Raw genomic sequence first — 54,562 nt, forward strand, 5'->3', positions numbered from 1 at the left:
ACCAATGGATGAACAACATCCAAGACTGGTGCATCTCGCGCCAATTGTGGTGGGGCCACCAAATCCCCGCCTGGTATGATTCAGACGGCCGCATCTACGTTGCCCGCACGCAGGAAGAAGCCGAAAAACTTTCAGGCGGCAAACCGCTGACCCGCGACGAAGACGTATTGGACACTTGGTTCTCCTCCGCCCTCGTGCCGTTCTCCACCTTGGGCTGGCCGTCTGAAACGCCCGAACTCAAAGCCTTTCTCCCCAGCAGCGTATTGGTAACGGGCTACGAAATCATCTTCTTCTGGGTGGCGCGCATGATTATGATGACTACCCATTTCACCGGCCAAGTACCTTTCCGCGACGTATACATCCACGGCATGGTGCGCGACCACGAAGGCAAAAAAATGTCCAAATCCGAGGGCAACGTCATCGACCCCGTCGATTTGATTGACGGCATCGGTTTGGACGAGCTTTTGGTCAAACGCACCACCGGCCTGCGCCGCCCCGAAAAAGCGCCGCAAGTCATCGAAGCGACGAAAAAACTCTTCCCCGAAGGCATTCCTGTGTTCGGCGCCGACGCATTGCGCTTCACCATGGCGAGCTACGCCAGCTTGGGGCGCAGCATCAACTTCGATTTCAAACGCGCCGAAGGCTACCGCAACTTTTGCAACAAATTGTGGAACGCCACCAATTTCGTGCTGATGAACGCAGAAGACAAAGACTGCGGCCAAGACGAAACCCAGCCGCTGGCCTATACCTTCGTCGACCAATGGATTATCGGCCGCCTGCAGCAAACCGAAGCCGCCGTAACCGAAGCCTTCGACACCTACCGTTTCGATTTGGCCGCGCAAACGCTGTATGAATTCGTGTGGAACGACTTTTGCGACTGGTATATCGAATTGGCCAAAGTGCAGCTGCAAACCGGCTGCCCGACCACGCAGCGCACCACCCGCCGCACCCTCGTGCGCGTGCTCGAAGTCATCCTGCGCCTGCTGCACCCGATTATGCCCTTCATCACCGAAGAGCTGTGGCAGGCCGTTGCCCCGCTGGCCAACGCCAAGAAAACCGACAGCATCATGCTGGCGCAATGGCCCATGGCCGACGAAAGCAAAATCGTTCAGACAGCCTTCGGCCAAATGGCCGCGCTGCAAGACCTCATCGGCGCCGTACGCAACCTGCGCGGAGAAATGGGCATCGCGCCGAACGTGAAAGCCCCGCTGTTCGTCGAAGGCGGCGCCACTTTGGAAGGCCTGTTGAAATACCTGCCCTCCATGACCCGCCTCACCGAAGCCAACCGGGTGGAAAAGCTGCCCGAAAGCGAAGACGCGCCCGTCGCCGTCTGCCAAAACGCCCGCCTGATGCTGAAAGTGGAAATCGACAAAGCCGCCGAAATCGCACGTTTGGGCAAAGAAGCCGAGAAGCTGCAAAAAGCCCTCGACAAACTCAACGCCAAATTGGGCAAACCCGGCTACACCGAAAAAGCCCCTGCGCATCTGGTGGAAAAAGACCGGGCCGAGTTGGCCGAATTGGAAGACAAAATGGCGAAAGTGCAGGCGCAATTGGCGAAATTGGGAAGTTAAACTACAAAAATGGATCACGTTGTTTACATAATGACTACCGGCTGATTTGCTTTAACGGTTTTCCGTTCTTTGCTCCTGCGTGTTCATTTTCAATTCGAATGCAGGCCTGTCTGAAAAACTTTTCAGACAGCATTATTCCAACCCAACGGGACCGTACTATATATCTAGTACAAACCTATACGCCCTAAGCTGAACATATTTTATTAAGGTTTGCTATGAATTTTCTAACCAGCGATGCCCCGGTCAATAAGATTGAAAAAATCTGGATGGCTAATGCCACTTTCTTCATCGAAGGTCTGGCCTATCTACCGGGCTATAATGCCCCTGACTACCGCTACCTACACAAACATATCAAATTCAGAAACTTGCTCAATGAGGATGAAGCAGAATTTGTGCTGGGAACGGTTCCCAAGAAAGAGCTGGGCAGCCAGCCGCACAATGGCAAAAATTACAACTATACGGCGGCAGGTACGGCGACCATAGGCTTTAAGGGAATTGATATCGGCTTTTTGGAAAACGGAATTTACGAAATCCAAATCTCCGTTTCAGCCGATAAAGATATCCGTAACTATGCCGGTTTAGCGTTGGCGGATGCGGGTTTGGACAAGCATTCAGCGGATGAATTTTCGGAATACCGGCTGTTTGCAGACGACAGTAAAGTTTATCTGGCGAAAAGAGACATTTTTGGCAGGGATGTGCCCTCAGGCAGCCACATCAGCGTAGAAAATTTTTGGGCCGACGGCACGGTTTTCCATGTAGAGGGAGAGTTTATCGTTCCTGACGCCCCACTGAGCAATTTTACTAAGGGCAAATATTATCTGATTGCCCAGCAGCACATTACCAAAAAGCAATATGTGTTCGAGCTGGGGCAAGTGCGTAAAAATAATCTCGGTGCCAAAATCGGTAAATCGACAGATGATTATAACGCCAGCTATTTTGCCACACTGGGGCTTAAAGGTATTGAAACCCACCAACTCAAGCCGGGTATTTATGATCTATATGTTTCGCTGGCATACGGCAACAAAATCTTCACCGCTAAGCTGGATAAACAATTGAATACGGAAAGCTTGCATGCGTGTACGCTGGTAAACAGCGAATCACCTCTTCAACCGATGGAACAAAAACTCCCTAATGACCCTAAAAAAGTACAAAAATTGGCAGAACTTGCCAACCAGCAAAAAGATTGGAGGCAAGCTGCGGCATATTCCATTCATTTGCAATACATGCAGCCCGACATGTGGCAGGGATACTGGTGGGCAGGTAATGCATATAAAAATATGAAACAATATGACAAGGCTGAAGCGCAGTTTAAATTGATGACCGAAAAACTGCCCCATCTGCACCACGGTTTGGAAGGGATGGTGAGCGTTGCCCAACAACAAAATCAATGGGAAGAGGTAATTTCAAGATCTTATAAATTCAGAGAGGGCTTTCCAAATCTGTGGCACAGCTATTGGTGGGCGGGGCATGCTTACAAAAATCTCTCCCTCTACGAAGAAGCAAGAAACGAGTTCCGCTTGCTTCAAAAATTATCTCCTGAGAGCCATCGGGGGCTGGAAGGTTTGGTTAATGTATATCAATACGAGCAAGATTGGAAATCCGCAGCAGCATTTGCAGAAAAACTGTTCCATTCATTCCCCAACCTCCCGGTATCTTATGCTCTGCTGATTACCAGCCTGAAGGGGAACAATCAGATAGACAATGCCATTCAGTATGCACAGCAGTTTGTCGGCAAATTTCCGGAGCTTGAGTTAGCGCACAGATATTTGGCGGTTACGATGTGCCAGAATTTTGATTTTGATGCGGCTTATCCTTATTACGAAAATTATCTCAACCAATTCGGTCGGGATAAGAATAATGAACACCATGTCATTTATTTAAAACAGAGCTTGGGCTTATACGAAGACGTATTGGCACACTATAAACAAAAACTGCCCAACCCAAACACCGGATCACCGTATTCTTCATTGGCCCAGCTGGCTAAAATCAGCCAGTGTCTCAATGATTATACTGAAACAATCAAATATTGGGATTTGTACAGAAAAAAATGGATTCAATCCGAAAATACCGTAACGGCGGCATTAAGAAACAGTACGCCCGATAATAAACCTTTGAATATCTTGATTCATGAAAAATTGTCTCAAAACCTGAATGAAGAAGCCAAAGATTTGTTTGAATCCGACCGAGCGAAATTGGAAGGAATCGATGTACTCAGATTCTCTTCTTGGTTTGACTATTTGCAGAACAAACAATCCTCTAATGAAAACACTCTGCCGGTAGTAAAAAACACCATCCAGTCTTTATGGATCGGTAATGATTTGGGTATCGTTCAACAGCTGTGTTTGGCGTCTTATCTGTATCACGGCCACGAGGTCCACTTATATTGTTATCAAAATTTGAAAAACATACCCAAGGGCGTGGTTGTTAAAGACGGCAATGAAATCCTGCCTGAAAAAGATATTTTTTATTCACACGGCTCCCCCGCTCACTTTTCGGATTGGTTTAGATGGAAAATGATTGCAATGGAAAGCGGGTATTGGGTGGATATGGATGAAATATGTTTAAAACCTTTTGATTTCACCGAAGACTATGTATTCGGATATGAAGGCCATGCAGTTGCCAATGCTGTTTTGAAATTCCCTTCACATCACCATCTGGTGGAATTGATGGAATTTATGAGCCAGAACCCCAATCAGATCTTGCCTTGGGATACCCGTCAGGATATTGAACGCAAACAAAAGCGTATTCAAAAAGGTCTAGGCAGAGAGCATACACTTTGGGGCGAATCAAGCGGTCCTACCGGCCTAACGAAAGCCTTGCTTTATTTCAATATGGATAAATTTGCTAAGCCTTACTATTATTTTTACGGTTTAAACAGCATCCAAACGAGAAGAATGCTCCTAGACCAAAATTTTGATGCGCGTACTTTATCCGACAATATGTATGCGATGCACGTTTGGAATAATACTTTTCGAAAAACCGATTTGTATCAACAAGGTAAAAACGTTAGCAATTCCATATTACAGCACCTGATTGATAAATACCAAGATTTCATGTAACCCGGTACTTTGAAAACGGAGTTTTTATCCCAATTAATATAGCCAACGAACTTAAGTTTTCATACGATTCAAAAATGACCTATTCCACCGATATGCGACGGCTCGTATTGAAAAAAGTCGCAGAAGGACACTCCGTTAGAAAAGTAGGTAAAGAGCTCGGTATAGACTTTACCACTATCCAACGTTTGGGAAAAAGCAACCGAAAACCGGCGGTTATCCGAAACAGCGAAAGCCTGTCAAAATTGCTCCGGAAGCGTTGGAAGAAGATGTTGCCAAATATCCTGACGATTATCAGCCCGAACGTGCCAAACGGTTCGGCGATTCGGCAACGGCCATCAGAAAGGCTCTAAAATGTCCGGAGATTAGCCAAAAAAAGATGTTCCGTCATCCCAAAAGCAATCCTGAACAGTGCAAGCATTGCTTGAGGATTCTGCACCGTTACCGTTGCAGGGAAAGAAATATTGTTTTTATCGATGAAAGCGGGCTTCTCAAAAGTAGCATGCGGCGTTATGACTACGGCAAAATCGGAAAGCTCTGTTATTCAACTTATGATTGGCAGGTTCGGAATCAGACTGATACAACCGGGGTATTAGGCGATAATAATCTGTTTATGTTCGAATTATTTTATTTCAATATCAATAAGGATATTTTTTTATTTTAGGTGGGGAGCGTACTGATTCCGGAGTTACCATCGGCCAGTAATTGTTGTGATGGACAATGTGGCATTTCATAAGGGGGGAGGAAATTATTTGGACCTTGTCTGAAAAAGGGCATTCTATCTGGCGGCTGCCGCTATATAGTGAAATTCCTAAAAAACCAAACTGAATAAGCTAAGCTTTAGTCCGGCAGCGATTTTGCCGGGCTAAAACCCAGCCTTGTATATCGAACATACCGTATCATAGCAGGCAACACCCGCACGACCGCCACCCGTGCCCAGCCAAGGCCGACAACCGCAGCGTAGCTTAGGGAGCGGACGAGCAACCCATCAACACAACCGGACAGTTGCACGACAACACAACCGAATGCAAGGCAGGTTTATGATGAGTACGCAAAACTACGGCGGGATCGACATCGCAAACGCAATTTCGTCATCGGCATCACGTCTTCCCGAAAGACCAAAACCGAAACCAATAACGAAAAAGGGTTCCTCCACACCATCGGATACTTTCAAAAACACCAGGTCTCACTCGTGGTGATGGAAAGCACCGGCGGGCTGGAAATCCCCTTGGCCAAAGCACTGCACCGCACAGGCTTCCAAGTCATCATCGCCAATCCGCGTCAGACGAACCAGTTCGCACGGCCGCAGTCGCTGACCAAAACCGATGCGGCCGATGCCAAAATGCCCGCGTTTTATGCGCAGATGACCGCACAAAAACCGGATTGGCAAAGCCAACTCTATACGCCGCCGGACGAAGCACAGGAAGTGCTCGAAGCCCTCGTCAACCGCAGAAACCAATTGGTTGAAATGCGCGCTGCCGAAAAAAACCGTCTGCAGCAGGTTCATGAAACCCAAGTGCAAAGCGTCGAAGACTTAATCGCACACTTGGATACCCTGATTGCCGCATTGGACAAACAGATAGAGCAACACAACGATACCCGTTTCAACGGCAAAAGCAGTTTGCTGCAAAGCGTCAAAGGCGTTGGCCGCACGACCGCCGCCTCCTTATGCACGATGCTGCCGGAATTGGGCCGGGTGTCGCACAAACGGATTGCCGGACTGGTCGGCGTTGCCCCGCACCCGAGGGAAAGCGGGGAGTCGAAGTTCAAAAGCCGCTGCTTCGGCGGCCGCAGTGCGGTACGCAAAGCGCTGTATATGGCGGCCATGGTGGCGGCACACCACGAACCGCGGATTAAGGATTTCTACCAACGCCTGCGTTTGCGGGGTAAGCCGTACAAAGTGGAGGTAACGGCCTGTATGCGCAAGCTGCTGACGATTCTGAACGCGATGATGCGGGATCGTTTGGCGCAGGCAGAAGCCGTTTGACTGTACCGGCACATTGCTTGTTTTATTCAGATAACCGTTTTTGGTATTTTTGCCCGACGGGGTTAAAAATACAGTTGCTGCGGCTTGGATGCGGGCCGGCCTATGCGTGTGCATCCAATATTCCAACCCTATGCCTGTCTGAAAGCGAGTTTGCCCGAATCAGGTGCGGTTTCTCGTTAAACTCCTTACCAGCCAAAGCGCCAAGCCTGCACCCAGCAAATCGGCCGCGCCGTCGGCCCATTCGGCCGAGCGCGTTTGAGTAAACCAAAGCTGCGCCAGCTCGCTGCACAGCGCAAACGATAGTGCAAACACCAGCAGCGCTTTATAAGGCACCGGCTTTCCCGCATCGAGAAAGCTGCGCGCAAGCAGCCATATCTGCCCGAAAAACAGGCCGCAATGGGCAACTTTGTCGAAATACGGAAAGGGCGGCGGGGTATGGCCGTCGCTCTCGCGCAAAATGCCGTACCAGCACAGGCAGAACCAGGCGAGCGCAAGCACCGTGTATTTATTGAAAGGCAGTTTGTTCAACATTCTTCGTCCAACCATGTTTGGCAGATTCCGGCCAGGCGCACGAATTTGCCGCCCCTGGCGTTTAAAATATCGCGCCAGCGCGCCACCTCCTCCGCATCCGGCGCATCGTCCATGCTGCATTCATACAGCCAGAAATCCAGCGTTTCGCCCACTATGCCCGGGCTTTCGGTTTCCATTAATCGAAGCAATTCGCTCATCACCAAGCCTGTCTGAAAACCGGGCCGCTTATTCGTCAAACTGGAGCACGGCCGAAGTGTAGACGTTTTGCACATCGTCCAAATCTTCCAGCGCATCAATCAGCTTCTGCATTTTTTCGGCGTCTTCGCCGGTCAAAACCGTATCGTTTTGCGCACGCATGGTTACGTCGCCGTCTTCCGGTTTGAAGCCCGCCTCTTCCAATGCCGCCTTCACCTGCGCCCAATCGGCAGGTGCGGTAACCACTTCGATCATGCCCTCTTCGTCAACCAACACGTCTTCCGCTCCCGCCTCCAAAGCCGCTTCCATCAACGCGTCTTCATCCGCGCCGGCAAACACCAGATAGCCCTGATGCTGGAATTGGAAGGCCACGCAGCCGTCGGTGCCCAAATTGCCGCCGTTTTTGCTGAAGGCATGGCGCACGTCGGCCACGGTGCGGGTTTTGTTGTCGGTGAGGCAGTCGACCATCAGCGCCGCGCCGCCTATGCCGTAGCCTTCGTAACGCAGCTCCACATAATCGGCGCCCTCCACATTGCCCGTGCCCTTGTCGACGGCGCGCTGCACATTGTCTTTAGGCATATTCGCATCCCAAGCCTTGTCCATCGCCAAACGCAGGCGCGGATTGGACGCCGGATCGCCGCCGCCCAAACGCGCGGCAACGGTAATCTCCTTGATCAAACGCGTAAAAATCTTGCCGCGCTTGGCATCCTGACGCGCTTTCTTATGCTGGATGTTCGCCCACTTACTATGGCCTGCCATGATTGTTTCCTTAATATTTGCTGAAATTCAAAGGCGGCTATTCTAGCATTTTTCAGACAGGCATTGAAACGGACAATGCCTGCTCGAACGGATTTTCCGGCAAACGCATATTGAGACCTTTGCAAACCCCCGGATGCGGATGCAGTTCAAGGCCTAGCAGCGCAGCAGGCGCAGACATATCAAAGCGGGCGGGCAGCGCACAACGCAGAAATGCGCCGCAGATGTGAGCTTTGAAAAGGTCTCCGTTTGGCTTGCCGGAATACCGGCAGATGAGGAATGCCTGTCTGAAAAACGGTTTTCAGACAGGCATTGCTTCACCTTCTCCTCAAATATTCATTTATTTTTATTTCATATAATTATTTTTCAAGATATAATAATCTGACAAACTATTAATATAGGAGATAAATAAATGGCAACCATAAACAACGATATTATTGACGGCACCGCCGCCGCAGATCTGATTATAGCTATGGACGGCAACGACATCGCCAGAGGCTATTTCGGCAACGATATTATCTACGGCGGCTACGCAGACTACTCGTACGATGACGGCGACGACATCCTCTACGGCGGTTCAGGCGAGGACACTCTGTACGGCGGCAGCGGCAACGACACACTCTACGGCGACGAAGACAACGACATCCTTTACGGCGGCTACACAGACTATCCGTACGATGACGGCGACGATATCCTTTACGGCGGAGCCGGTGCCGACCAACTCCACGGCCATGACGGCAACGACGAACTGCATGGTCAAGAAGGTAACGATGAACTGACCGGAGGCTCGGGAGACGACGCCATTTACGGAGGCGAAGGTAACGATGTTATCTATGGAGACGAAAACATAAGCTATTTTTATGATAACTTTGTCGGCAACGATATCCTCTACGGAGGCAACGGCAACGACATCATCGCTGGAGGGTACGGCAATGACGAAATCATCGGAGGCAGTGGCGATGATATTTTATCCGACGGTAACGATGCCTATTTTTCAGGAGACCTCTACGACGTATATTCATTCGATGTCAGCGCCGACATCATCAACGGCGGCGACGGCAACGACACCCTTTCCGGCAAGTACGGCAGCAATACCCTTCTCGGCGGCAACGGCGACGATCTGATTTTCATGGATACGGAAGGCGGAAATTTAGGCGGCTTCTTAGCCGGCGACGCCGCCCGCTTCTACCAAGGAACCGGCAGCAATACCGTTAGCGGCGGAGAGGGTGCCGATACCTTCCGTTTCGAGTCTATTTTTTCTCCGGACAATGAACGCGATCTGATTACCGACTTTACCCAAGGCATAGACAAAATCCAGCTCGCCGCCCAAAACTACGCAGCCCTCGGCAGCCAAGTCGATGCCGGCGAATTGGCCTACGGCGCCGCCGCTGCCAACGCCGATCAGAAACTGATCTACAACCAAGCCGACGGCAAACTTTATTACGACGCCGACGGCGCCGGCGCAGAAGCCGCCATCCATCTGGCCACCGTCTTCAACGCCGGCTCGCCCGCCGCGCTTGACCACACCAGCTTTGAAATCGTGTAGTTTGGCTTGCCGGAATACCGGCAGATGAAAAATGCCTGTCTGAAAAATATGTTTGCAGACAGGCACTTTATCTTAATATATAGTCATTTAACACAGAACGATACGGCCTTGCTGCGGCTTGCCGCACTATAGTCGAATAAAATAAGGATGAGACAAGGCGGCAAGCTGCAGACAGTACAGATAGTACGGCAAGGCGTAGCAACGCTGTATCATTCTGTGTTAAATGACTATATCTGTACTGTCTGCGGCTTGCCGCCTTGTCTCGTTCTGTGTTTGTCGACTATAGCTACGCAGGCCGGATACTTGCATCCGACATCCCAAGCGGCTTACTGCACGCCATGCCGGATTTAAAAATCCGACCTATGCAAACGATAAAGCCTGTCTGAAAGAAGGTTTCAGACAGGCTTGATGTTGCCGCTCAAACAGCCGCTGTCAAATCGGGCCCTGTGCGCGGATGCGTTCCGCGCTGTATTCCAATTTGCTCAGTGCGGAAAGATAGGCTTTGGCGGTGGCCGCCAGCACATCGGTGTCTGCGCCTTGGCCGTTGGCCACACGGCCGTTGCGGGCGAGGCGCACGGCGGTTTCGCCTTGGCTTTCGGTGCCTTCGGTTACGGCGTTGACGGAATAAATCTGCAAGGAGGAGCCGCTTTGCACCACGCTTTCGATGGCTTTGAAGATGGCGTCGACCGGGCCGGAGCCGGTGGCCTCGGCACGTTTTTCTTCGCCTTTGATGCTGAACGTCACCTCGGCGCGCGGCTCTTCGCCGGTTTCGGTGATGATGCGCTGCGAAATGAATTTATAGCTTTCCTGCGCCATGCTGTGCATTTCGTCGGAAACCAAGGCATGCAGGTCGTCGTCGAAGATTTCGCGCTTTTTGTCGGCCAGCTCTTTAAAGCGGGCAAACGCGGCGTTGAGCGCCTCTTCGCTGCCCAGCTCGATGCCCAAGTCGGCCAGCTTGGCTTTGAAGGCGCTGCGGCCGGAGAGTTTGCCCAGGCTCAGGCGGTTGGCCGCCCAGCCTACGGATTCGGCAGACATGATTTCGTAGGTTTCGCGGTGTTTGAGCACGCCGTCTTGGTGGATGCCGGATTCGTGGGCGAAGGCGTTGGCGCCGACGATGGCTTTGTTCGGCTGCACGGGGTAGCCGGTGATGGTGGATACGAGTTTGGATGCGGGCACGATTTGCGCGGTGTCGATGCCGGTTTCGAAACCGAATACGTCGTGGCGCACTTTCAGCGCCATGGTGATTTCCTCCAAAGAGGCGTTGCCCGCGCGCTCGCCCAAGCCGTTGACCGTGCATTCGACCTGGCGCGCGCCGCCCAATACGGCGGCCAGCGAGTTGGCCACGGCCAGCCCCAAGTCGTTGTGGCAGTGCGCCGACCACACCACTTTGCCGCCGCCGGGCGTTTTGGCAATCAGCTCGCGGAAAAAGGCTTCGGTTTTGTGCGGCACGGAATAGCCGACGGTATCGGGTATATTGATGGTGGTGGCGCCCGCTTCAATCACCGCGCCGCAGATTTCGGCGAGGAAATTGATGTCGGAACGCAGCGCGTCTTCGCAGGAAAATTCTACGTCGTCGGTATATTCTCTGGCGATTTTCACCGCTTTTACCGCAGCCTCCACCACTTTGGCCGGCTTCATTTTCAGCTTGTGCTCCATATGGATGGGGCTGGTGGCGATGAAGGTGTGGATGCGGCGTTTCGCGGCGGGCGCCAAGGCTTCGCCGGCCTTGCGGATGTCGTTTTCCACGGCGCGGGCAAGCGTGCATACGGTGGCGCGGGTCAGCGTTTTGGCGATTTCGTTGACGGCCTCGAAATCGCCCGGGCTGGCGGCGGCGAAACCGGCTTCGATTACGTCCACCCCCAGTTTTTCAAGCTGGCGTGCGATGCGCAGCTTTTCTTCTTTGGTCATGGCCGCGCCGGGCGACTGCTCGCCGTCGCGCAGGGTGGTATCGAAAATAGTAATGCGGTTATTGCTTGGCATGGCGGGTTTCTCCAGGGTGGTTTGTTGTGTCATGAAAGCGTTCAAATCCAGCGGCCTGCCTTGTTTTTCGGCCAAAGCGCTGAGCTTTTGCAGCTGCGAGAGCGGCAGCGAACCGCGGGTGCGCCATTTATAAATGGCGGCGGTGCTGGCCGCATTGTGCGGGTCTTGCTGTTTGAGGGCTTCGGAGAGCGCGTTCACGCCGCCGAAATAGGCAATCAAGCGGTCGATGTCCAATTGCATTTCTTATTTTACCTGTCTAAAAACAAAACGGTTGGGCCGATTATACGCAAATTGGACAAATTAGCAATCGGTTTTATCCAATCATGCTCAATTTATTTATTTTGCAAATATTTTTTATACTTTTTGTCTAATTTATTTTCAGACAGGCATGGTGCCCGCCCCAATGGATATTGAGATATACTTTCTCCGTTTTCCCCGCACCGACACGACCATGCCGCCCATCACCTTCCTTCAAAACCAAAGCGAACGCACGCTGGAGTGGCGCGTGCAAAGCATGCAGAAACCGCCGCGCAACATACTGCCTGCCGCCGAGTGCAGCGCCGATGCCTGTCTGAAAAACGCTTACGCACACACCGCCACTCTGTGGCAGGGCGATTTCCACAATGCCAAAAGCGTGCTGGCCGCAATCAAAAAACGGCTGGGCAAACCGGCGGGCGCATTGCCCGAAAGCCCCGCCGAAGCCTTTCATGCCCACCGCATGCGGCAGGCGCAACGGGCGCGGCTGGCCAATATGCTGTTGGTAGAAATCGGCGCGGAATACAGCTTGGATTTGCCGCGCGCGCCGGATGTGCGCAAGGCTTTGCACGACGTATACGGCGCGCCCGACGGTGCGCCCTTCCTGCTGCCGCTCAACCAACTGCTCGGCTTTATCGGCGCGCACGAATGGCATAAAAAAGGCATCCCCCTCCCCGTTCTGAACGGCCGCATCCATGTGCCTTTCGGCGTATTTTCCCCCTTGCGCGGCGAATATTTGGATTTAATCGCCGCAGCACCCTTGCCCGAGGGCTGCGCCAGCGCGTTCGACATCGGCACCGGCAGCGGCGTTATCGCCTGTCTGCTGGCCCGGCGCGGCCTTCCCCGCATCAGCGCCACCGACAACAATCCCCGCGCCATCGCCGCCGCGCGTGCCAACGTGGCGCGCCTAGGCCTGTCCGAACAGGTAAAAATCGAAGAAACCGACCTCTTCCCCGCCGGAAAAGCCGATTTAATCGTCTGCAACCCGCCCTGGCTGCCCGCCAAGCCGACTTCGGCGGTCGAAAGCGCGCTTTACGACCCGCAAAGCGCCATGCTGCAAGGCTTTTTAAACGGCGCTGCCGCCCATTTGAACGAAGGCGGCGAAGTTTGGCTGATTATGTCGGATTTGGCCGAGCATCTGGGGCTGCGCGCCCCCGGCACCCTGCCCGCCCTCATCCGCAACGCCGGCCTCTCGGTAAGCGGCCGGCACAACACCGCGCCGAAACATGCCAAAGCACACGATGCCGGCGATCCGCTTGCGTTTGCACGCATGAAAGAAACCACTTCGCTCTACCGTTTGCGGCCTGCGTAAAGCCACAATCCGCAAGGCCTGCCAACCCCGTTTCAGGCCGGTTTTTCGCAGAAAATAGGCAATATTTCCATATTTTGCTGGACATTCTGCAACAAAGTATAGAAAATGGGTTCTTGCATCAAAAAACCGGTCGTATCGCAAAACAGACCGTCCAAATTACTTTCGGCTGCTTTAATTAAGGATTTACCGGCATTTCATCACGCGGCAATCTTGCGGCAAAAATGCGTCCGCCGCATCGGAAATACCCGCAAGGCGTCCGGCCTTACCGTACTTTCCGCCTTGCATATGCGCTTGCGGATTTTGCCCGAAACCTGCCTCTCACGGATGGCTTGCCGACGGATCTTGGTGCAACAAAAATTCATGCCCCTCCGCAGGCTCCGGCAAGGCCGGGCCCAAAGCAGCGGCCGGCCCCATACTTACATGATTTCAAGGATTAAACATGGACTTACGCAAACTTAAAAAACTGATTGATTTGGTTGAAGAATCAGGTATCGCCGAAATCGAAGTAACCGAAGGCGAAGAAAAAGTCCGCATCACCCGCTCCACCGCCGCACAAACCATCTACGCCGCCCCGCCCGTGCATCATGCGCCCGCACCGGCGGCACCCGTCGCGCCGGCGGCGCCCGCCGCAGCGGAAAAGGCGGCGCCCGCCGACCATGCCAACGCGCAAAAATCACCCATGGTAGGCACCTTCTACCGCGCACCCAGCCCCACTTCGCCTCCTTTCGCGGAAGTAGGCCAAAGCGTAAAAGAGGGCGACACCCTCTGCATTATCGAAGCGATGAAGCTGATGAACGAAATCGAAGCCGAAAAATCCGGAGTAATCAAAGCCATCTTGGTAGAAAACGGCCAGCCGGTGGAATACGGCGAGCCTTTGTTCATCATCGAATAAACGTTTTTCAGACAGGCATTGCACCGATGCCTGTCTGAAACATTCCGCAGCAGCATATCCGTTTGCACGGCGCAAACCCCCTATCACTCCGAAGGAATCCTTACATGCTGAACAAAGTATTGATTGCCAACCGGGGCGAAATCGCCCTACGCGTGTTGCGCGCCTGCCGCGAAATGGGCATCGCCACCGTGGCCGTACACTCCGAGGCCGACCGCGACAGCCTGCACGTCAAGCTGGCCGACGAATCCGTCTGCATCGGCCCCGCACCCAGCCCGCAAAGCTACCTGAACATCCCCGCCCTGATCTCCGCTGCCGAAGTGACCGGCGCCGACGCCATCCATCCCGGCTACGGCTTTCTGGCCGAAAACGCCAATTTCGCCGAGCAGGTGGAGCATTCCGGCTTCGTTTTCATCGGCCCGCGCGCCGACACCATCCGCCTGATGGGCGACAAAGTATCCGCAAAACACGCCATGATCGAAGCCGGCGTACCCTGCGTGCCCGGCTCCGACGGCGCCCTGCCCGACGACGGCGCCGAAGTCCTGCGCATCGCCGACCAAGTCGGCTTCCCCGTCATCATCAAAGCCTCCGGCGGCGGCGGCGGACGCGGCATGCGCGTGGTTGAAAAAAGGGAAGACCTGCTCAAAGCCGTGGACATGACCAAGGCCGAGGCCGAGGCCGCTTTCGGCAATCCCATGGTATATATGGAGCGGTTCCTGCAACGTCCGCGCCACGTGGAAATCCAAGTGTTGGCCGACGGGCAGGGCAACGCGGTTTACCTGGGCGAGCGCGACTGCTCCATGCAGCGCCGCCACCAAAAAGTCATCGAAGAAGCCCCCGCCCCCGGCATCACGCAGGCCGAACGCGAAAAAATCGGCTCCGCCTGCGTGGCCGCCTGCAAGCGCATCGGCTACCGCGGCGCGGGCACCTTCGAATTCCTCTATGAAGACGGCGAATTCTTCTTCATCGAAATGAACACCCGCGTGCAGGTGGAGCATCCCGTCACCGAGCTGGTTACCGGCATCGACATCGTGCAGGAGCAAATCCGCATCGCCTCCGGCCTGCCCTTGCAATACAAGCAGAAAGACGTGCACATCAAGGGCCACGCCTTCGAGTGCCGCATCAACGCCGAAGATCCCTACACTTTCGTTCCCAGCCCCGGCGCCATCACCAGCTGCCACCTGCCCGGCGGCTTCGGCGTACGCGTCGACAGCCACATCTACCAAGGCTACCGCGTACCCTCGAACTACGACAGCCTCATCGGAAAAATCTGCGTACTGGGCAAAACCCGCGAACAGGCCATCGCCAAAATGCTGGTCGCACTTGACGAGTTGGCCATCACCGGCATCAAAACCAACACCGACCTGCACCGCGACCTCTTTACCGACAACGGTTTCCAAAAAGGCGGCGTCAGCATCCACTACCTCGAGCACTGGCTGGCCGAAAGAAAAGCAGCCAAAACAGAGTAGCCTGCACAACCGCCTGAAGCACTTCAGGCGGTTTCCAACGTTTTCAGACAGGCATTCCCGCAATCCCCCGCCCGTCCGCCCCCAACCCCGGAATACCTCCATGTACCGACAAATCACCATTTTCGTACACGAACGCGCCGCCGAGCCCCTGTCCGACTTTCTGATGGAGCACGGCGCGCTCTCCACCGCCATCGAAGACGCCTACGCCGGCACCGAAGAGGAACAAGCCATCTTCGGCGAGCCCGGCATGCCCGCCGGCCAAATCTGGCAGCGCAGCAAAATCATCGCCCTGTTCAACGAATACGACGATACCAAAGCCATCCTGCAAACCGCCTGCCGCGCAGCCGGCATCGAACTGCCGCCCTACGAATCGGAGCTTCTGCCGGAACAAGACTGGGTCCGCCTCACGCAATCGCAGTTCGACCCCATCAAAATTTCAGACAGGCTCTGGATTACCCCTTCCTGGCACAACGCCCCCGACCAGCAAGCCGTCAACCTCAAGCTCGACCCCGGCCTCGCCTTCGGCACCGGCAGCCATCCCACAACCCGCCTCTGCCTGCAATGGCTGGACAAGCACCTTAAAGGCGGCGAATCGGTATTGGATTACGGCTGCGGCTCCGGCATTCTGGCGATTGCCGCCCTCAAGCTCGGCGCAGGCAGCGCCGCCGGCGTGGATATCGACGAACAAGCCATCCGTGCCAGCAAAGAAAACGCCCTGCAAAACGATGTCCCAGCCGGCTTCCACCTTCCCGAAAGCCTTCCCGAAGGCCGCTTCGACATCGTGGTGGCCAATATTCTCGCCAATCCGCTGCGCATGCTGGGCGACATGCTCGCATCGCGCACCCGCACCGGCGGCCGTATTGTACTGTCCGGCATTTTGGAAGAACAAATCGAAGAAATGAGCGGCATCTACTGCCGGTGGTTCGACTTATCCCCCGCCCAAACCGACGGCGGCTGGGCCTGCATCAGCGGCACCAAACGCAGCGCCTGATGGCCGCAGGCCAAACCGAAGCGGTATCGGGCAGCGCTGACGCTTTATTTCTATAGTCGACGAAAATAAGAACGAGACAAGGCAGCAAGCCGCAGACAGTACAGATAGTACGGCAAGGCGCAGCAACGACGTATCGTTCTTATTTTAAATGACTATATTTGTCATAAAATATTAAAAAACAAACTATATAAACAGTATATCCATCCCGTCAGGAACCCTGCCGGCCACTCGGCATCTAACGGACATGCTTTCGCAACATACCAAACCGATACTTGGTTTTTCGAGCAATGCCGATTCAAACAACAATCCGGCTGCGTCAGCGCCCCCGCCGCCCGGAAAATTAAGTCGGCCCGTTACTGATGCCTGTCTGAAACCCTCAATACAACAATATGACTGAAGAAAAACTGATTCTGCGCACTTTGAGATACAACCGGCAGGCCGCCGACAATCTGCCCGCCTACCGCCTTAAAGTGATTGCCCTGTTCCACCTCGGCCTCGCCTTCACCCTGCTTTTCTGCCTTCCCTTCTTCGCCCTGCTCTTATTCGCCATCGAACGCTGCACCCAGCACATGCTGTTCGGCAGCATACTGTCCGTCATCAGCCTCCTTATCTTGAGCCGCATCATCCGCCCTCTTTCGGCTTCTTTCCACGACCGGCCCGACAGCATTCCCCTCGATGCCAAACAATCTCCCGAACTCTTCGCCATGGTGCAAGACGCCGCCGCCAAGCTCGGCCTGAGCAGCCAAGTGCGCATCAACCTGAACAAACATCTGGCCATCAACGGGCAGTCCGGCAAAAAACATACCGTTCTGAATGTCGGCCTCCCGCTGATGCAAACCCTCACCCGCGAACAATTCGAAAGCGTGCTCCTCAACGAGCTCATACATGTGCGCAACGGCAACCAACGCCTGCAAAGCACCATGAGTTTGCGAATCAAACGCTGGACCCATCTGCGCGACAGCTTGGAAGGCAGTCTTTTTTTAGGTCCGCTTTGCGCTCCGTTTTTCCAATACATACTGCCTTGGCTCGATTTGCACACTTATCCGCTCTATTGCCAAAACGTATTGCAAAACGACGCCGAAACCGCCCGCCTCTGCCCGCCCGAAACCCTCGCTTGCGCACTGTGCAACCTCTACACAGCCGCCTCCTATCTCGAATCCGACTTCTGGCAGCAGCTTACCGAGCAAAGCCGAAGCCACAAACAGCCCGTCCAAATGCCTTTTAGCGCCTACCCCGGCTGCCTGAAACCGGCCAAGCTGCAAAGCCATCTCGACAACACGCTCAGCATGCCGGCCTACATATACAACACCAGCCCCACCCTGCAGCACCGTCTGAACAACCTCCGCCTGCCTGCCCGTCTCGATTTTCCCCGGCAGGGGCAAGCCGCCTCCGCCTTGCTGGGCAGCGCTCTGGCCAAAGCCCAGCGGCAATTCGACCAAGAATGGTGGCAGGGCAGCATCCGTTCGAGCTGGCAACATGCTTACGACACCCACCAAAACCACCTCAACCGCCTGAAAGAGCTTGACGCGCTAGCCGCGCACGGCACCCTTTCCGCATCCGACGCCCTAGAGCGCGCCCTGCTCACCGAAGCCGCTGCAGGCGATACCGAATCAGCCCTGCGGCAATTTGCCGTACTGTACCGCCGCGACCCCGGCTGCGCCGGCACCAACCTCGAATACGGCCGCCTGCTGCTGGACAGGCACGACGGCGACGGCGTACCCCTGGTCCGCCGCGCCGCAGCCTTAGACAGCTCCCTGGCCGTCGAAGCCGCCACACTCGAGCGCGATTACCACGAGCGCTTCGGCCGCCATGATGCCGCCGCCTACTGCCAAGCCACCCTCACCCGACTTGCCGCCCCAGCCGAAGCCGCCCAAGCCGAGCGCACCTATTGTACGCCGGATGACCAGATCGCCCCCGCCTGCCTGCCCGCCGAAGATTCGGCAGATTTTTATGCCTATCTGGATACCGTGCCCGATTTGGACGAAGTGTATCTGGTGCGCAAAATCGTGCAGTACCATACCGACCAACCCGTTTACATCATCGCCTTCACCGTCAAACAACGCCTCCTCGGCCGCACCGCCGCCATCCGACGCGCAACAGAACGGCTCTCCTCCTCACCCTTCCCCCGCGAAGCCTTTATCATTAGCTTGGATAAAGAATTCGCGGGCATGAAACGCCGTTTGCAGAAAACACCGGGCGCCCGCATCCGCTGAATATATACGATGGCCGAAAAGCCAAACTAAATAAGCTAAGCTTTAGTCCGGTATAGCGATTTTTCCGGGCTTCCATAAGTTTGTCTTTGGCAATGTCTATTGCCGTATTGCTGGCATAGGTCTGCAGCGTACCGCCCCTTCTATAGTCGACTAACACAGAACGAGACAAGACAGCAAGCCGAAGACAGTACAGATAGTACGGCAAGGCGCAGCAAGGCCGTATCGTTCTTATTTTAAATGACTATAGAAAAATAAATTTGCTGCCGGATTAAATAAAGCAACTCTGCAATTCTCGGCTTCGATGGCCGCTGGGCAGGTCAATTTTCAGCCGGCCGGGCCCGGAACAAATAACCGTTTATACCCGAAGGCATACCGAATAATAAACCGGGAGTGCCAAAAAGCAACAAAAAAACAGGATTTGTTGCGAAATCGCACATACAATTTTTATTTTTACTATCATATTGAAATAAATGAAAAAAATGATATTGAATGCTGCAAAAACCATGCTCTGCCGGCAAAAACGCAGCATAAAAAAGCCGATAAAGTTTGTTTTTTCCAAACGAAGCATTTATATTAGCAGTCATGGAATCGCCGTTTAGGCGGTGAATTCGAAACTCAGGCAGTTTTGGATACTGTTTGAAGTTTGTTTTTCTTAACGATAGAAAAGGAATACAGCAATGAAAAAAACTCTGATTGCTCTGTCTCTGGTTGCTTTGTCTGGCGCCGCTTCTGCCGAAGTGATTCTGTACGGTCAAATCAAAGCCGGTGTTGAAGTAGCTAAAACCAAAATTAAAGGTTCTGATGACAATACACGTGAGCGTAGCCATACTGAAACTAAAATTGCCGACTTCGGTTCGCGTATCGGTTTCAAAGGTACCGAACACTTGGGTTCCGGCTTGAACGCCATTTGGCAGGTTGAGCAAGACACACCTCTTGGTGGTGATGGTCAATGGGGTACCCGTGATTCTTTCATCGGTTTGGAAGGCGAGAGCTGGGGTAAAATCCGTGCCGGTAAATTGAGCACCCAGCTGAAAGATATGGATGCTATTGATCCGTGGGAATACAGTAACAATGCCTTGGGCTTGGGTATGTTCACACGTACCGGTGAGCGAGTTGTTTCCGCACGTTATGATTCTCCGGTATGGGGAGGTTTCTCTTTCAACGTACAAGCTGCTCCACGTGACAATGGTGCTACCGTACGCGGTATTTCTGGTCGTACTACTGGTCGTGATGATGTTGCCAGTGACACTTCTTCTTACTACGGTGGTGTGAACTTTGAAAATGCTGGATTCTTTGCTCAATACGGTGTGGGTTATAAAAAATCTGCTTATATAACAGCTGATGACAACAGTAAGTCTGGTCAAGCTCACCAAGTACAGGTTGGTTACGATGCCAACAACCTCTTTGTTGGCTTGGGATATCAATACACTAATGGTTGGGATAGCTACGATAGCTACCGTAATGCTCTGTCAAGCTCCTCTTTGCTGAATGCTGACGGTGAGCCTTATGACCGTGCAACCGACCGTTCTGTTGGCTTGAAAGCCCACGAAGCTGCTGTAACTGGCGCTTACACTTTCGGTAACGTTACTCCGCGTATCTCTTATGCCCACGGTTTCAAAGCTAAAGGTGCTGGTTTAACTGAAGAAGAACGCCGCGCTACTCAATACCACCAAGTTGTTTTGGGTGCTGACTACGACTTCTCCAAACGTACTACTGCTATGGTTTCTGCCGGCTGGTTGCGTGCTGGTAAAGACATTAAAACCGAAACTACTGCCGGTTTGGTTGGTCTGCGTCACAAATTCTAATCTTTCAAAGATTAGCCGAAAAGAGCCTGCTGTTGCAGGCTCTTTTGTTGTTTGCGTCTATGCCTGTCTGAATGGTTCAGACAGGCATGGGTGCATCCGAAAGCAAGCACAGCCTTGAAACCGTTACAAAAGGCAAACCGATTTCAGGGATGGGCTTTATATAGTTAAAATCCAAAAAACAAAGCTTCAATACAATCAAGCTGCCACTGCTTTCTCAAACTTTTCACCCAAGCCCATGTTTTCTCAATCGGATTTAAATCCGGGCTGTAAGATGGCAACCATAAAATCCTATGTTCCGCCCGGTTAACGGTTTCAATAACTTCCCACTGTTTATGGAATACCGCATTATCCATTGCAATCACTGTCGGCTTCCCAATCTCCGGTAACCAAGCATAAAAAATATCGCCGCCAATCGGACAGCCAAACAACCTGAGCGCAAATATAGTCGACTAACACAGAACGAGACAAGACCGCAGACAGTACAGATAGTACGGCAAGGCACAGCAACGCCGTATCGTTCTTATTTTAAATGACTATAAATCCTTCCGAACGGCTCCGATTGCATTGGTTCGAGCGTCCATTTTCTGCCGGTTGTGCGTAGTGTGGCATTTCTCTCCGGCAAAAGTATAGCCGTGGGCTCGGAAAGTCTGTTGCTCGAATCGCTTTCGTCATACAACTCGGATACAAAGCACTTTGCACGCGCATGCTGTCCCGAACAAGGCGAAAATGCAAGCCCTTGGCGCAGCTACGCACAAACTGGCGCATATCTCTGTTTCGGTGTGCCGAAACACCAAACTGTTTACCAAACACGGGGGGATTTGGCTTGACAGATAACATAGTATCTACTTAATTCGCTTTTCAGTCATTGCACTATATCGAAAATCCTGCCATAACAAAGCCCTGCATGGTGCAGGGCTTTGCGGTATGCGCTATCAGCGCTCGGTTAGCGCTTGCTTCATGCGCGTAATCGGTTTGATCAGGTATTGGAATACGGTTTTTTCGCCGGTTTTTACATCCACCGTGGCAACCATGCCCGGAATAATCGGCATAGGTTTGCCGTTTTTGTCTTTCAAGCTGTTGCTGTCGGTTTGTACGAGTATCCGGTAATAAACTTGGTTGGGATCCAGTTTCAATTCGTCGGTACGTGCTTGGTTGCTGATGGTGTCGGGGCTGATCATGGTGACTTTCCCGTCCAAGCCGCCGTAAATGGCATAATCGTATGCGCTGATTTTAACTACCGCCGGCAGACCGGGGCGCATAAAGGCGACATCTTGCGGACGGATATAGGCTTCCACCAATAATTTTTCATCCAAGGGAACGATGGTCAGGATGTCTTGGCCTGCATTCACCACCCCGCCTACGGTGTTGATTTTTACGTCTTTCACGATACCGCGCAAGGGAGCGCGAATCAGGGAGCGGGAAACGGGATCGGCCCGCATGGCCATGTTTTCTTTGGCTTGTGCCAATTCGGATTCGGTTTGCACCAATTCGTTATTGGCATCGGCCATATAGCGGTTGCGCCGCTCGGAAATTTGTGCGGCTAAATCGCTGGATTCCCGCTGCATACGCAACAGCTCTACTTCTGAAACTACGCCGTGTTTTACCATTGGCGCCGTGATGCCGATTTCCCTGTCTAATGCGGCTTTGCTCATTTGCAGGCCTTGCACCGCGTCTACAACCGCACGGCGGCGCGCCATGTAGGCGGCTTGTTCGCGCTGTTTCAAGGCCGGGCTGATATTTTCGGGGAAAGTTAAAGGGCTGCCGTATGATTCGGCTTTCAAGCGGGCAACCATGGCTTCCAAGTTGGCCACTTTGGCTTCGCTTTCGCGCAGTACGGCCGAGCTTCTTGTATCGTCGAGACGCAAAAGAATCTGGCCTTTTTCAACGATATCGCCTTCTTTGACTTTCATTTCGGAAATGGTGCCGGGATCCAAGCTCTGGATAATCTGCTCGCGGCTGTTGGGTACGATGCTGCCGTTGCCGCGGGTTACTTCTTCCAAGGGGCTGTTGTAAGCCCAAATCACGAATACGACTAAGAAGACAAAGAATAATATGATCACCCAAAACTGACCGTGATGCTTTTCTTTTTGCAAAGCCGCATTCAAATCGTTTACGAGCTTCAAATCACTGGATTTAACGCTTTCCTGATTGTTTTGTTCACTCATAATGATAACAACCTTATCACTTAATTTTTATGAAATTGCTGCTCATAAGGCAGCCTGTGTCTCAAATACGCAAGCTCAATTATGGGTCTGGCGGCTGCCCTGCTGCTCGGGCACCGCAGGCTGCTGCGGAGAAGTTTGCTGCTCATTTTGCATCAGCTTTTGCAATACCAAATCGCGGGGGCCGTCCATAACGACTTTGCCATTGTCCATGACAATGATGCGGTTGACAATCTGCAGCACTTGCGGGCGGTGCGTTACGACGATCATGGTTTTGTCTTTGCACCATTGTCCGACGGCATTCAGGGCCAAACGTTCCGTTGCTTGATCCAAACCTGTGGTAGGCTCATCCAGCAATACGACTTTTGGGCTGCGCAATGTCATGCGCGCCAAGGAAATAATCTGCTTTTGGCCGCCGGACAGGCCCAAACCGTCTTCCCCCAAAGGCATATCCAAACCGCGTGGATGATTTTTGATGATGCGGTCAAGGCCGAAACGTTTCAAGGCAACCAGCAATTCTTGATCGGTTGAAAAGCCGTCGGTACGCGCCAAATCCATATTTTCACGCAAGGTACCTAAAAACAAACGGGGAGACTGGCTCAACAGCAGCACTTTGTTTCTTAAAAAACTGGGGTCGATTTGCCGCATGTCGACACCGTCTAAGGTAACATTGCCTGACGAGCCGTCATACAGGCCTCCGGCCAATTTCAGCATGGTGCTTTTTCCGCTGCCTATGCGCCCCAATACGCCGACTTTCTCTCCGGAACGGATATTGATATTCAAACCGGATACCGCGGTGGCGTTGTCTTGGTTGTATTGAAACGATACGTTTTCAAAACCGATTGCGCCTTGGACATTATCCAAAGTGATGTATTTGCGCTCGGGATTACGCTCAATGGGACGCTCGACAATATTATTTACACCGCTTAAAGCCAATTTGGCCTGCTGGAAACGGGTGGCCAAGCCGGCAATCTGCGCCAACGGCGCCAAGGCTCTTCCCGAGAGGATGACTGCGGCAATCAGCGCACCCATTGTAATACGGTCATTCGGGTTTTCCGCATGAATCAAATAGGTGCCCAGCAATACCAGAAATACGGTATTCAATTGCTGCATGGCCACGGCGAAATTAATCACAAAATTGCTGGTATCTTTAACTTTAATGGAAGAGGCTGCGGTTTTGGCGGTATATTCGTCCCAGCGTTGCTGCGCCCAGGTGGTTGCATTGTTGGTTTTTAAAGTTTCAATACCTTCCAAGGCTTCTACGGCCAAACCTTGCCGCTGCGATGCTTCCTTCATCGATTCATTGATATGACGGGATAACGGCCGCTGAACCATGAAGCCAACAATGACAACTATCGGTATTATGACCAAAGGCACCAATGCAAGCTTGCCTCCGACCATGCCGATTACGGATACGAACAACAGCAAGAAAGGCAGATCGACCAATGTAAGCAAACTGGCGCTGGTCATAAATTCACGAACCGATTCAAATTCACGCAGATTGTTTGCATAAGAGCCGGCAGAAGCGGGACGATCTGCCAAACGCAGGGCCATTACTCTACGAAACAGGGCGGAGCTGATAATCAAATCCGCTTTTTTACCGGCAATGTCGGTTAAATGGCCTCGAATCAATTTAGCAGCGAATTCGAAAACAATCGCCAAAAACACACCTATGCTCAGCACCCATAATGTTTCGTATGCTTGGTTCGGAATCACCCTGTCGTAAACATTCATCACGTAGAGCGAACTTACCAAAGCCAGGAAATTGATGATGAAAGTGGCCAGAATTACTTGGTAATAATAACCTTTGAAACGCCAAATTACTTTCCAAAACCATGATTTGGGCAAATCGTATTCCGGCAGATCGGAACGTGTGTCCGACACCATCTTCGGCTTGATAAACCAACAATAGCCTAAATAAAGATCGGAGAGCTGTTCGTAGCTCAATTCTTGCGCCAGCCCGTCGGCTTGGCGGATGTGATAGGTTCGCGAACGCCCTGCCCCGTTTATTTGCGTTACAACAGCCGCTTCTTCGTTATGCAAAATAATGACAACCGGCACAGCCAATGACGGTATTTCATCCAAGCCGCGTTTAGAAAGCGTATTTTCAAAGCCATGGCTTCTCAATACTTCCCTCAATGAATGAAAATTGACATTCAGTGCTTTATCTCTGACTACTTCGGCAGATAAAACCGCTTCGGATACCGGAGATCCTAATATCTGGGTTGCCAAAGCAATATGTTCGACGATGGATTTCATAGCTTTTATTCAATCGTAAAGTTCAAAGTTAAATCTGTTTATTCTTCAGGGCTCACGCCCGCCCAATTGGCCACTTGGGCTTGCGCCGTTAGATACTCCAATGCGGCATCGCGAAAATCGTTCCGGGAGGTGACGTATTCTTGTTCGATTGTGGCAAGCTCGTTATAAGAACCGAGCACATCGGTTAACGTGCGGCGCGCAACTTTGAATTGCAGCTCATAAGCTTTCACCACTTCTTTTTGCGAGACGATATGCTGGGCAGTAATACCGGAACGAAGTTCGCTTTGCGCCATATCCATTTCAGCGGTCTTGGAGCGCTCCACCACTTCACGCAAAATCTGATCCATTTTCGAATCCGCGGCCTCTACCGTATGCGCATTTTTATCTATAGTATGACGGGCAGCCTGATCGAAGAAATTCCATGTTAGGTTCAGATAAAGCTGTTTGGTTTCTTGAGTTGCAATACCTTCCAGATTAATGGCCGGTTTTCTGGCTGCCTTGGAAACTTCCATTTCATAAAATGCACTCTCCCGTTCCGCTTTTTGAGCGAGATAACTGGGATTGACGCCATTGTCCGTACCTTTATATCGGCTGACCAAGGTGCGCGCGGTTTCTGTTCTGAAAGGGTCTTGCAAATCTTGGGGACGCAGAGGGGTCGGGAGATACTTGGACAAACGGCTGAGCGCCAGTTCCATAGTACGTGTCAATTGCGCTATCGTTGTCTGCACCTGCAGGCGCCTTGCTTCCGCCTCGATAACTTCAGAACGGCGGCCCCTGTCGTATTTGGCCACCACATCCAAATCGCGCAACAGTTTGTTATGCCGGTTCAGGCTTTGCTGATTCACTTCAATCGATTCTTTAGCGCGCAAGGCCGTCAGATAAAGCTTGCCTATTTCGCTTCCCAATTCCTCTTGGGTTTCATAGTATTTATATTTGTAATGGGTTTCTTTATTCTTATCCCTATTGACCGATGCCTCGATACCGCCCCAGGAAAAAAGGTTCACACTGCCTTTCAAACCAATCGCGTTATCCAAATCGTCGACTCTGTCATCATTACGCTGAGCCAACACTTGGGTGCCTGTAAACCCGACAACCGGATAATGTGCCGCCCTCGACGCTTTCGTGGCACTCTGCGCAGAAGCCACATTGGCTTTCGCTTCCAACACAGACGGGTCAGCCACTAACGATTTTTGTAGGATTTCGCGTAATTCTTTTGCGGCAACCGGCTGGCTTATCATAAAAACAGCAACAGAAAGCGCAGAGCAGCGCTTAAGATAACCGGTTGTTTTATAGAATAGATGCTTTTGCATATTTCCAACTTAATTTGTACATATTTTATTTACATATAAATTACAGCGCGAAATAAATATACGTCATAATTCACGTTTCAGCACAGCCAATTCAAAACTGCTCTAGGATAACACCATATCTTATTTTATTCATCTTATGACAGATAAAAGGTTGCCTTATTTGTTAAAAGCAACATCGGGAACTTTACAAAATGCGGGGAACCAGAAAAACAAAGCCCTTACTGTACAACAGCAGGGCCAAGTACGATTCAGGTCACAACAGTTAACGTTTCTTACCGGTAACAGTAGCAACAGCCAGATTAGAATTACGTTTTAAAGCAATACTGTAAACTCCTTCCGGATATTTCACATCCGACAAATGCAGAATATCGCCGGCCACAACATTTGCACAGTCCAGCTCCAAAAATTCGGGAATGCTTTTAGGATTTACAATACAATCAACAGTACTGGCCAATATGGAAACACGCCCGCTCTGCAATTTTACCGCATGGGATTTTTCGGCGTTCACAACGCGCAAAGGCAAACGGATACGCAGCGGCTTGTTCAAATCAACCACTTGAAAGTCAACATGTTGCACTTCCTGACGGACAGGATGATGTTGAAAATCGCGCACAATGACATCGTAGGTTTTACCATCCAAAGACAGCTTGAGCAATGCGGTATGGAAAGCTTCTTTTTCCAAAGCGTAAAACAGGGTTCTGTGATCCACTTCGATTGCGGCGGCCTGCTGGCCTTCGCCGTATAAAACTGCCGGGGTTTTTCCTTCGCGACGCAGGCGGCGGCTCGCACCAGTACCTTGATTTTCGCGCACGGCAGCTTGAATTTCGTATGACATAATTAAAATACTCCAAAAAATAAATAAACACCATCTTCAAAACCGCGACCAGTTTCCGATGGCAGAGTTAAGGGAGAAACATCGCTCCCTGAGCGACAATATCTTCATTGAAAAGATATGACACAGATTCTTCGTTACTGATGCGCCTTACCGTTTCCGCCAACAATCCTGCAATGGTAACCTGGCGGATCTTGGCGCATTTCCTGCCGTTTTCAGACAGCGGTATCGTATCCGTCACCACCACTTGGTCAATATCCGAAGACAAAATGCGGTTTACGGCCTCTCCTGAAAATACGGGATGAGTGGCATAAGCCAACACGCGCTCCGCCCCCCTCTCCTTCAAGGCAGACGCTGCTTTGCACAAAGTGTTCGCGGTATCAATCATATCGTCGATAATCAGACAGGTTCTGCTTTGGACGTCTCCGATGATATTCATCACTTCCGCCACATTGGCCTTAGGCCGCCGCTTATCGATAATCGCCAAATCCACATTCAGCATTTTGGCCACCGCTCTCGCACGCACCACTCCGCCGATATCCGGACTGACCACGGTTAAGTTTTCAATACGCTGTTGCTGTATGTCGTTAACCAAAATCGGCGTTGCATAGACATTATCAACCGGAATATCGAAAAAGCCTTGTATTTGGTCCGCATGCAAATCCACAGTCAATACCCGGTCGATACCTGCCGAATACAGCATATTCGCCACCAGTTTCGCCGAAATCGGCACCCGGACCGAACGGGGACGGCGGTCTTGGCGCGCATAGCCGAAATAAGGGATGGCTGCAGTAATTCGACCGGCCGATGCGCGTTTCAAAGCATCCGCCATGGTCAGCACTTCCATCAGATTGTCATTGGTCGGCGCACAAGTAGGCTGCACGATAAAAACATCCCTGCCCCGCACATTCTCCAGCAGCTCTATAGCAACTTCGCCATCGGAAAATTTGCCCACCGAGGCATTACCCAATGAAATATCCAAATGCTTAACCATATTTTTGGCCAACTCAGGGTTGGCATTACCGGTAAATACCATCAAGCTATCGTAAGCTGCCATTTCTTCACCATCCAAGGTTGTTTTTTTGCATGCAGGAAACATATTCAGCTTCCTTGGTTTTTCAAATCGGTTGGAGCGTATTATACGCACCTAAAGCATTTCGCAAAAGCGCCAACAGTATTTTCAAACCGGACGTAATTAAAGCGTGCAAGAGAGGCTTACACGCTTTAATATTTGGCTGGGGATGTAGGATTCGAACCTACGCATGCCGGAATCAAAATCCGGTGCCTTAACCAGCTTGGCGAATCCCCAATATTCAGGTTGGCTGGGGATGTAGGATTCGAACCTACGCATGCCGGAATCAAAATCCGGTGCCTTAACCAACTTGGCGAATCCCCAACACTTCAAACGGGTCAAATATCAAACAACGGGTGAGCCGGCAGCCCTTCAACGCAATATGCCTGATATTTCTCAGAAACTCGGCGGCAGATTATTTCCGCTTCCGCCCTATTATCCACAGCGACAAACACACAAGAACCGGAACCGGTCATCAAGGCATGGCCGTATTTTTGCAGCTCGGAAAATGCAGCAAACACCTGAGGATATTCTTCGAACACAACGGCCTGCATATCGTTTCTAAAAGGCCGCAATGCTTGAAAGCTCGAAATTATGCTGGGTTTTGAATTACGCGTCAAGTTTTTATGTGAAAAAATCTTCTGCGTGCTGATGTGCACTTCGGGCCGCGCCACAACATACCATTGTTTCGGCACTTCGATCTCGCTGAGCTGTTCGCCTATGCCTCTGGCAAACGCATTTTTTCCGAAAATAAAAAAAGGCACGTCCGCCCCCAGCTTCGCACCCAAGCCAATCAGCTGCTGTCTGTCGAGGCCGCAGCGCCACAGTTTGTTCAACACCAAGAGCACCGCGGCGGCGTCCGAGCTGCCGCCGCCCAAGCCGGCCCCCATAGGAATGCGTTTCTCCAGCCAGATATCCGCGCCTTGCCTGCTCTGGGTGCGGCTTTTCAATAACTCGGCTGCGCGCACGGTCAAATCTTGTCCGGCCGGCACACCTGCAACCGGCGTATGCAAAACAATTTTTCCGTCGCCGCGCACTGCGATATTCAATACGTCATACAGCCCGATTAAGCAGAAAATGCTTTCCAACTCATGATAACCGTCTGCCCTGCGGCCGGTTATTCTCAAATCCAGATTCAGCTTGGCCGGTGCTAAAAAAGCCGGGACGTCTGCCGGCGGAGTCATCGCGCGCTCCGCGCCGCGCATTGCGAAGGAGCCTGCCCGCCGGCCGGCAATATTTGCATGGTATCGAATACCAGCCGCAGCGTCAGCTTGCTGCTTTCCAGCAGCAAAATGCGCGGCATGCCTTTTTCATTTAATTGGCGGGAAATCGTCCAGCCGGATTGTTGCAGCTTTCCGTCGGCAGTAATCCGGTACGGCTCTCCTTTCACCCGTTGCCCTGCCGCCCAAACGTCCAGGTATTGCACCGGCAGATCGTATCCCAGCAAGCGTTCGCTCAATTCCTTCGGCGTGGCCGCGCTGAATACTTTGCCGTTGCCGTCTACCGCCAACACGCCTTGCGCATCTTGGCAAAGCTGGCCCACCGTACTGCCCAGCGGCGTATTGACATCAATGGTTTGCACGCCGTTTTGGTAAGTCCAATCGAAATTCGCATACGATCCTTTTCCCTCCGCCTTCACGGCCAAACGCCCTCCGGCGCTGAAATCCCGCCGCTCCGCCTGTTCCTGCCAGCCCTCTGTTTTCCGGTCGACCGTCGCACATGCGCCCAATGCCAAACCGAGCAGTATGCCCGAAATACGGCGGATATTCATATTACTCTGCATCTTCATCACCCATATCAATGCCTGTCTGAAAAGAAATATGGAACACAAATGCCTGTCTGATAAAGAAATACCACAGCTTTCAGACAGGCATTGCCCTGCGTATGAACATTACTCGGCCGCCGGCAAGGTTGCGCCCAAGCGTTTCATGGTTTCGCGCAAAACGTTTTGTTTGCCTTCTTTTTCGGCCAACCCTTTGCGGAACACGGCTCGGGCTTTGTCCTTCTCGCCCAGCCGCCAATATACTTCGCCCAAATGCGCCGCCACTTCGGGATCGGGCTGTTTTTCGAATGCAAATTCCAAATAGGGCAGTGCGGCCCGGGAATCGCCTTTGATGAAATACGCCCAGCCCATGCTGTCGTTAATCGCAGCTTCTTCGGGCTCCAGCCGGTATGCCGACCGGATAAGTTCGAATGCTTCGTTTTTATCGCTTTGCGGCATACCGAGCATGGTATAGCCCAAAGCATTCATGCCTTGGGCGCTATCCGGCCTAAGCTCGCGGTAACGGCGCAAATCGGCAACGGCTTTGTCCGGTTCGTTCAAACTGTCGGCATACAGAATGGCGCGCTGGTATAAAACGTCGGCCAGTTTGTCTTGGCTGTTTTTCTGCGTGTGCACTTTTTGGTAAAGCGAATCGAGCTCCTGCAGAGCCCGCCGCGGATTACTTTGTTGCGATACGGCGAAAATCTGCAGGCGGAACAAATCGGCATCGGTAAAAAAATTGCCCTGTTGTTCCGGCAGCCCTTCCGCCGCCCGCACATACCCGCGCGCTTTCTGCCAATCCCCGGCTTCCGCCTCAATGGAAGCGTTCAACACCGCTTTGTCAAACGCATAACCGGGCGCCTTAATCCGTGCCGCCCACTCGCGCGCCGCTTGGTAGTTGCGCGCATCGGCGTTACGCATGGCGGCTACGGCAGCCGCCCGGCTGCGCTGCTCCTGCGTACCGGTCTTGTAAGCCTGCTCCAGATAAGACAACACCACAGGCAGCGCGGCCTTTTGGTTAATCGCCAAAAACGCAGCCTGCATATAGAGATCCGCATCCGGCGCCTCTTTCAACAGCTGCTGCAGCAAACCGTAGGCTTCGGCGTTTTTACCCGAATGGACCAACGCTTCCACTTGGAGCTGGCGCCACATCGGAGAAAGTTTTTCCGCATCGGCCCCGGTAAAAAAGCGGTTCAGGATTTCCGGATTTTGCCGGCCGATCAGGCGCAGGGTGAGCAGGGTGGGCGGTGCAATCTGGGTGTCCAGCTCGGTCAGCCGCTGCAAGGCCTTCACCGCACCGCGCTCATCGTTGGAAAGCGCGCTGAAAATCGCATTGGCAATCACCGCTTCGGGCATATCGGGATACGCCTTGGTTTCCCGCTTCACTTTACTGCCGATGCGCTTGGCAAGCCCGGGGCTTTCCACCGCGGCCTGCGAAAGCTGCAGGAAGAGCTTGCGCTTGTTTTCCTCTCCGGCCGCCGCCATCACTTTGTCGAAGCCCCGCTGTGCTTCATCGAATTCTTTCAAGGCCAAACTGCGGGCAAATGCCATACGTTGCTGCGCCGCTCCCGGCTGCGGCTCGATTTCGCGCCAACGCCGGTAAACCGCCTCGGCCTGATCGTATGCGTGCAAACCCAAAGCCATTTCCATCGCCCGCTCGCCCACCGCCGGATCCTGAGTGCGGTTGAAGGCCACCATATAGCTGGCCAAAGCCGTGGCCGCGTCGCCTTTTTGCAAAGCGACTTCGCCGCCGAACAGCGTAAAGAGCTCGCCGGCCCGCTGCACCACTTGCCTGCGCCGTTCATGTTCGCTGACCGGCAGCGGACCGATTGCCCCGTCCGCCTCTATCCGGCGGTAGTCCGAGGTTTGCGGCGCAGCACCCGAAGCGAAACCGGCAGCCGGACAGGCCAGCATCAGAAGCAGCGCAAGCGGGCGCAGGCGTTTTTGGAAAAAAGGCATAACACTTCCCTTTGGCGTAACAAGATTCGGCGCCCGGCATATTCCCGCCGGGTAAAAACAAAGCGCTACTTTATCACAAGGCTTAAGGCCGGGGCGACTTTTGCAACAATTAACGGGATGCGCATCCGGCCTTTCAGACAGGCATCTAAACAAGCTTATAATCGGCTTGCCTCCCATGAATTCCCGATTGACAAAAGAAGGGACCTGCACCGTAAAATTCTGTATTATCGGCGATAAACAATGCCTGTCTGAAAGCATGCCGCCATGGACCAAACCGACTTAAGCCGTTTCCTGCAAAGCCTCTCGCAAGGGCAATCCGCGCTGCCGAACCGGCGCAACGCCCTGTTCGACCCTGCGCAACCTTTCCGCCATGCCGCCGTACTGCTCGGCATCGTACCGCGCAACAAAGAATGGCAGGTGCTGCTCACCAAACGCGCCGACACACTGCGACTGCACACCGGCCAGATTGCCTTTCCCGGCGGCGGCCGCGATCCGGAAGACACCTCGTTTGCCGCCACCGCCCTGCGCGAAGCGCACGAAGAAGTGGGCACGCCCCGCGATGTGTGGCAAACATTCGAAGCCATGCCGCCTTGGTATACGCCCAGCGGATACGCAGTGCACACCGTGCCCGCACTGGCCCGGCAGGAGCCCGTACTCACACCCGATCCCGGCGAAGTGGCCGAAGCGTTCTACATTCCGCTCTCGGTCGTACTCAACCCCGCCCTCTACCGCCAACGCAGTTTCACCCACCTCAACCGCACGGTTCAAACACCGTCGCTCTCCTATCTTCATTACGACATCTGGGGCCTGACCGCAGGCATCCTCTATACGCTGGCCGACCGTTTCGCTCAAGGCAACACCGCAAATCCCGCTTGAATTATCCCGCCGCCGCACCCATAATCCTCCCATCCATTCACCGGCCAGCCCCCATGCCCGAACTGCCCGAAGTCGAAACCACCCTGCGCGGCATCTCTCCGCACATCAGCGGCAAAACCGTGGCCGCCGTCCTTGTCCGCCAACCCAAGCTGCGTTGGCACGTGCCCGCCGGTTTGGCCGGAACATTGGAAAACCAAACCCTCATACGGTGCGGCCGCCGCGCCAAATACCTGCTGCTGCATTTTCAGACAGGCATTCTGATTATCCATCTGGGCATGTCCGGCAGCCTGCGTATTTTCACGCCCGGCACGGCCCCCGCAGCAGGCAAGCACGACCATGCCGATTTTGTCTTTACCGACGGTACCCTCCTGCGCTACCGCGACCCGCGGCGCTTCGGCGCCATTTTATGGTTTGCCGGCATTGCCGAACACCACCCCCTCCTCGCCAAAGCCGGCCCCGAACCCTTGGACAGCGCATTTGATGCGGACTATCTCCACCGAAGCCTGCAAAAGCGCAAATGCGCCGTCAAGCTTGCCATCATGGACAACTCACTGGTGGTCGGCGTAGGCAATATTTACGCCAACGAAAGCCTGTTCCGCTCGGCCATATCGCCCCGACGCCCGGCAAACGAAGTTACCCGCAAAGAGGCCGCCTTACTGTGCCGCGAAATCAAAGCCGTATTGCAGCGCGCCATCGAAACCGGCGGCAGCACCCTGCGCGATTTCGTCGACAGCGAAGGCAACAGCGGCTATTTCCAGCAGGAATACGCCGTGTACGGCCGGCACAAGCTGGCCTGCCCGAACTGCGGCAGCCCGATACAGAAAACCACCCTCGGCCAACGCGGTACCTTTTTCTGCCCGCACTGCCAGAAATAGTTTTCAGACAGGCATAAAGCCAAAAGCGCAATACAATGCCTGTCTGAAAATAATATTATAAGAAACAATACCTTTAAAAAATAAAATACAAACCTTAACAACCTGCCGGATAAGATTGCTTTTGCAGCGCAACCTGCTACACTACTCAATCCTTCCAACACAGCAAACCGTGATACAGCCATATCAAAACCACTACGCATACCAATGTCTCACCACAAAACGCCCATCCTGCAGCGCCTTCGCCGCCTCTGGCGCCTCAGCAGCCTCATCATCAGCCAAAGCCGCCTGTTTACCCGCCCCGAATCGGCCGTTGCCGAAACCCGCAACCGCATTTTGGCGCACATCGGCAGCGAAGCGCTCAAAATCCTGAATGTAAAATTACATATCAACACACCGCCCGCCGTTCTGCCTTCCAACAGCCTGGTGGTTGCCAACCACGTATCCTGGTTGGATATTTTCGCCATCAGCGCACTGTGCCCCAGCAGCTTTATCGCCATGAAGGAAATGCAGTCGTGGCCCCTGCTCGGAAAAATCGCCACCCATGCCGGAACCGTATTCATCAACCGCGGCAGCCGCAAAGACATCGGTCCCATCAATGCCGCCATCGTCGCCTCGCTGCAAGCCGGCCAAAACGTCTGCTTCTTCCCCGAGGCCGCCACCTCGCCCGGCACCGGCCTGCTGCCCTTCAAAGCAGCACTGTTCGAATCGGCCATCCAAGCCCAAACGCCCATCCAGCCCATCGCTTTGCGTTATTACAACGATGTCGGCCTGCGCAGCACCGTACCGTCGTTTGCCAACATCAACCTCATCAAATCCATTTGGCGAGTGCTTTCCATGCAGGAAATCCTGATTACCGCCGATTTCACCCCGCCCATCGTTCCCGCCGAACATCCCGGCCAAGACCGTTTCGCCCTCAAAAGCTTGGCCGAGAGCCGCATCCGCAGCAAAGTTTACGAAGATTCGCCCGAACCTGAGCCTCATTCCGACAATTCGTAATTTTTCGTAAACGACATTGAACTGTCACAATCTTTGCCCAACATGGAAAACATATGTAAACCCGCCCCGGCTTTGTTTTTGAAATTATAAATCAATATTTGATTTTAAATAAATTTATATAATAAAGATTATTTGAACTATAAATCAGCCGTCGGTCATCGGCAGATTATAATAGTGACCGATGAAACACGAAGTTTTTAATCCCAACATACTGTAAGGAGTATTGATTATGGCATTGCAAGACCGTACCGGCCAACAAGTACCGAGCTGCACCTTCCACACCCGCGTAGGCGACTCTTGGAAAGACATTACCACCGACGAATTGTTCAAAGGCAAAAAAGTCGTGGTGTTCTCCCTGCCCGGCGCATTCACCCCCACCTGTTCGTCCACCCACCTGCCCCGCTACAACGAGCTGGCCAAGGCATTCAAAGAAAACGGCGTGGACAGCATCCTGTGCGTATCCGTCAACGATACTTTCGTGATGAACGCCTGGGCCGCCGACGAAGAATCCGACAACATCACCATGATTCCCGACGGCAACTGCGAATTCACCGAAGGCATGGGCATGCTGGTCGACAAAAACGACCTCGGCTTCGGCAAGCGCTCTTGGCGCTACTCCATGCTCGTCAACGACGGCAAAATCGAAAAAATGTTTATCGAGCCGCAAGAGCCCGGCGATCCGTTCAAAGTGTCCGATGCCGACACCATGCTGAACTACCTTGCTCCGAACTGGAAATCGCAAGAATCCATCGCCATTTTCACCAAGCCGGGCTGCCAATTCTGCGCAAAAGCAAAAAAAGCGCTGGAAGACAAAGGCTTGGCCTATGAAGAAATCGTATTGGGCAAAGATGCCAGCATCGTATCCGTACGCGCCATCACAGGCAAAGCAACCGCCCCGCAAGTGTTCATCGGCGGCAAATACATCGGCGGCAGCGAAGATTTGGATGCTTACCTCGCGGCCCAATAATCCGTTTCGCCAAACTTAAGGGCTGCCTTGTGGCGGCCCTTCTTAAAATCGAAAACGTAAAATGCAAGCTTTTATAGCCGACCAACACAGAACGAAACAAGGCAGCAAGGCCGTATCGTCCTTATTTTAAATGACTATAAAACCCCTTCCGCCTGTTTTTATCATGCTTTCCTTACTGATAAGCGCTTCCCGAACAGGCACACAACCGGAAATCCGCTTTTTCAGACAGGCATAGGGCGGATAAACTTATTTGGAGACAAGGCCGGCGGCACGCATTGAAATAAGCAGGTTCACTATCACTGTTAAGATAAAATGCCTGTCTGAAAACCTACCCTCCGAAAGGAAAAACAGATGAAAAAAATCAAAGCAGACGTAGCCGTTATCGGCGGCGGCACCGCCGGCATGGGCGCTTTCCGCAACGCCCGCCTGCATACCGACAATGTCTACCTCATCGAAAGCCACGCGTTCGGCACCACCTGCGCCCGGGTAGGCTGCATGCCCTCCAAACTGATGATTGCTGCCGCCGAAGCCCGGCATCATGCCCTGCATACCGACCCATTCGGTATTCATCTGGACAAAAGCAGCATCACCGTCAACGGAGAGGAAGTGATGCGCCGCATTAAAACCGAACGCGACCGCTTCGTCGGCTTTGTAGTGAGCGATGTAGAAGAATGGCCGGCCGACAAGCGCATTATGGGCAAAGCCGAATTCGTGGACGAACACACCATCCGCATCGACGGTCATACGGAAATCACCGCCGACCGCATCGTGATTGCCACCGGTTCGCGCCCATATATTAACGAAGAATGGCAAAAAGCCGGCGACCGGCTGATTATTAACGACGACGTTTTTTATTGGGACACCCTGCCTGAAAGCATAGCCGTATTCGGCCCGGGCGTTATCGGATTGGAGCTCGGCCAAGCGCTGCACCGCTTGGGCGTCAAAACCAAAATTTTCGGCCGCAGCAAACGCTTGGGCGGAATCTCCGATCCCGTAGTATCGGCCGAAGCCCAAGCCGTGTTCGGCGAAGAGCTGGATTTGCATTTGGGCGTATGCCCTTCGGTGGGCCGCACACCGGAAGGCAAAGTGGAAATCACCTGGTCGGAAAACGGCCGAGAGCATAGCTATACCGCCGACTATCTGCTGGCCGCTACCGGCCGCACCCCCAATACCGACAATATCGGTTTGGAAAATTTGGATATCGAATTAGACGGCAAAGGCGTGCCCAAAGCGCATCCGCTGACCATGCAAACCAGCATTCCGCACATCTTCATCGCGGGCGACGCCTCCGACCAGCTGCCTTTATTGCACGAAGCCAGCGACCAGGGAAAAATCGCCGGCCAGAATGCCGGCACCTATCCCGAAATCGGCAACGGCCTGCGCCGAAGCCACATCGGCGTGGTATTCAGCGATCCGCAAATCGCCTTTGTCGGTCTCAAATTCAGCCAAATCGAACAACGCTACAAAAACACGGATTGCGTAGCCATCGGCGAAGTATCGTTCAAAAACCAAGGCCGCAGCCGCGTGATGCTGGTCAACAAAGGGCATATGCGCATTTATGCGGAGCAAGGTACCGGCCGCTTTATCGGCGCCGAAATCGTGGGCCCTGCCGCAGAGCACCTCGCCCACTTGCTGGCATGGGCGCATCAGCAGAAAATGACCATTCCGCAAATGCTCGATATGCCGTTCTACCATCCGGTTATCGAAGAAGGCCTGCGCACCGCCCTGCGCGACGTAGCGGCCAAACTTACCCTTGGCGAACAGCGCAGCGAATGCGCGGAATGCCCGGGTGAATAAACATCCGATACAATGGAAAAATGCCTGTCTGAACACTTTTTCAGACAGGCATTTGCATAGCCGGGAAAACCGATTGTTCGAAGCACGGCGGCAAGCCGCAGGCAATATCTTTGAACTTGCGCCATACAAACCGGATTACAATAAACGCCAAAATACCATTTGTAAACCTTGGTAAACCAAATCGCACCAAGCTTCCAACCACTGTGCCGATACCAAAACCAACCCGACCGCAATTAAATAAGACGCCCCCGCCAGCAATAACATCAGATTACTGTTGGTACGCGGATTGCCGCTCAGGTTGGGCAGCGGATTATCCCGCAAATACAGGCCGTAGAGATATTGCGCAAACACCAACCCCAATACCAGCAAGCCCAAAGGTCTGAGCAAAAAGCCCAAGGCGGCGGCAAAAAATCCGAGCTTGGCCAAAATTTCACCTGCCGGCCAGCCCAAACCGGCATCATTGCAGCGTTTGATCAATAATTTATGCTGGTAGAAAACCAATACGCATCCGACAAGGATAAAACCGGTCAAGCTTCTTTTGATATTCAACGACAATACGGCAACCAGATAGCGGCCGGTTCCAGACGAGGCATCGAGCATTCCGCCAATCAGCAACATCATCAACAACAAGGCAACCGTAGCCGGCAAACAATAGGCGGCGAATTCGGCCCTGCTCAAACGGTTGTCTGAAAATCGGTTTTTATGCGGTTTCATAAACGGATTGATATGTATGCTAAACGGCTTTAAGAAAAAAATTTCCAATCTAATGCGTGTTTATTGTAACCCTGAGGCGGGCTGCGCTTTCCGTTTCTTAAACTTATGACTCGGAAAATCCGTCTTCCTCTATGGCTTCCACTTTAAAATCCTCATTTGCCCAAGCACCCAAATCGATGGTTTTACAGCGTTTGCTGCAAAACGGACGGTATGGATTGGTTTTAATCCAAGCTACCTGCCCGCCGCATGTCGGGCATTTTACTATCAATATTTCCGCCACTGCCTATCCTTTCTCGCCAACCCTATCAGTGAAAATGTACGTTCAAATTACCGCAGAATATAGCGGGCAGATTTTGTTGCCCTTTGGCGGCTTACAAAACCACCTTCTTCAGGCCGGGCGAAACAGCACCGCATATTTCTTATTTCAACCGGCTATAATAGAGATGGAACCGCCCTACTTTGGCAGCCAGCTCTTCTTCGGTACCGTTGTTAACCAATATGTCATCGGCTGCCATACGCCGCTGCCAATCCGCCGCCTGCGCCGCCATAATCCGAAGCACAGCCTCTTCTGTCAAATTACTGCGCCGCACCACCCTCTGCAACCGGATTGCTTCTTCACTTTCAACCACCAAAACCCGGTCAACGGCTGCTTTGAATGCCGGCTTCTCCACCAATAAAGGGATTTCGATTACACCGTAGCCGGCATTCGGATAAGCAGCCTTCCTGTTCTTGATCTCTGCCAGTATCAAAGGATGCATCAGCGCTTCCAAATCATTGCGCGCTTTATCCGAAGCAAATACCAAATCGCGTAAAGCCGCCCTTTTCAGACAGGCATGATCATCAAACAAATCATCGCCGAACTGCCGGCGTATACCGGACAGTGCCGCTCCGTTTTCAGCGGTAAGGCTGCGGCTGACGGCATCCGCATCGATAAGCGGTACGCCCAAACGCAAAAACTCGGCAGCCGCCTTTGATTTGCCGCTGCCGATTCCGCCGGTTAATCCTACCCAAACAGTCATGCCAACCCTGAAGAATTAAGCCACCATGAAATACCTTTTTGCAAAGGCCCGTTTCCCACAAAAGCCAACCAGCCGGCAATGGCCAAACTGGGACCGAAAGCAATCTGCTGCTGCGTATTGGCAATCCGCAGAACAATCGATGCCGCCAAACCGACCAACGCCGCTGCAAAAATAATCGCCGGCAACGTACTGATGCCGAGCCAGGCTCCGAAGGCGGCAAAGAGCTTGAAATCCCCGCCTCCCATACCTTCGACCCCGCGGATTTTTTTAAAAATATAATTGAGCAGCCAAAGGCTGGTATATCCGGCTACCGCCCCTAAAACCGCTTGGCCAAGCGGTACGAACGCATCGTTCAGATTATAAATCAAACCCAACCAGATTAAAGGCAAAGTCAGAGAATCCGGCAGGTATTGCGTATCCGCATCAATGAACGTCAAGGCCACCAGCATCGCCGTGAAAACCAAGCCGCCCAAGGTAAGCCACGACCAGCCGTACCGGAAAGCAACGATGCCGAACAAAACACCGGTAAGCAGTTCCACCAAAGGGTAGCGGAGGCTGATATGTGTTTGGCAATTTCCGCATTTACCTTTCAATAAAAGATAGCTGGCAATCGGGATATTCTGCCAAGGCTTCACCGGCTTTTCGCATGCCGGACAGCGGGAAGGCGGATAAGCCAAAGTGAAAGGTGCCCGTTCTTCCGGGGTTGCGTCTAAATTCAAATGCTCTTTAGCAAACAGCGTCCATTGTTTTTCCATGATTACCGGAACACGGTAAATGACCACATTCAAAAAACTGCCTACCAACAAACCGAGCAAAACGGCCAAAGGCACTGCAAAAGGTGCGTAGATTTCCGATACCATCATCAACCCACAACATTACCCAAATTAAACAAGGGCAGATACATCGCCACCAGAATCACACCGATAATGGAGCCCAACACTACCATAATAATCGGCTCCATTAACGAAGAAAGCTGGGCCACCGCGTTATCCACTTCATCTTCGTAAAATTCCGCCGCTTTGTTCAACATGTCTTCCAACGAGCCGGATTCTTCGCCGATGGAAGCCATTTGCAGCACCATATTAGGGAAAAGTTCGGTACTCTGCATACTGGATGTAAGCGACATACCTTGATTCACTTTGGCACGGATGTCATGCGTACCTTCCTCATAAAGAATATTGCCGGAGGCTCCCGCCACAGAATCTAAAGCCTCCACCAAAGGTACGCCCGCGGCAAACAGGCTGGATGTAGTGCGCGCCCAACGGGCAATCGTTGCTTTTCTCACGATAGAACCGAAAATCGGCACCCTCAGCAGCCACGCATCGACACGGCGCTGCAATTTTGGCGAATGCTGTACCGCTTTAACGGCAGCGACGACGGCGCCGATCATCACGATAATAATCAGCCAACCCCATTCCACGAAAAACCGTGAAATATTCATCATAATCTGAGTCAGCCCGGGCAGTTCCGCACCCATGCCTTCGTATACTTTACCGAATTCCGGCAGCACGAACATCATCATCACCATTACCAATACGATGGCCACCACGACGATCGCAATCGGATAAGTCAGCGCGCTTTTTACTTTCTTTTTAATCGCCTGCGTTTTCTCTTTATAGAGGGCAAGTTTGTCGAGCAAACTTTCCAACACGCCGCCGGCCTCGCCTGCGGCAATCAAATTGCAGTAAAAACGGTCAAAATATTTCGGATGCTTGGAAAAAGCCTGCGCCATCGGGCTGCCCTGCTCCACGTCGCCCCGAACTTGCATCAGCATTTGCGTCATGGAAGGGTTCGAATGGCCGCGGGCCACGATTTCGAAGGCCTGCATTACAGGCAGGCCTGCTTTCATCATGGTAGCCAGTTGGCGGGTAAAGACAGTAATGTCTCCTTGGGTGATTTTTTTCTTGCGCGTACTTTTTACTTTGCTGACACGCAAAGGCTTGATGCTGCGCCGCTGCAATTTTTTGCGCGCTTCCTCTTCGTTTTTCGCCACCACTTCGCCGCGCACGATTTGGTCTGTCAGCGTGTTTTTGCCTTCAAATGTAAAACGCTTGCCTTTTTCTTTCGTACCTATACCGAAAAGACCGCCCGTAGTTTGATTTGATGCCATTTATTATTACCTTTTATCTTATATGTATATTTTTGCACTGCGTTTCGAACAGTTTGCCGCTTTATCCATAGCCGAAATACTAACAACCAATACCAGGCGGAAAACCGCAGACGATAGATACGGCTAAGGTGCAGCGACGCCGCAGTGGGATTGAAATATTTTGGCTATATCATTCATTCGTATTGCCCAATACCTCTTCCAAAGAGGTCAGACCTTGCATCACTTTTAACAAGCCTGCCCGGCGCAAATCCACCATACCTTCTTGATAGGCCATCTGCTGGATATCCACTTCGTTGCCCCCCTCCATGATGACACGTTGCATTTCTTCGGAGATGGGCATCAGCTCATACACGCCGGCTCGGCCTTTGAAACCTTTGCCCCGGCACCGGTCACAGCCGACCGGGCGGTATAAAGTCCATTCTTTTGCCAAATCCTCATCAGTAAAACCGGCCCGTTTCAACGCCTCAGCAGGAGGGCGGTCTACTGCCATTTTGCAATTGCACAAACGCCTCAGCAGACGCTGAGCCATAATCAGGCTTACCGAGCTGGCAATATTGAACGGTGCCACGCCCATGTTAAGCAGCCGGGAAAGCGTTGCCGGCGCGTTATTGGTATGCAGCGTGGAAAATACCATATGGCCGGTTTGCGATGCCTTAATCGCAATATCGGCGGTCTCCAAATCGCGAATCTCCCCCACCATGATGATGTCCGGATCTTGGCGCAGGAAGGCTTTCAATGCAGAGGCGAAGGTCAATCCCTGCTTCTCATTCACGTTTACCTGGTTGATGCCCGGAAGGTTAATCTCCGCAGGGTCTTCCGCAGTGGAAATATTGACGTTTTCCGTATTCAAAATATTCAGGCAGGTATAGAGCGATACCGTTTTTCCCGAACCGGTCGGGCCTGTAACCAATACCATGCCGTAAGGCCGTTGGATCGCATCCAGCAAGAGCTCTTTTTGAAACGGTTCGAAGCCGAGTTGGTCGATATTTAAAGTAGCCGCATCCGAATTCAGGATACGCATCACTACTTTTTCCCCGAACAGGGTGGGCAGCGTATTTACGCGGAAATCTACCGGGCGGCCGTGTTTTGAAAATGCAATTTGTATGCGGCCGTCTTGCGGTACGCGCTTTTCGGAAATATCCAAACGCGCCATTACTTTAATCCGCGAGGCCAATTGCCCGCGTACCGACAGGGGCGGCTGCACCACTTCGCGCAATTGTCCGTCTACGCGGAAGCGTACACGCGCCACTTGCTCGTAAAATTCAAAATGGATATCCGACGCTCCTACGCTGAGCGCGTCAGACAAGGTTTTATGGATAAAGCGGGGAATGGGGCCGTCTTCCGCTTCTTCATTATCTATATAGAGTGCTTGAGCAAGTACCGCCGAGCCTTCCTGCTCTTTGCTCATTTCTTTCAAAATCGAAGTGGAACGCTGGTTCTGCCACTCTAAAATCGTAGCAAGCTGGTCGCTGCGCACCACCACCAGATCGAAGGTCACGCCGGCGCTGAACGCAATTTTTTGATAAGTTTGAATCTGCGTGGGATCGGCAACGGCCAAAAATACTTTGCTGCCCCTTCTGAAAATCGGCAGACAACGGTTTTCCAGCATGGCCTCTTCCGACAAAATATCGGCCAACACATTGCTTCTGGGATAAAAAGACAAATCCAGCAAAGGATAGCTGAACACCCTTGCCAGCAATTCCGCCAATGCTTCGGGCGTGATGATGTTTGCCTCAAACAGCATAGGCGTAATGTCTTTGTTCTGTTTCAGCGCCTCCTGGAAACCGGCTGCCTGATCATTGGAAATAATCTGGCTCTGTACTAAAACACGAAGTAAACCTGCGCTCATTTTGTTCAACCAATCTGAAGCTTGACTGCGCGGCAAAGCCCGCAACCAAGTGAGTCCCCGAATATAAAGCTATTAAAATTATGCATGGAATGCGATTATAAAATAAGTTGCCATCTCATCATACCGGCTTGCTTAACTTTACCTAGCAATATGCGGCATTGGGAAAAATCTATGTCTGTTTCATTAAAAAAATTGCAACTATTTTACGACAACTTCATTCCCCGAGGCCGTCCGGTCCGGCAAAGCAATTTTAAAATTGGCCATTTCCGCGATTTCAGATGCCTGTCTGAAAATGCGTACTGCGTGCAAACCCGTTTTTCACTTTGCTATATAATCCGTTTCTGATTCCCGCACCACTGCGCCCGCAAACCCAAAGGCAAACACATGAATCCGCACATTCTCCCCGACACCCGCCCCTACCCCGCCGATCCCGTGAAAAACGAGTTGCTGCTGTACGCCAACCAAATTGCCGAAGGCAGAGGAGGGGCACAATCCAAGTTGGCCCAAGAATCGCTGCGTGCCGCCATCTACGGCATGTTCAAGCAAAACCACTACCTCGGCCTCTCCGTAGCCATGAGCATGGCGCCCAGCGCCGCCGCTTACCGCGCCCTTCTCGACAACCTCGACAATGTATTGCAGGCAAAAACCGACGAGGAAGTCCAATGGTTTGCCCTGCCTGTCATTCTGGTGGCCGGCGGCGGCCGAGACATTAATTTGAAAACCGACGCCCCGGTCATAGAACTGGCCGCCTGTCTTGCCAATTATCCGCACACCCGCGCTTTGGCGCACGCCGCTTGGTTGCCGCAACTGGTTTCCTCATCCCGCCTCTCGGCCGTAAACGCCGGTCAATGGTTCGCCGCCAAACAAAGCGCTCAGGCCGCAGCCGGATTCGCCGCTACCTTCGCCGCGGATGACCTGCCTATTCCTTCAGGTCAATCCGTACATGTTGCCTTTGCCTTAGGCTACGGCGACCGCTCCGTCCAAAGCGTGCTCGGCACCAATCTGCGCAATGCCGCCCTGCCCCTGATGCAGGTTTGGCAGGAAAACCTCACCGTGCCCAATCTCACTTTATTCGCCAACCCCCTGCCGCCCGCCGCTCCGCTTCTGGCACTGGCCGAGGGGAGCCATATGCGCCTGCGCATGGCCTTGGATGTATTTGCCGCCAACGCCATCCGCGCCGTACGCCTGCAAAGCCCGCGCGTCGGCGTGGTGATGGCGGCGCAAGCCGGCGGCCGCCTTTTATTCGGATTCGGCGCCACAGACCAAAGTTTCGGGCTGCAAAACCAGGTGTTTTCATGGCCACTTTCCCCTGCGGAGCATATTGAAACCGTGCAGCAGGATTTTCTGGATTTGATGGTGGAGTGCCAAGTGGAGCATATCCGCCTTTTGCACAATCCGCTGCCTGAAAACGGCGAACTGCCCGACTACGGGCAAGCGCTCAAGCTTGCCGGCCACAATCCGCTGTTTGCCGACCCTGCCCGCGCGTCTTAACCCTGACACCGGTATTGAAAAATGCAAAACATTCTTTTCGTCTGCCTCGGCAACATCTGCCGCTCCCCCATGGCCGAATTCGTATTCCGCCACAAAATCGCCCGTGCCGGTTTGTCGGACCGGATTGCAACCGCCAGCGCCGGCACCTCCGGCTACCACGACGGCGAAGATATGGACCGGCGGACCGCCGCCGTATTGAAGTCCCGCGGCATTGAGCCTGCCGGCTTCGCCAGCTCGCGCGTGACCGCCGCCGATGCCGGCAAATACGATTTGTTCATCGTCATGGACGATGGCAACCTGGCCGCCCTGAAAACCATCATCAACGTACCCGACGGCCGCATTGCCAAGCTCACCGACTTCATCCCGCAATCCGGTTACAACATCGTACCCGACCCTTACTATTCCGGCGATTTCGAAGAAACTTTCCGCCTAGTTGATGCAGGTACCGATATTTTGCTGGAGAAACTCAAAGCCTCCTCCGGCACACAATCCTAAGTATCGTCCATGCCTGTCTGAAAACAAACTTTCAGACAGGCATCCGCATCCAACACCGGCAGCAGGCAGACACGCTCAAACGAAATCGCCCCACAAAGTCTGCATCGCCGCAATCGCGGCCAAAGCCGCCGTCTCCGTGCGCAAAATCCTCTTGCCCAGCAATACCGGCCGGAAATCCGCCGCCAGCGCCAAAGCCTCCTCCTCAGGCGTCCACCCGCCTTCCGGCCCCACCATAAACACGATTTTGCGCGGTGCCTCCGCCGCTTCGCACAGGCTCTGCGCCCGGTTCGGCCCCAAAAGCAAGCGCACGTCACTTTCAGGCAGGCATTGCAACATCTCTCCGAAACCGGCCGGCGGCAGCACCGGCGGCACCACATTGCGTCCGCTCTGCTCGCAGGCCGACACCACAATCTCCTGCCAGCGCGCCACGCGCTTTCCGGCCCGCTCCGCATCAAGCTTCACAATGCTGCGTGCGGCCCATACCGGAATAATCCTCCCAACGCCGAGCTCCACACTTTTTTGCAGTGTAAAATCCATTCTGTCGCCGCCCGAAACCGCCTGTACCAGCGTAATGTCCAGCGAAGATTCCTTATCTGCCGCTTCCTGCCGCAAAACCTTCGCTAAAGCCGAACGCTTGTCCAAACGCTGCAGCTGCGCAGGATAAGCGCAGCCGTTGCCGTTGAACAAAACCACCTCGCTGCCTTCGCGCAAGCGCAGCACATGGATATGGCGTACCACATTATCGGGCAGCGCCACTTCCGATTCGGGCGAGAGCCCGCCATTAATATAGAAACGGGGCATGTTTTCAAAAGGAAAATGGGTTAATATACGCTAAGGATTATACCCAAATCATACGCATTCATAAAAAGTTCCTTACTTTAATGAATCTACGGTGAAAGAGGATAAGCGCCCGGCCGCCGGCAAAAACGTAGATTGCGTGTTTTCCGCTTTAAAGATTAAAGGACAAACCATGTTAAACCGATTGCAGACGCTGGTGCGCGAAGTGGCGCGTGCCGAGGTAATGCCTTACTTTCTCAACGTAAGCGTCAGCCGAAAGAAAGACGGCAGCATTTTTTCCGAGGCCGACCTGGCTTCGCAAGCCGCGTTTGCCTACGGCCTGCCCAAAATTATCGACTGCCCGATGATGGGCGAAGAAATGACCGACATCCAACAGCGCGAGCTGTGGAAACATGCCGCAGACGGCCTTTGGGTGGTCGACCCCATCGACGGTTCCAACAATTTCATCAACGGCATCCCCCATTTCGCCCTCTCCGCCGCCTACATCAAAAACGGCCGCGCCCGGCTCGGCGTCATCTACAACCCGGTCAACGACGAATGCTTTTACGCCGAACGCGGCAAAGGCGCCTTTCTCAACGGCCGGCCCCTCCCCCTGCACAGCATGGAAAAAAAACTGCAGCACGCCATTGCCGGAGTAGAAATCAAACACCTGCGCTCCGGCAAACTGTCCAGCCGCATGAACACGCTCCCGCCCTTCGGCAGTATCCGCAGCTTGGGCAGCAGCACATTGGACTGGTGCTACCTTGCCTCCGGCAGATACGATGTTTACGTGCACGGCGGGCAGAATCTTTGGGATTATGCCGCCGGCGCCTTGATTTTCGAAGAAGCGGGCGGCCTGTTGGCCACCTTGGAAGGTGACGAATTCTGGAGCGGGCGCCACGTATTCAAGCGTTCCGTCATCGCGGCCATCCAGCCCGGCCTTTTTTCAGCCTGGCTCAAGTGGATACGCGAAAACCAATAGCCCGCACGGCGTTTTGCCGCTCTTTAATTAAAAATATAAATTGATATTCGAATTTCAATATTTAACACTATTTAAAATTAATTCAGTTATAATTCAATCGTCTCACAAAGGTTGCGACACTCCATCTCAACCCGAGTAAGTACGACATTTCCCGTATATGTATTTGCCATTCTCGCTTCCGAGCCTGAATGGTTTTTTTTCGTGCTTATCAAAAATAATTTCAAATCAAACACATAGCAAACAAGCTTATTTCCCCTGCGCAAAGCCCTGCCATATGCATTACCGCTGCGCACCTGTTTTTGCTATGATGGGCCTGTCTGAACATATCCGGACACAGCAATCTATAGTCATTTAAAATAAGAACGATGCGGCCTTGCTGCGCCTTGCCGTACTGTCTGTACTGTCTGCGGCTTGCCGCCTTGTCTCGTTCTTATTTTCGTCGACTATATAACACAAGGAGAACACCATGAATGAACGCCCCACACCAGCCGAAGAAATGGAAGAGCAAGAATACGCCCTGCTCAAACGCGACCGTCGCGAAGACGCAGAGCAACGCAAAGCCGCGGCCGAAGCCGATGCCCGCGCAAGCACCGTACAGGAAGTCGGGCAAACCGAAAGCATACGGCCGAAAGTAGCGCTTCATACCGACCGGCTGTCCGAGCAGCATGAGCCTACGCCGGCCGACGAAATGGAAGCGGAAGAGCAGGAATTGGTGATTGAAAATTCGGTGGACGACGTGCTTACCTATGCGCAAAAACCGCTCAGCGACGCGGAAATAGAAGCACAAGCCCTGACCCGCCCGGACGAAATCAAGCCGAAGCCGGAAGCATAAGTTCCGCCGCCCCATGAACAATGCCTGTCTGAAACCTTTCAGACAGGCATTGTTGCAACCAGATTTATTGTTTACACGGCTTTATTTCATCATATTTTTAATCACGCCCATAATGCTGCGCGAAATCGCATTGGTGACTTGGCGGTTGATTTGGCTGCCCACCGAATCGGCCAAATCATAAGCCATGCCTTGGTTGGACTTTTTACGCCCGCCGAACAAACCGCCCAGAAGCCCGCCGACGATGCCGTCTTTTCCGGCAGCCTCTTTGGGCGCCGCTTCTTTGGCGGCAGGCCGGCTTTCTTCGGTTTTCGCATCATCCGGAGCAGTTTTGCCGGCCGCCAATTCCTGCAAAGCCTCGTAGGCGGAATAATTGTCGATCATGTCTTTATAGCCGGCATACAGCGGGTCTTTTTGGAACAAGGCATTGCGCTCTTCCGCCGCCAGCGGGCTCAACTGCGACTGCGGCGGCATGATGTTGGCACGCTGCACCGTGCCCGGCATCCCTTTTTCGTCCAAAAAAGACACCAAAGCTTCGCCCACGCCCAGCTCGGTAATCACCTCGGCTACTTTCAAATCAGGATTGCTGCGGAAAGTATCGGCGGCGGAGCGTACGGCTTTTTGGTCGCGCGGAGTAAAGGCACGCAGAGCGTGCTGAACACGGTTGCCGAGCTGCCCCAAAATGGTGTCGGGCAAATCGAGCGGATTTTGGGTAACGAAATACACGCCTACGCCTTTGGAACGGATGAGGCGCACCACCTGCTCCACCTGCTCCACCAACGCGGGCGCCGCGTTGTCGAACATCAGATGCGCTTCGTCGAAAAACATCACGAATTTGGGTTTGTCCAAATCGCCCACTTCCGGCAGCATTTCAAACAATTCGGCCAAAAACCACAACAAAAACGCGCTGTACATACGCGGGCTGCGCATCAGCTTTTCAGAATTCAGGATATTGACCACGCCTTTGCCGTTTTCGGCCTGCATCCAGTCCTGCAGCTTCAGCGCGGGTTCGCCGAAAAAATGTTCGGCGCCTTCTCCCTCCAGCGTCAGCAGCTGGCGCTGAATGGCACCCACGCTGGTGGAAGACACATTGCCGTATTCTGCGCGGTACTCTTTGGCATTGTCGGACACATGTTGCAGCATGCCGCGCAAATCTTTCAAATCAATCAGATGCCAGCCGTTGTCGTCGGCCACTTTGAACACCAGGTTCAGCAGCCCCTCCTGCGTTTCGTTCAGATTCATCAAACGGGCCAGCAGCATCGGGCCCATTTCCGAAACGGTAACGCGCACCGGAATACCGGTTTCTCCGTACACATCCCAAAAGCGCACCGGAAACCCGCTCAAATAAGCATCGCCCAAAGCATATTCTGCGATGCGCTCGCCGATTTTACCGCTGCCGTCGCCGGCCTTGCCGATGCCGGACAAATCGCCTTTTACATCGGCCAGAAAAACAGGTATGCCCTGATTGCTGAACAATTCTGCCATTTTTCTCAGGGTCACGGTTTTGCCGGTACCGGTGGCGCCGGCAATCAGACCGTGGCGGTTGGCCATTTTGCCGATAATGTCTATCGGCTGTTTGTCGTTAACGGAAAATGCGACGGTAAACGGAGTGGTCATAATTTGAAATCCTCGGAAACAAAAGGCGATGGAAGATGCCGCATTTTAGCCGATATACATACCTCGGTTTGCAAAGATATGTTCAGACAGGCATTTTCTAGTAAGCAAAGAGGAGCATGCCGAAGAACTCCCTCAAACAGACATGCCGTTTTTATCCATGCCTGTCTGAAATTTTATTTCAGACAGGCATTTGCCATAAAGCAAATAAAAAAATGCACACATTCTTTTAGGAATGTGTGCCAAGTCTACAAAGGAGAAATAGAGGAGAAACTGCCGGAAAAGCGATATAACTTCTCCGACGGTTGTTATTTTCTACCATTTTTTGCCTTGCGTCAATGTTGTTTTGTTTCAATTTAAAAATACGGCGGATTTTGTTCCGCGCTTGCAACATTTTTCAGACAGGCATTGCCCGAATCCGCTTTCAAAGCTGCAATTTCCTGGCTAAAGCGGCCGCAGCGTCCGCACGCTCGCGCCGGCTGCCTTCCGTCTGCCCGGTATTCAAAGAAGACCATTTGGGCTGGTTTCTCGCTTTGCCCAGTTCGCCGGGCAGACGCGAGGGCTGCCACGGAGTTTGCCCGCTGATAAGCCGGATTTGGCTTTGCGCCGCATGTCCGCGCTTTTGCAGCGCAAAGAGCAAATCCAATGCGCGGGCGGCCAAAAGAGTGAGGCTTTCCGGATCGATATACAGCGTTTGCCTGCCGCTCAGTTTGTCGGAAATATCCTGCATATTCGGCAATACGCCGCCCAAAATGCCGCCGATGGCGGTGCCCAGGCCCAGCGAGCCGCCCAGTGTCACCATATCTACGCCAAGTCCGATTAAAGCGCCGGTGGCGGCACCGGTGCCGGTGCGGATGCCGTAGGTTTTGAGCAGGTCGGCATCGAACGGGTCTTGCCGGAATTCCTGCAAAACCCATTCTCCGCTGTCGATTTCGTCATGGTAAAAGCGGTAGTTTTGAAACAATTGCTGCTGAAACGTGCGTTCGAGCTGGCGTACGGCGGCCTGCATTTTGGCCAGAACATGCTCGGGCGGGTCGTTTTCGTCGATCTCCTGTTTGTAGGCGGCCACATCGAGCAGGAAATGGGCGATGTCGCGGCGGGAATCGGCATCAAGCCTGGCCCACTCGCGCCGGCGCATGTCCGCCAGATTGTCCAGCATGCCGCGATCGGGCAGCATGGTGGCCAGATTATCCCACAGGCGCAACTCGCCTTCGAAATCGAAGGCAACGGTGTCGAAGCCGCTGTATACATGCAGGCCGCGGCGCGCCAGCATGGTGGTCCATTCGGTCAAATCGCGCCCGTCGGTGAAGTTGAACACCGGCATTACCGGCTTGGCACACCATGAAAGTACGGTCAGCTCGTCTTTATATTTGTTCAGCACCGGCTCGCGCGCATCGATGACATACAGCGCCATATCGCTTTGCAGCAGCTGGCGCAGCACTTTGGCTTCTTGGTTGAAATCGCCGGCGGCTTCGGCGCTGTCGAGAAACTGCTGCAGCCTCTCTATACCGTCGCTGCGTGGGGACGTATGGTTTTCCAGCCAATCCAGCACGCCGCCGGCATCTTCCAAACCGGGCGTATCATAAAGGCGCACCAGAGTCTGCGCGCCGTTGCTGATGAGCGCTTCTTCCACATGGCGCGTGGTGGAGGGTGCGTTTTTCACTTCGCCGAACCGGCTGTCGCGCAACAAAGTGCGCAAAAGCGAGGTTTTGCCGGTATTGGTGTGGCCGACCACGGCCAATGATAAAGGGATTTCGGTTGTCATGTCGGATTGGAGGATAAAGATGTTTTCAGACAGGATCGGCTTATTCTTCCGGCCCGGCCAAGCGTTCTTGCTGGCTGACGCGCGGCGGGTTGAGCCACGGCAGGCCGCGCCCGTTCAAGGCCTGCTGCCATTGCGCGAGGCTTTCCTGCAAACCGTCCGGCGCGGGATGGCCGCACAAAAGCTGCACCACCGCGCCGCCTGCCGCCGCTTCGGCCAAGCCCGTGATTTGCCGCAGCACGCCGCGGTCGGGCACGGTGTGCGCACGCACGCCGATTAAAAGCTGCACCGGTTCGGCCTGCAGCCCGGCTTTGAGGGCGGCTACCGCATCGCGGTTGTCGGCACAGCCTTTGTCAAGCCATTCCTGCCCCAGAATATGCTTGAACCAATGTGCGTCCGGCCATGCGGTTTCTAGCATCACCGCCCATTTGGCCGCATGGTTCAGGCTGATTTTCGGCGCCACCGCAGCGATGCTTTCTTTTTGCGTATCCGCATCGACAACGCGTTTCTGCCATTGCTGGATGATATTCTGATAATACGGTTTTTCCAAAGGCAGTGCGGCGGTTTCGCGCTTGGCCATGATTTTGCAGACCAACCAAGCGGCAACGCGCGGTACGATGCCGTAGCACACGATGCTGCCGATAAGCAGCCCGCCCCATTGGCGCGCGGTTTCCGTGCTGCTGGCCATCCGGCTGCCGAGCACCGCCTGTTCGTCCGGCACGGGAAAACCGAGCAAACCGGGCAGCCAGGCGAGCAGCTGCACCACCGATACCGACGCCGCATCGCTCAGCAAGGTACTCTCCCAGTTGAACGTATATTGGCGCACCAGCAGCAATAATAATGCCGCCGCCAACATGCCGGCCAAAGCGGCCAGCCACAGGCGGTGGCCGGCTTGGCCGAGCCGCCAGCGGGTGGCCGGCTGCTGCCATTGGTCGTTATAGAGGCGCACAATGGCTTGGTTTACCGGATCGCCGCCGCGCAGCCATGCGGCGGGATTGGACAGAAAACCGGCGGGTTTGCGGCGCGGTATCAGCATGGCGGCGCACCATACCGCCAGCATCAGCGTATGCAGGCCGAGCACGCCGGCGAGCAGGAAGAAAAAATTCAAGCCGCTCTGCTGCATCAGGCCGAACGTGCCGGAGAAACCGATAACCAGCCAAAGCGCCGCCGCGCCCGCGGCCAGCCAACCCGCCGTGAGGTCCACCCGGGCCAGCGTGTCCTGCAATTTGCGGTCGCTGTCTATCATCTGGGCGCGGCGGATGAGTTTTTCTTCATTGCTGCCTTCGGCCTGCCGCAATACATCGGTAATCGGCTGCGGGTCGGCCGCGAAAATATAGCCGCGCTCCTGCAGCAGGCGCACAAGCTCGGCAAGTCGGATGGAAGGTTGTATCATTGTTTAACCGTGGGGTTGGAACACTCCGGAACAAGAGGGCGATTTTAACATAAGGCAAAGCCTGTCTGAACACACTCCGTACTTTCAGACAGGCATCCTCATTGCGTACAGTCACACATCCGTCCTGTCCACCAATCCGGCCTCCGTTTTCTCCGGCCTAAAGCGCACAGATTGCGGATAAGGATAAAAATCATCCATCAGACCCTGCATCAGCCGCTCTTTTTTGCCCTGCCAGAATTCGGGCGTGAGCAATTCCTTATGGTGCTGCAAAAATACCTGCCGCACATCCGGCTCGCCAAGCAGAAACGGCCCGAACTCTTCGGGAAACACATCGCCTTTGTGCACCGGATACCACACTTCGCCCGACATTTCCATTTCGGGATTCGGTGCCGGCGGGATTTTGCGGAAGTTGCAGTCGGTCATGTATTCGATTTCGTCGTAGTCGTAGAAAATCACGCGGCCGAAACGGGTCATGCCGAAGTTTTTATACAGCATGTCGCCCGGAAAAATATTGGCGCTGGCCAGCTCTTTCAGCGCGAAACCGTAATCGATGACCGCGGCGGCCTTTTCCGCCGGCAAAGCTTTTTGCATAAAGAGGTTGAGCGGTTTTAAACGGTATTCGATGTAAACGTGTTTGATGACCACCCTGTCTTCCGTTTCCTCAATCTGGCTGGGCGCCAACGTGCGCATTTCCTCCAAAAACGCCCCGTCGCAACGCGACTTGGGCAGCGGCACATCGGAAAATTCCAGCGTATCCGCCATCCGCCCGACGCGGTCGTGCTTTTTCACCAACAGGTATTTTTGGCGCACATATTCCCGGTCGAAATCCTTGTTCGGCCCGAAGGTATCTTTAATCACCTTGAACACATAGGGAAACGAAGGCAGCGTAAACACGCTCATCACCAAGCCTTTCACGCCCGGCGCCAAAATGAATTTATCCTGCGAATTGCTAAGGTGTTGGGTGAACTCGCGCCAGAAGATGTTTTTACCCTGTTTGTGCAGGCCCAAAAGCGTGTAAAAATCGCCGTCGGAGCGCATCGGCAGCATTTCGCGCAAAAAGCGCACATAAGCGCTGGGCACAGGCATATCCACCAGAAAATATGCCCGCGCAAACGAAAACAGTACCGAAATCTGCTTCGGATCGAACAGCGCCGCATCAATCTGCAGGCGGCCGGCGGCATTGTGGGTCACGGCCAGCGCAAACGGATATTTGCTGCTGCCGTTGACCATCATCCCCAAAACATAAGCCGATTTGTTGCGGTAAAACGCCGAGCTCAACACCTGTATATGCAGGTTCAATTCCTTAGGCGGCCATTCTTCTTTCAGATAATGCTTCGCCGCACGCAGGATGCCGCCGATGTCTTCCCGCACGTTTTCAAACGGCACCGCCCAGCCGAAATAATGCAAAATCTTGCGCAAGCAGCCGCGCAACCCCTGCGTGTCGGGATAAAACGATTGGAAAATCGGCTCGTCCGAATCAATAAATTCGGTACTGGTGGCGGGCTTCACGAAAATAAACTGGTTATCGAAATACTCCTTGGCCAAAAGCTTGGTCGATACCGAATTGAAAAACGTTTCCGCCAATTCCGGCTGCTTGTGGTCTATCAGCAAGGCTATGTATTCCTTCTTCGCTGCCGCCCATACCTCGTCCGGCAGGCAGCCTGCATCCCATTTTTCTCGCAACACCGCCACTGCTTCCGCCACACGCTCGTCATACATTTGGATGCGCAAAGCCACCAGCTCCTGAATCCCCTTCCAATCCGCAGCCTCAAACAAAGCCTTCGCCTGTGCCGAGACGGCCCGGTAGAGCATGTAGTGGCGGTTGAACCCCGCCAGCATGGTTTCGGCCACGGCTTTGGCCGTTTCGTGTACGTTCATTGTTTCTTCCTTCGTATGGGTTTGTTATGAGCATGTAGCCGCCTGTAACGATATGATGGTTTTACCCTTTTTGCAAGCAAAATGCCTGTCTGAATATTTTCAGACAGGCAAAGACTTTTGCCGAACCGGCAGATGCGGATGCAGTTCAAGGCGCAGCAGCACGGCGGCCTAATATAGTCATTTAAAATAAGAACGATACGGCGTTGCTGCGCCTTGCCGTACTATC

The 54,562-nt window shown here is 53.2% G+C and carries 43 protein-coding genes, 2 tRNA genes and 2 pseudogenes; 20 read left to right on the top strand and 27 right to left on the bottom strand.

Features of this window, described 5'->3' with window-relative positions:
- The 4 genes and pseudogenes from Q4C79_RS04855 to Q4C79_RS04870 form a co-directional block, all read left to right on the top strand.
- On the top strand, positions 1 to 1,571 hold a 1,571-nt coding region (locus Q4C79_RS04855; RefSeq protein ID WP_303089902.1), incomplete at its 5' end, for a class I tRNA ligase family protein.
- 215 nt (positions 1,572 to 1,786) lie between these two features.
- Complete coding sequence (locus tag Q4C79_RS04860; RefSeq protein WP_303089903.1) at positions 1,787 to 4,630, top strand: hypothetical protein; 2,844 nt, start codon at positions 1,787 to 1,789, stop codon at positions 4,628 to 4,630.
- Between the two features lie 232 nt (positions 4,631 to 4,862).
- Positions 4,863 to 5,291, top strand: a pseudogene (locus Q4C79_RS04865) (IS630 transposase-related protein); the annotation flags it as partial.
- A gap of 429 nt (positions 5,292 to 5,720) precedes the next feature.
- Positions 5,721 to 6,614: an IS110 family transposase gene (locus tag Q4C79_RS04870; protein ID WP_303089943.1), complete on the top strand. Its 894-nt coding sequence runs from the start codon at positions 5,721 to 5,723 to the stop codon at positions 6,612 to 6,614.
- Between the two features lie 159 nt (positions 6,615 to 6,773).
- On the opposite strand, the gene Q4C79_RS04875 is transcribed toward Q4C79_RS04870, so the two are convergent.
- From Q4C79_RS04875 to Q4C79_RS04885, 3 genes are read right to left on the bottom strand one after another with little or no spacing between them, the layout of a single operon-like run.
- Entirely contained in the window at positions 6,774 to 7,145 is a 372-nt protein-coding gene (locus Q4C79_RS04875) for a VanZ family protein (protein WP_303089904.1), read from the bottom strand.
- Positions 7,139 to 7,342 (bottom strand): dioxygenase, encoded by a 204-nt coding sequence (locus Q4C79_RS04880; RefSeq protein WP_303089905.1) that lies wholly within the window; start codon positions 7,340 to 7,342, stop codon positions 7,139 to 7,141. The genes Q4C79_RS04875 and Q4C79_RS04880 overlap by 7 nt, the downstream gene beginning before the upstream one ends.
- A gap of 28 nt (positions 7,343 to 7,370) precedes the next feature.
- The gene (locus Q4C79_RS04885) at positions 7,371 to 8,099 is read right to left on the bottom strand and encodes a YebC/PmpR family DNA-binding transcriptional regulator (RefSeq protein ID WP_303089906.1); all 729 of its coding nucleotides are present in this window, start codon (positions 8,097 to 8,099) and stop codon (positions 7,371 to 7,373) included.
- 409 nt (positions 8,100 to 8,508) lie between these two features.
- Between Q4C79_RS04885 and Q4C79_RS04890 the strand changes: the two genes are divergently transcribed.
- Positions 8,509 to 9,642 (top strand): calcium-binding protein, encoded by a 1,134-nt coding sequence (locus tag Q4C79_RS04890; RefSeq protein WP_303089907.1) that lies wholly within the window; start codon positions 8,509 to 8,511, stop codon positions 9,640 to 9,642.
- A gap of 432 nt (positions 9,643 to 10,074) precedes the next feature.
- On the opposite strand, the gene Q4C79_RS04895 is transcribed toward Q4C79_RS04890, so the two are convergent.
- Positions 10,075 to 11,862 (bottom strand): 2-isopropylmalate synthase, encoded by a 1,788-nt coding sequence (locus tag Q4C79_RS04895; protein WP_303089908.1) that lies wholly within the window; start codon positions 11,860 to 11,862, stop codon positions 10,075 to 10,077.
- 211 nt (positions 11,863 to 12,073) lie between these two features.
- Between Q4C79_RS04895 and Q4C79_RS04900 the strand changes: the two genes are divergently transcribed.
- The 5 genes from Q4C79_RS04900 to Q4C79_RS04920 all read left to right on the top strand — a co-directional run bounded on the left by Q4C79_RS04900 (position 12,074) and on the right by Q4C79_RS04920 (position 18,751).
- On the top strand, positions 12,074 to 13,189 hold the full coding sequence (locus tag Q4C79_RS04900) for a class I SAM-dependent methyltransferase (RefSeq protein WP_303089909.1): 1,116 nt from the start codon (positions 12,074 to 12,076) through the stop codon (positions 13,187 to 13,189).
- A gap of 439 nt (positions 13,190 to 13,628) precedes the next feature.
- A complete protein-coding gene (accB, locus tag Q4C79_RS04905; protein ID WP_303089910.1) occupies positions 13,629 to 14,081 on the top strand; it encodes an acetyl-CoA carboxylase biotin carboxyl carrier protein in 453 nt (150 codons plus the stop codon).
- Positions 14,082 to 14,185: 104 nt separating this feature from the next.
- A complete protein-coding gene (accC, locus tag Q4C79_RS04910; RefSeq protein ID WP_303089911.1) occupies positions 14,186 to 15,547 on the top strand; it encodes an acetyl-CoA carboxylase biotin carboxylase subunit in 1,362 nt (453 codons plus the stop codon).
- A gap of 100 nt (positions 15,548 to 15,647) precedes the next feature.
- Positions 15,648 to 16,538, top strand: a complete 891-nt coding sequence (gene prmA / locus Q4C79_RS04915; protein ID WP_303089912.1) for a 50S ribosomal protein L11 methyltransferase — start codon at positions 15,648 to 15,650, stop codon at positions 16,536 to 16,538.
- Between the two features lie 389 nt (positions 16,539 to 16,927).
- On the top strand, positions 16,928 to 18,751 hold the full coding sequence (locus Q4C79_RS04920) for a hypothetical protein (RefSeq protein WP_303089913.1): 1,824 nt from the start codon (positions 16,928 to 16,930) through the stop codon (positions 18,749 to 18,751).
- Positions 18,752 to 19,068: 317 nt separating this feature from the next.
- Here the strand turns inward: Q4C79_RS04920 and Q4C79_RS04925 are convergent, their stop codons facing one another.
- The gene (locus tag Q4C79_RS04925; protein ID WP_303089914.1) at positions 19,069 to 19,335 is read right to left on the bottom strand and encodes a hypothetical protein; all 267 of its coding nucleotides are present in this window, start codon (positions 19,333 to 19,335) and stop codon (positions 19,069 to 19,071) included.
- Positions 19,336 to 19,428: 93 nt separating this feature from the next.
- Here Q4C79_RS04925 and porB point away from each other — a divergent pair, with 93 nt between their 5' ends.
- Positions 19,429 to 20,556 (top strand): trimeric porin PorB, encoded by a 1,128-nt coding sequence (gene porB, locus Q4C79_RS04930; protein WP_303089915.1) that lies wholly within the window; start codon positions 19,429 to 19,431, stop codon positions 20,554 to 20,556.
- A gap of 164 nt (positions 20,557 to 20,720) precedes the next feature.
- On the opposite strand, the pseudogene Q4C79_RS04935 reads toward porB, so the two are convergent.
- The 11 genes and pseudogenes from Q4C79_RS04935 to Q4C79_RS04985 all read right to left on the bottom strand — a co-directional run.
- Positions 20,721 to 20,921: pseudogene (locus tag Q4C79_RS04935) on the bottom strand (transposase); the annotation flags it as partial.
- Between the two features lie 567 nt (positions 20,922 to 21,488).
- Positions 21,489 to 22,721 carry an HlyD family type I secretion periplasmic adaptor subunit gene (locus Q4C79_RS04940; protein ID WP_303089916.1) on the bottom strand — a complete coding sequence of 411 codons (1,233 nt, stop codon included), beginning with the start codon at positions 22,719 to 22,721 and terminating at the stop codon, positions 21,489 to 21,491.
- A gap of 75 nt (positions 22,722 to 22,796) precedes the next feature.
- Positions 22,797 to 24,977 carry a type I secretion system permease/ATPase gene (locus tag Q4C79_RS04945; RefSeq protein ID WP_303089917.1) on the bottom strand — a complete coding sequence of 727 codons (2,181 nt, stop codon included), beginning with the start codon at positions 24,975 to 24,977 and terminating at the stop codon, positions 22,797 to 22,799.
- 38 nt (positions 24,978 to 25,015) lie between these two features.
- Entirely contained in the window at positions 25,016 to 26,287 is a 1,272-nt protein-coding gene (locus Q4C79_RS04950; RefSeq protein WP_303089918.1) for a TolC family protein, read from the bottom strand.
- A gap of 262 nt (positions 26,288 to 26,549) precedes the next feature.
- Positions 26,550 to 27,122, bottom strand: coding sequence for a 50S ribosomal protein L25/general stress protein Ctc (locus Q4C79_RS04955; protein ID WP_303089919.1), 573 nt, complete (start codon positions 27,120 to 27,122; stop codon positions 26,550 to 26,552).
- Positions 27,123 to 27,189: 67 nt separating this feature from the next.
- Positions 27,190 to 28,176, bottom strand: coding sequence for a ribose-phosphate pyrophosphokinase (locus tag Q4C79_RS04960; RefSeq protein ID WP_303089944.1), 987 nt, complete (start codon positions 28,174 to 28,176; stop codon positions 27,190 to 27,192).
- A 175-nt stretch (positions 28,177 to 28,351) separates the two neighbouring features.
- A tRNA-Gln gene (locus tag Q4C79_RS04965) sits at positions 28,352 to 28,428 on the bottom strand.
- 10 nt (positions 28,429 to 28,438) lie between these two features.
- Positions 28,439 to 28,515 (bottom strand) — tRNA-Gln (locus Q4C79_RS04970).
- Positions 28,516 to 28,529: 14 nt separating this feature from the next.
- Positions 28,530 to 29,375, bottom strand: coding sequence for a 4-(cytidine 5'-diphospho)-2-C-methyl-D-erythritol kinase (gene ispE / locus Q4C79_RS04975; protein ID WP_303089920.1), 846 nt, complete (start codon positions 29,373 to 29,375; stop codon positions 28,530 to 28,532).
- Positions 29,372 to 29,962, bottom strand: a complete 591-nt coding sequence (locus Q4C79_RS04980; RefSeq protein WP_303089921.1) for an outer membrane lipoprotein LolB — start codon at positions 29,960 to 29,962, stop codon at positions 29,372 to 29,374. Before Q4C79_RS04980 ends, ispE begins: the two co-directional genes overlap by 4 nt.
- A 120-nt stretch (positions 29,963 to 30,082) precedes the next feature.
- The gene (locus Q4C79_RS04985; protein ID WP_303089922.1) at positions 30,083 to 31,912 is read right to left on the bottom strand and encodes a tetratricopeptide repeat protein; all 1,830 of its coding nucleotides are present in this window, start codon (positions 31,910 to 31,912) and stop codon (positions 30,083 to 30,085) included.
- Between the two features lie 264 nt (positions 31,913 to 32,176).
- Here Q4C79_RS04985 and Q4C79_RS04990 point away from each other — a divergent pair, with 264 nt between their 5' ends.
- The 5 genes from Q4C79_RS04990 to Q4C79_RS05010 all read left to right on the top strand — a co-directional run bounded on the left by Q4C79_RS04990 (position 32,177) and on the right by Q4C79_RS05010 (position 37,423).
- Entirely contained in the window at positions 32,177 to 32,788 is a 612-nt protein-coding gene (locus tag Q4C79_RS04990; RefSeq protein ID WP_303089923.1) for a CoA pyrophosphatase, read from the top strand.
- Between the two features lie 53 nt (positions 32,789 to 32,841).
- Positions 32,842 to 33,663: a bifunctional DNA-formamidopyrimidine glycosylase/DNA-(apurinic or apyrimidinic site) lyase gene (gene mutM / locus Q4C79_RS04995; protein WP_303089924.1), complete on the top strand. Its 822-nt coding sequence runs from the start codon at positions 32,842 to 32,844 to the stop codon at positions 33,661 to 33,663.
- A 204-nt stretch (positions 33,664 to 33,867) separates the two neighbouring features.
- Positions 33,868 to 34,659, top strand: a complete 792-nt coding sequence (locus Q4C79_RS05000; RefSeq protein ID WP_303089925.1) for a 1-acyl-sn-glycerol-3-phosphate acyltransferase — start codon at positions 33,868 to 33,870, stop codon at positions 34,657 to 34,659.
- A gap of 229 nt (positions 34,660 to 34,888) precedes the next feature.
- Positions 34,889 to 35,626: a glutathione peroxidase gene (locus tag Q4C79_RS05005; protein ID WP_303089926.1), complete on the top strand. Its 738-nt coding sequence runs from the start codon at positions 34,889 to 34,891 to the stop codon at positions 35,624 to 35,626.
- Positions 35,627 to 35,977: 351 nt separating this feature from the next.
- The gene (locus Q4C79_RS05010) at positions 35,978 to 37,423 is read left to right on the top strand and encodes a dihydrolipoyl dehydrogenase (RefSeq protein WP_303089927.1); all 1,446 of its coding nucleotides are present in this window, start codon (positions 35,978 to 35,980) and stop codon (positions 37,421 to 37,423) included.
- A gap of 135 nt (positions 37,424 to 37,558) precedes the next feature.
- On the opposite strand, the gene Q4C79_RS05015 is transcribed toward Q4C79_RS05010, so the two are convergent.
- The 6 genes from Q4C79_RS05015 to pilB form a co-directional block, all read right to left on the bottom strand.
- A complete protein-coding gene (locus Q4C79_RS05015) occupies positions 37,559 to 38,137 on the bottom strand; it encodes a hypothetical protein (protein WP_303089928.1) in 579 nt (192 codons plus the stop codon).
- Between the two features lie 103 nt (positions 38,138 to 38,240).
- Positions 38,241 to 38,417: a DNA gyrase inhibitor YacG gene (yacG, locus tag Q4C79_RS05020; protein ID WP_303089929.1), complete on the bottom strand. Its 177-nt coding sequence runs from the start codon at positions 38,415 to 38,417 to the stop codon at positions 38,241 to 38,243.
- A gap of 139 nt (positions 38,418 to 38,556) precedes the next feature.
- Positions 38,557 to 39,156, bottom strand: coding sequence for a dephospho-CoA kinase (gene coaE / locus Q4C79_RS05025; protein WP_303089930.1), 600 nt, complete (start codon positions 39,154 to 39,156; stop codon positions 38,557 to 38,559).
- Positions 39,153 to 40,019, bottom strand: coding sequence for an A24 family peptidase (locus Q4C79_RS05030; RefSeq protein WP_303089931.1), 867 nt, complete (start codon positions 40,017 to 40,019; stop codon positions 39,153 to 39,155). Before Q4C79_RS05030 ends, coaE begins: the two co-directional genes overlap by 4 nt.
- A complete protein-coding gene (locus tag Q4C79_RS05035; protein ID WP_303089932.1) occupies positions 40,019 to 41,266 on the bottom strand; it encodes a type II secretion system F family protein in 1,248 nt (415 codons plus the stop codon). Before Q4C79_RS05035 ends, Q4C79_RS05030 begins: the two co-directional genes overlap by 1 nt.
- A 169-nt stretch (positions 41,267 to 41,435) precedes the next feature.
- A complete protein-coding gene (pilB, locus tag Q4C79_RS05040; protein ID WP_303089933.1) occupies positions 41,436 to 43,115 on the bottom strand; it encodes a type IV-A pilus assembly ATPase PilB in 1,680 nt (559 codons plus the stop codon).
- 384 nt (positions 43,116 to 43,499) lie between these two features.
- On the opposite strand from pilB, the gene Q4C79_RS05045 reads away from it, so the two are divergent.
- Entirely contained in the window at positions 43,500 to 44,606 is a 1,107-nt protein-coding gene (locus Q4C79_RS05045; RefSeq protein WP_303089934.1) for a conjugal transfer protein, read from the top strand.
- Between the two features lie 21 nt (positions 44,607 to 44,627).
- Complete coding sequence (locus Q4C79_RS05050) at positions 44,628 to 45,101, top strand: low molecular weight protein-tyrosine-phosphatase (RefSeq protein WP_303089935.1); 474 nt, start codon at positions 44,628 to 44,630, stop codon at positions 45,099 to 45,101.
- Between the two features lie 75 nt (positions 45,102 to 45,176).
- Here the strand turns inward: Q4C79_RS05050 and Q4C79_RS05055 are convergent, their stop codons facing one another.
- A complete protein-coding gene (locus Q4C79_RS05055) occupies positions 45,177 to 45,902 on the bottom strand; it encodes a 16S rRNA (uracil(1498)-N(3))-methyltransferase (RefSeq protein ID WP_303089936.1) in 726 nt (241 codons plus the stop codon).
- Between the two features lie 169 nt (positions 45,903 to 46,071).
- On the opposite strand from Q4C79_RS05055, the gene Q4C79_RS05060 reads away from it, so the two are divergent.
- Together Q4C79_RS05060 and Q4C79_RS05065 are read left to right on the top strand one after the other, a co-directional pair.
- The gene (locus Q4C79_RS05060) at positions 46,072 to 46,860 is read left to right on the top strand and encodes an inositol monophosphatase family protein (protein ID WP_303089937.1); all 789 of its coding nucleotides are present in this window, start codon (positions 46,072 to 46,074) and stop codon (positions 46,858 to 46,860) included.
- A gap of 466 nt (positions 46,861 to 47,326) precedes the next feature.
- Positions 47,327 to 47,692, top strand: a complete 366-nt coding sequence (locus Q4C79_RS05065) for a hypothetical protein (RefSeq protein ID WP_303089938.1) — start codon at positions 47,327 to 47,329, stop codon at positions 47,690 to 47,692.
- A gap of 81 nt (positions 47,693 to 47,773) precedes the next feature.
- Here Q4C79_RS05065 and Q4C79_RS05070 read toward each other — a convergent pair whose 3' ends face one another.
- From Q4C79_RS05070 to aceK, 4 genes are all read right to left on the bottom strand, one after another.
- Complete coding sequence (locus Q4C79_RS05070; RefSeq protein ID WP_303089939.1) at positions 47,774 to 49,306, bottom strand: helicase HerA-like domain-containing protein; 1,533 nt, start codon at positions 49,304 to 49,306, stop codon at positions 47,774 to 47,776.
- 421 nt (positions 49,307 to 49,727) lie between these two features.
- Positions 49,728 to 51,068, bottom strand: coding sequence for a DUF3482 domain-containing protein (locus Q4C79_RS05075; RefSeq protein ID WP_303089940.1), 1,341 nt, complete (start codon positions 51,066 to 51,068; stop codon positions 49,728 to 49,730).
- Between the two features lie 40 nt (positions 51,069 to 51,108).
- Positions 51,109 to 52,458: a DUF2868 domain-containing protein gene (locus Q4C79_RS05080; protein ID WP_303089941.1), complete on the bottom strand. Its 1,350-nt coding sequence runs from the start codon at positions 52,456 to 52,458 to the stop codon at positions 51,109 to 51,111.
- Positions 52,459 to 52,569: 111 nt separating this feature from the next.
- Positions 52,570 to 54,336 (bottom strand): bifunctional isocitrate dehydrogenase kinase/phosphatase, encoded by a 1,767-nt coding sequence (gene aceK / locus Q4C79_RS05085; protein WP_303089942.1) that lies wholly within the window; start codon positions 54,334 to 54,336, stop codon positions 52,570 to 52,572.
- Positions 54,337 to 54,562 lie beyond the last annotated feature (226 nt).

The organism is Neisseria sp., assembly GCF_030523955.1.
In the GTDB taxonomy this organism is placed as follows: Bacteria; Pseudomonadota; Gammaproteobacteria; order Burkholderiales; family Neisseriaceae; genus Neisseria.

Bases quoted from the DNA above. Each gene is read 5' to 3' on its own strand.
- Q4C79_RS04860 (WP_303089903.1), top strand. From the start codon at position 1,787: ATGAATTTTCTAACCAGCGATGCCCCGGTCAATAAGATTGAAAAAATC.
- Q4C79_RS04875 (WP_303089904.1), bottom strand. From the start codon at position 7,145: ATGTTGAACAAACTGCCTTTCAATAAATACACGGTGCTTGCGCTCGCC.
- Q4C79_RS04880 (WP_303089905.1), bottom strand. From the start codon at position 7,342: ATGAGCGAATTGCTTCGATTAATGGAAACCGAAAGCCCGGGCATAGTG.
- Q4C79_RS04885 (WP_303089906.1), bottom strand. From the start codon at position 8,099: ATGGCAGGCCATAGTAAGTGGGCGAACATCCAGCATAAGAAAGCGCGT.
- Q4C79_RS04890 (WP_303089907.1), top strand. From the start codon at position 8,509: ATGGCAACCATAAACAACGATATTATTGACGGCACCGCCGCCGCAGAT.
- Q4C79_RS04895 (WP_303089908.1), bottom strand. From the start codon at position 11,862: ATGCAATTGGACATCGACCGCTTGATTGCCTATTTCGGCGGCGTGAAC.
- Q4C79_RS04900 (WP_303089909.1), top strand. From the start codon at position 12,074: ATGCCGCCCATCACCTTCCTTCAAAACCAAAGCGAACGCACGCTGGAG.
- accB (WP_303089910.1), top strand. From the start codon at position 13,629: ATGGACTTACGCAAACTTAAAAAACTGATTGATTTGGTTGAAGAATCA.
- accC (WP_303089911.1), top strand. From the start codon at position 14,186: ATGCTGAACAAAGTATTGATTGCCAACCGGGGCGAAATCGCCCTACGC.
- prmA (WP_303089912.1), top strand. From the start codon at position 15,648: ATGTACCGACAAATCACCATTTTCGTACACGAACGCGCCGCCGAGCCC.
- Q4C79_RS04920 (WP_303089913.1), top strand. From the start codon at position 16,928: ATGACTGAAGAAAAACTGATTCTGCGCACTTTGAGATACAACCGGCAG.
- Q4C79_RS04925 (WP_303089914.1), bottom strand. From the start codon at position 19,335: ATGACTGCTAATATAAATGCTTCGTTTGGAAAAAACAAACTTTATCGG.
- porB (WP_303089915.1), top strand. From the start codon at position 19,429: ATGAAAAAAACTCTGATTGCTCTGTCTCTGGTTGCTTTGTCTGGCGCC.
- Q4C79_RS04940 (WP_303089916.1), bottom strand. From the start codon at position 22,721: ATGAGTGAACAAAACAATCAGGAAAGCGTTAAATCCAGTGATTTGAAG.
- Q4C79_RS04945 (WP_303089917.1), bottom strand. From the start codon at position 24,977: ATGAAATCCATCGTCGAACATATTGCTTTGGCAACCCAGATATTAGGA.
- Q4C79_RS04950 (WP_303089918.1), bottom strand. From the start codon at position 26,287: ATGCAAAAGCATCTATTCTATAAAACAACCGGTTATCTTAAGCGCTGC.
- Q4C79_RS04955 (WP_303089919.1), bottom strand. From the start codon at position 27,122: ATGTCATACGAAATTCAAGCTGCCGTGCGCGAAAATCAAGGTACTGGT.
- Q4C79_RS04960 (WP_303089944.1), bottom strand. From the start codon at position 28,176: ATGGCAGCTTACGATAGCTTGATGGTATTTACCGGTAATGCCAACCCT.
- ispE (WP_303089920.1), bottom strand. From the start codon at position 29,375: ATGACTCCGCCGGCAGACGTCCCGGCTTTTTTAGCACCGGCCAAGCTG.
- Q4C79_RS04980 (WP_303089921.1), bottom strand. From the start codon at position 29,962: ATGAATATCCGCCGTATTTCGGGCATACTGCTCGGTTTGGCATTGGGC.
- Q4C79_RS04985 (WP_303089922.1), bottom strand. From the start codon at position 31,912: ATGCCTTTTTTCCAAAAACGCCTGCGCCCGCTTGCGCTGCTTCTGATG.
- Q4C79_RS04990 (WP_303089923.1), top strand. From the start codon at position 32,177: ATGGACCAAACCGACTTAAGCCGTTTCCTGCAAAGCCTCTCGCAAGGG.
- mutM (WP_303089924.1), top strand. From the start codon at position 32,842: ATGCCCGAACTGCCCGAAGTCGAAACCACCCTGCGCGGCATCTCTCCG.
- Q4C79_RS05000 (WP_303089925.1), top strand. From the start codon at position 33,868: ATGTCTCACCACAAAACGCCCATCCTGCAGCGCCTTCGCCGCCTCTGG.
- Q4C79_RS05005 (WP_303089926.1), top strand. From the start codon at position 34,889: ATGGCATTGCAAGACCGTACCGGCCAACAAGTACCGAGCTGCACCTTC.
- Q4C79_RS05010 (WP_303089927.1), top strand. From the start codon at position 35,978: ATGAAAAAAATCAAAGCAGACGTAGCCGTTATCGGCGGCGGCACCGCC.
- Q4C79_RS05015 (WP_303089928.1), bottom strand. From the start codon at position 38,137: ATGAAACCGCATAAAAACCGATTTTCAGACAACCGTTTGAGCAGGGCC.
- coaE (WP_303089930.1), bottom strand. From the start codon at position 39,156: ATGACTGTTTGGGTAGGATTAACCGGCGGAATCGGCAGCGGCAAATCA.
- Q4C79_RS05030 (WP_303089931.1), bottom strand. From the start codon at position 40,019: ATGATGGTATCGGAAATCTACGCACCTTTTGCAGTGCCTTTGGCCGTT.
- Q4C79_RS05035 (WP_303089932.1), bottom strand. From the start codon at position 41,266: ATGGCATCAAATCAAACTACGGGCGGTCTTTTCGGTATAGGTACGAAA.
- pilB (WP_303089933.1), bottom strand. From the start codon at position 43,115: ATGAGCGCAGGTTTACTTCGTGTTTTAGTACAGAGCCAGATTATTTCC.
- Q4C79_RS05045 (WP_303089934.1), top strand. From the start codon at position 43,500: ATGAATCCGCACATTCTCCCCGACACCCGCCCCTACCCCGCCGATCCC.
- Q4C79_RS05050 (WP_303089935.1), top strand. From the start codon at position 44,628: ATGCAAAACATTCTTTTCGTCTGCCTCGGCAACATCTGCCGCTCCCCC.
- Q4C79_RS05055 (WP_303089936.1), bottom strand. From the start codon at position 45,902: ATGCCCCGTTTCTATATTAATGGCGGGCTCTCGCCCGAATCGGAAGTG.
- Q4C79_RS05060 (WP_303089937.1), top strand. From the start codon at position 46,072: ATGTTAAACCGATTGCAGACGCTGGTGCGCGAAGTGGCGCGTGCCGAG.
- Q4C79_RS05065 (WP_303089938.1), top strand. From the start codon at position 47,327: ATGAATGAACGCCCCACACCAGCCGAAGAAATGGAAGAGCAAGAATAC.
- Q4C79_RS05070 (WP_303089939.1), bottom strand. From the start codon at position 49,306: ATGACCACTCCGTTTACCGTCGCATTTTCCGTTAACGACAAACAGCCG.
- Q4C79_RS05075 (WP_303089940.1), bottom strand. From the start codon at position 51,068: ATGACAACCGAAATCCCTTTATCATTGGCCGTGGTCGGCCACACCAAT.
- Q4C79_RS05080 (WP_303089941.1), bottom strand. From the start codon at position 52,458: ATGATACAACCTTCCATCCGACTTGCCGAGCTTGTGCGCCTGCTGCAG.
- aceK (WP_303089942.1), bottom strand. From the start codon at position 54,336: ATGAACGTACACGAAACGGCCAAAGCCGTGGCCGAAACCATGCTGGCG.